Origin of the sequence: Curtobacterium sp. P97, assembly GCF_023712445.1 — a bacterium.
Classification (GTDB): Bacteria; Actinomycetota; Actinomycetes; order Actinomycetales; family Microbacteriaceae; genus Curtobacterium.
This window is the reverse complement of record NZ_JAMAYF010000003.1, coordinates 1-57671: the sequence shown is the minus strand read 5'-3', so window position 1 is coordinate 57671 and position 57671 is coordinate 1. Positions and strand designations below refer to the sequence as shown.

Annotated in this window: 46 protein-coding genes and 1 tRNA gene (1 of these 47 running past the window's edge); 31 read left to right on the top strand and 16 right to left on the bottom strand. The window is 72.5% G+C overall.

What is annotated here, in order from left to right; all coding sequences use genetic code 11:
• The 3 genes from tig to M3677_RS03675 form a co-directional block, all read left to right on the top strand.
• Positions 1-217, top strand: the 3' portion of a protein-coding gene (gene tig, locus M3677_RS03685; protein ID WP_251159817.1) for a trigger factor. Its footprint begins 1127 nt before the window's first position; only the last 217 of its 1344 coding nucleotides appear in the window; the start codon falls outside the window, past its left edge; the stop codon is at positions 215-217.
• 158 nt (positions 218-375) lie between these two features.
• Complete coding sequence (locus M3677_RS03680; protein ID WP_066653123.1) at positions 376-1002, top strand: ATP-dependent Clp protease proteolytic subunit; 627 nt, start codon at positions 376-378, stop codon at positions 1000-1002.
• A gap of 26 nt (positions 1003-1028) precedes the next feature.
• Complete coding sequence (locus M3677_RS03675) at positions 1029-1688, top strand: ATP-dependent Clp protease proteolytic subunit (RefSeq protein ID WP_066653125.1); 660 nt, start codon at positions 1029-1031, stop codon at positions 1686-1688.
• Between the two features lie 114 nt (positions 1689-1802).
• On the opposite strand, the gene M3677_RS03670 is transcribed toward M3677_RS03675, so the two are convergent.
• The gene (locus M3677_RS03670; protein ID WP_251159816.1) at positions 1803-2426 is read right to left on the bottom strand and encodes a copper resistance CopC family protein; all 624 of its coding nucleotides are present in this window, start codon (positions 2424-2426) and stop codon (positions 1803-1805) included.
• Positions 2427-2491: 65 nt separating this feature from the next.
• Positions 2492-3214: a YcnI family protein gene (locus M3677_RS03665; RefSeq protein WP_251154786.1), complete on the bottom strand. Its 723-nt coding sequence runs from the start codon at positions 3212-3214 to the stop codon at positions 2492-2494.
• A 196-nt stretch (positions 3215-3410) separates the two neighbouring features.
• Here M3677_RS03665 and clpX point away from each other — a divergent pair, with 196 nt between their 5' ends.
• On the top strand, positions 3411-4691 hold the full coding sequence (gene clpX / locus M3677_RS03660; RefSeq protein ID WP_066653131.1) for an ATP-dependent Clp protease ATP-binding subunit ClpX: 1281 nt from the start codon (positions 3411-3413) through the stop codon (positions 4689-4691).
• 278 nt (positions 4692-4969) lie between these two features.
• On the opposite strand, the gene M3677_RS03655 is transcribed toward clpX, so the two are convergent.
• From M3677_RS03655 to valS, 4 genes are all read right to left on the bottom strand, one after another.
• A complete protein-coding gene (locus tag M3677_RS03655; protein WP_251159815.1) occupies positions 4970-6997 on the bottom strand; it encodes a M3 family metallopeptidase in 2028 nt (675 codons plus the stop codon).
• Between the two features lie 152 nt (positions 6998-7149).
• A complete protein-coding gene (locus M3677_RS03650; protein WP_251159814.1) occupies positions 7150-7758 on the bottom strand; it encodes a TetR/AcrR family transcriptional regulator in 609 nt (202 codons plus the stop codon).
• A gap of 116 nt (positions 7759-7874) precedes the next feature.
• Positions 7875-8102: a hypothetical protein gene (locus tag M3677_RS03645; protein ID WP_251159813.1), complete on the bottom strand. Its 228-nt coding sequence runs from the start codon at positions 8100-8102 to the stop codon at positions 7875-7877.
• A 117-nt stretch (positions 8103-8219) separates the two neighbouring features.
• On the bottom strand, positions 8220-10811 hold the full coding sequence (gene valS / locus M3677_RS03640; protein WP_251159812.1) for a valine--tRNA ligase: 2592 nt from the start codon (positions 10809-10811) through the stop codon (positions 8220-8222).
• Between the two features lie 225 nt (positions 10812-11036).
• Here valS and proP point away from each other — a divergent pair, with 225 nt between their 5' ends.
• Complete coding sequence (gene proP, locus M3677_RS03635; RefSeq protein WP_235426521.1) at positions 11037-12611, top strand: glycine betaine/L-proline transporter ProP; 1575 nt, start codon at positions 11037-11039, stop codon at positions 12609-12611.
• Positions 12612-12813: 202 nt separating this feature from the next.
• On the opposite strand, the gene M3677_RS03630 is transcribed toward proP, so the two are convergent.
• The 4 genes from M3677_RS03630 to M3677_RS03615 all read right to left on the bottom strand — a co-directional run bounded on the left by M3677_RS03630 (position 12814) and on the right by M3677_RS03615 (position 18024).
• Positions 12814-14382 (bottom strand): ABC transporter ATP-binding protein, encoded by a 1569-nt coding sequence (locus M3677_RS03630; RefSeq protein WP_251159811.1) that lies wholly within the window; start codon positions 14380-14382, stop codon positions 12814-12816.
• 68 nt (positions 14383-14450) lie between these two features.
• The gene (locus tag M3677_RS18315) at positions 14451-15329 is read right to left on the bottom strand and encodes an ABC transporter permease (protein ID WP_251159810.1); all 879 of its coding nucleotides are present in this window, start codon (positions 15327-15329) and stop codon (positions 14451-14453) included.
• Positions 15326-16396: an ABC transporter permease gene (locus tag M3677_RS03620; RefSeq protein ID WP_308201961.1), complete on the bottom strand. Its 1071-nt coding sequence runs from the start codon at positions 16394-16396 to the stop codon at positions 15326-15328. The genes M3677_RS18315 and M3677_RS03620 overlap by 4 nt, the downstream gene beginning before the upstream one ends.
• Positions 16381-18024 carry an ABC transporter substrate-binding protein gene (locus M3677_RS03615; protein ID WP_251159809.1) on the bottom strand — a complete coding sequence of 548 codons (1644 nt, stop codon included), beginning with the start codon at positions 18022-18024 and terminating at the stop codon, positions 16381-16383. The genes M3677_RS03620 and M3677_RS03615 overlap by 16 nt, the downstream gene beginning before the upstream one ends.
• Before the next feature lie 31 nt (positions 18025-18055).
• Here M3677_RS03615 and M3677_RS03610 point away from each other — a divergent pair, with 31 nt between their 5' ends.
• On the top strand, positions 18056-18655 hold the full coding sequence (locus M3677_RS03610; protein ID WP_066653145.1) for a TetR/AcrR family transcriptional regulator: 600 nt from the start codon (positions 18056-18058) through the stop codon (positions 18653-18655).
• Between the two features lie 11 nt (positions 18656-18666).
• On the opposite strand, the gene M3677_RS03605 is transcribed toward M3677_RS03610, so the two are convergent.
• Positions 18667-19701 (bottom strand): cation diffusion facilitator family transporter, encoded by a 1035-nt coding sequence (locus M3677_RS03605; protein WP_066653147.1) that lies wholly within the window; start codon positions 19699-19701, stop codon positions 18667-18669.
• A gap of 241 nt (positions 19702-19942) precedes the next feature.
• Between M3677_RS03605 and ileS the strand changes: the two genes are divergently transcribed.
• From ileS to M3677_RS03580, 5 genes are read left to right on the top strand one after another with little or no spacing between them, the layout of a single operon-like run.
• Entirely contained in the window at positions 19943-23197 is a 3255-nt protein-coding gene (gene ileS / locus M3677_RS03600) for an isoleucine--tRNA ligase (RefSeq protein ID WP_251159808.1), read from the top strand.
• The gene (locus M3677_RS03595; protein ID WP_251159807.1) at positions 23194-24678 is read left to right on the top strand and encodes a folylpolyglutamate synthase/dihydrofolate synthase family protein; all 1485 of its coding nucleotides are present in this window, start codon (positions 23194-23196) and stop codon (positions 24676-24678) included. Before ileS ends, M3677_RS03595 begins: the two co-directional genes overlap by 4 nt.
• Positions 24679-24719: 41 nt before the next feature.
• Positions 24720-25091: a DUF4233 domain-containing protein gene (locus M3677_RS03590; RefSeq protein ID WP_066653151.1), complete on the top strand. Its 372-nt coding sequence runs from the start codon at positions 24720-24722 to the stop codon at positions 25089-25091.
• A gap of 26 nt (positions 25092-25117) precedes the next feature.
• Positions 25118-25537, top strand: a complete 420-nt coding sequence (gene ndk, locus M3677_RS03585; RefSeq protein WP_058728426.1) for a nucleoside-diphosphate kinase — start codon at positions 25118-25120, stop codon at positions 25535-25537.
• A 25-nt stretch (positions 25538-25562) separates the two neighbouring features.
• Positions 25563-26411: a thioredoxin domain-containing protein gene (locus M3677_RS03580; protein WP_058728427.1), complete on the top strand. Its 849-nt coding sequence runs from the start codon at positions 25563-25565 to the stop codon at positions 26409-26411.
• Between the two features lie 575 nt (positions 26412-26986).
• Here M3677_RS03580 and M3677_RS03575 read toward each other — a convergent pair.
• Entirely contained in the window at positions 26987-27595 is a 609-nt protein-coding gene (locus tag M3677_RS03575; protein WP_251154794.1) for a vitamin K epoxide reductase family protein, read from the bottom strand.
• Positions 27596-28561: 966 nt separating this feature from the next.
• Here M3677_RS03575 and M3677_RS03570 point away from each other — a divergent pair.
• Entirely contained in the window at positions 28562-31081 is a 2520-nt protein-coding gene (locus M3677_RS03570) for an Rne/Rng family ribonuclease (protein WP_251159920.1), read from the top strand.
• Between the two features lies 1 nt (position 31082).
• A complete protein-coding gene (locus M3677_RS03565; RefSeq protein ID WP_251159806.1) occupies positions 31083-32069 on the top strand; it encodes a hypothetical protein in 987 nt (328 codons plus the stop codon).
• A 634-nt stretch (positions 32070-32703) separates the two neighbouring features.
• Here M3677_RS03565 and M3677_RS03560 read toward each other — a convergent pair.
• A complete protein-coding gene (locus tag M3677_RS03560; RefSeq protein WP_251159805.1) occupies positions 32704-32991 on the bottom strand; it encodes a DUF4031 domain-containing protein in 288 nt (95 codons plus the stop codon).
• 178 nt (positions 32992-33169) lie between these two features.
• Between M3677_RS03560 and rplU the strand changes: the two genes are divergently transcribed.
• From rplU to M3677_RS03485, 15 genes are all read left to right on the top strand, one after another.
• Complete coding sequence (rplU, locus tag M3677_RS03555; RefSeq protein WP_066653169.1) at positions 33170-33478, top strand: 50S ribosomal protein L21; 309 nt, start codon at positions 33170-33172, stop codon at positions 33476-33478.
• 14 nt (positions 33479-33492) lie between these two features.
• Positions 33493-33744 carry a 50S ribosomal protein L27 gene (gene rpmA / locus M3677_RS03550; protein WP_022905368.1) on the top strand — a complete coding sequence of 84 codons (252 nt, stop codon included), beginning with the start codon at positions 33493-33495 and terminating at the stop codon, positions 33742-33744.
• A 123-nt stretch (positions 33745-33867) separates the two neighbouring features.
• Complete coding sequence (gene obgE, locus M3677_RS03545; protein WP_251159804.1) at positions 33868-35385, top strand: GTPase ObgE; 1518 nt, start codon at positions 33868-33870, stop codon at positions 35383-35385.
• A gap of 7 nt (positions 35386-35392) precedes the next feature.
• Positions 35393-36211, top strand: a complete 819-nt coding sequence (gene proB / locus M3677_RS03540; protein WP_066653176.1) for a glutamate 5-kinase — start codon at positions 35393-35395, stop codon at positions 36209-36211.
• A gap of 351 nt (positions 36212-36562) precedes the next feature.
• The gene (locus tag M3677_RS03535; protein WP_066653179.1) at positions 36563-37828 is read left to right on the top strand and encodes a glutamate-5-semialdehyde dehydrogenase; all 1266 of its coding nucleotides are present in this window, start codon (positions 36563-36565) and stop codon (positions 37826-37828) included.
• 44 nt (positions 37829-37872) lie between these two features.
• Positions 37873-38073: a hypothetical protein gene (locus tag M3677_RS03530; protein WP_058728434.1), complete on the top strand. Its 201-nt coding sequence runs from the start codon at positions 37873-37875 to the stop codon at positions 38071-38073.
• Positions 38074-38084: 11 nt separating this feature from the next.
• Positions 38085-38684, top strand: coding sequence for a nicotinate-nucleotide adenylyltransferase (gene nadD / locus M3677_RS03525; RefSeq protein WP_081984738.1), 600 nt, complete (start codon positions 38085-38087; stop codon positions 38682-38684).
• A complete protein-coding gene (locus tag M3677_RS03520; RefSeq protein ID WP_251159803.1) occupies positions 38681-40279 on the top strand; it encodes a hypothetical protein in 1599 nt (532 codons plus the stop codon). Before nadD ends, M3677_RS03520 begins: the two co-directional genes overlap by 4 nt.
• 139 nt (positions 40280-40418) lie before the next feature.
• Complete coding sequence (gene rsfS, locus M3677_RS03515; RefSeq protein ID WP_066653181.1) at positions 40419-40793, top strand: ribosome silencing factor; 375 nt, start codon at positions 40419-40421, stop codon at positions 40791-40793.
• A gap of 103 nt (positions 40794-40896) precedes the next feature.
• Positions 40897-40969: transfer RNA gene (locus tag M3677_RS03510), tRNA-Ala, on the top strand.
• A gap of 82 nt (positions 40970-41051) precedes the next feature.
• Complete coding sequence (locus M3677_RS03505; protein ID WP_251159802.1) at positions 41052-42020, top strand: aldose 1-epimerase family protein; 969 nt, start codon at positions 41052-41054, stop codon at positions 42018-42020.
• The gene (locus tag M3677_RS03500; protein ID WP_251159801.1) at positions 41999-43501 is read left to right on the top strand and encodes an anthranilate synthase component I family protein; all 1503 of its coding nucleotides are present in this window, start codon (positions 41999-42001) and stop codon (positions 43499-43501) included. The genes M3677_RS03505 and M3677_RS03500 overlap by 22 nt, the downstream gene beginning before the upstream one ends.
• A 114-nt stretch (positions 43502-43615) precedes the next feature.
• Positions 43616-44512 carry a hypothetical protein gene (locus tag M3677_RS03495; RefSeq protein ID WP_251159800.1) on the top strand — a complete coding sequence of 299 codons (897 nt, stop codon included), beginning with the start codon at positions 43616-43618 and terminating at the stop codon, positions 44510-44512.
• Between the two features lie 83 nt (positions 44513-44595).
• The gene (locus tag M3677_RS03490; protein WP_251154858.1) at positions 44596-46206 is read left to right on the top strand and encodes a DNA polymerase Y family protein; all 1611 of its coding nucleotides are present in this window, start codon (positions 44596-44598) and stop codon (positions 46204-46206) included.
• A 10-nt stretch (positions 46207-46216) separates the two neighbouring features.
• On the top strand, positions 46217-49630 hold the full coding sequence (locus M3677_RS03485; protein WP_251159799.1) for an error-prone DNA polymerase: 3414 nt from the start codon (positions 46217-46219) through the stop codon (positions 49628-49630).
• Between the two features lie 4 nt (positions 49631-49634).
• On the opposite strand, the gene M3677_RS03480 is transcribed toward M3677_RS03485, so the two are convergent.
• Both M3677_RS03480 and M3677_RS03475 read right to left on the bottom strand, forming a co-directional pair.
• Entirely contained in the window at positions 49635-51134 is a 1500-nt protein-coding gene (locus tag M3677_RS03480) for a HAMP domain-containing sensor histidine kinase (RefSeq protein WP_251159798.1), read from the bottom strand.
• Entirely contained in the window at positions 51131-51808 is a 678-nt protein-coding gene (locus M3677_RS03475) for a response regulator transcription factor (RefSeq protein WP_066653196.1), read from the bottom strand. Before M3677_RS03475 ends, M3677_RS03480 begins: the two co-directional genes overlap by 4 nt.
• A 217-nt stretch (positions 51809-52025) precedes the next feature.
• Between M3677_RS03475 and M3677_RS03470 the strand changes: the two genes are divergently transcribed.
• Complete coding sequence (locus tag M3677_RS03470) at positions 52026-52511, top strand: hypothetical protein (protein ID WP_066653198.1); 486 nt, start codon at positions 52026-52028, stop codon at positions 52509-52511.
• 20 nt (positions 52512-52531) lie between these two features.
• Here M3677_RS03470 and M3677_RS03465 read toward each other — a convergent pair whose 3' ends face one another.
• Positions 52532-53608 carry an aromatic acid exporter family protein gene (locus M3677_RS03465; protein ID WP_081985243.1) on the bottom strand — a complete coding sequence of 359 codons (1077 nt, stop codon included), beginning with the start codon at positions 53606-53608 and terminating at the stop codon, positions 52532-52534.
• 80 nt (positions 53609-53688) lie between these two features.
• Here M3677_RS03465 and M3677_RS03460 point away from each other — a divergent pair, with 80 nt between their 5' ends.
• Together M3677_RS03460 and M3677_RS03455 are read left to right on the top strand one after the other, a co-directional pair.
• Entirely contained in the window at positions 53689-54933 is a 1245-nt protein-coding gene (locus M3677_RS03460) for an aminoglycoside phosphotransferase family protein (RefSeq protein ID WP_251159797.1), read from the top strand.
• Positions 54934-55409: 476 nt separating this feature from the next.
• Positions 55410-57536, top strand: coding sequence for a DEAD/DEAH box helicase (locus M3677_RS03455; RefSeq protein WP_066653205.1), 2127 nt, complete (start codon positions 55410-55412; stop codon positions 57534-57536).
• The last annotated feature ends 135 nt before the right edge of the window (positions 57537-57671 follow it).

Sequence of the window (57671 nt, the reverse complement as noted above, 5' to 3'; positions counted from 1 at the left end):
GTTCATCAAGGTGATCGACCAGAACGGGCAGATCCCCGGCATGGTCGGCGAGGTCGCCCGCTCGAAGGCGGTCGCGACCGTCCTGTCGAAGGTCACCGTCAAGGACACGAACGGCGACGCCGTCGACCTGTCCGCCTTCACCGCCGGTGTGGCGCAGGAGTCGGCTGACGACGAGTCGGCCGACCCCGACGAGGTCACCGAGGCCGACGCGAAGTAACGCGACGCGCTGACGGACGGGAGGCACGGTGCCAGCTGGCACCGTGCCTCCCGTCCGTCGTGCCGGCACCATCCGACCGCCCAGAGCGAACAGACGCGAAGTGGTGCGTTGCACCCGATAAGTTCGACATCAAGCGACAACTGAACGGGAGCTTTTCCATGGCCGAAGCGACACTGAACCCCAGTGTTTTTGACCGCCTTCTGAGAGACCGGATCGTGTGGCTCGGCTCTGAGGTCCGCGACGACAACTCGAACGAGATCGCAGCGAAGCTGCTGATGCTCGCCGCCGAGGACCCCGAGAAGGACATCTACCTCTACATCAACTCGCCCGGTGGCTCGATCACCGCGGGCATGGCGATCTACGACACGATGCAGTTCGTGCCGAACGACATCGTCACCGTGGGCATCGGCCTCGCCGCCTCGATGGGGCAGTTCCTGCTCTCGTCGGGCACCCCGGGCAAGCGCTACATCACCCCGAACGCCCGCGTGCTCCTGCACCAGCCGTCCGGTGGCTTCGGCGGCACCGCTGCCGACATCCAGACGCAGGCGAAGGTCATCCTCGACATGAAGCAGCGGATGGCGGAGCTCACGGCGGAGCAGACCGGCAAGACGATCGAGCAGGTCCTCAAGGACAACGACCGTGACAACTGGTTCACGGCGCAGGAGGCCCTGGAGTACGGCTTCGTCGACCACCTCCGCGCGTCGTCGGTCGAGGTCGTCGGCGGCGGCGGCACCGTGAGCGACGGCGAGACGCCGACCGCGGCAGCCGAGCCCGAGTCCAACTGACCACCACCGAAGAGAAGGAAACGAGAATGCACCTCCCCATGCTCGGTGGCGCGCAGAACGTCCCGGCTCCGTCCGATCGCTACATCCTCCCCAGCTTCGAGGAGCGCACGGCCTACGGCTTCAAGCGGCAGGACCCGTACGCGAAGCTCTTCGAGGACCGCATCGTGTTCCTCGGCGTCCAGGTGGACGACGCGTCCGCCGACGACGTCATGGCCCAGCTGCTCGTGCTCGAGTCGATGGACCCGGACCGCGACATCGTGATGTACATCAACTCGCCCGGTGGCTCGTTCACCGCGATGACGGCGATCTACGACACGATGCAGTACATCCGTCCGCAGATCCAGACGGTCTGCCTCGGCCAGGCCGCTTCGGCCGCGTCCGTGCTCCTCGCCGCGGGGACCCCCGGCAAGCGTCTCGCGCTGCCGAACGCCCGCGTGCTCATCCACCAGCCCGCCGTCCAGCAGGGTGGCGGTCAGGCGTCCGACATCGAGATCCAGGCGGCGGAGATCCTCCGCATGCGCACCTGGCTCGAGGAGACGCTGTCGAAGCACTCGAACCGGACCCCGGAGCAGGTCAACAACGACATCGAGCGCGACAAGATCATGTCCGCGGAAGAGGCACTCGAGTACGGCCTGATCGACCAGGTCCTCACGAGCCGCAAGAACCTGCCGGCGCTCGTCAAGTAGCGCTGCACGCTCGAAGGCCCCGCACCGATCGGTGCGGGGCCTTCGTCGTGTCCGGTGCGGCGTCGAGGATGCGGATCCGGCCTGTAGGCGCGGTGCCGGTCCGGTGGGAGGGTGTCAGTCCTCGTCGTTGTCGTCGGTCGCCGGGGCGGCGGGACGGCGACGGAGCAGCAGCAGGACCGCGACGACGACGCCGGCGAGGACGATGCCACCGGCGCCGATGAACAGGGCGTCGGTCGCGCTCGAGTCGCCGGTGTCACCGGATGCGGCGTCGGGTGCGCTGGACGCTGCGGCCCCCGAGCCGCCCCCGCTGCCGTCGGCGCAGGTCGCCGGCGTCGCGGTGCCGCGGTCGGGGGAGAAGCCGGCCGGGGCCTTCCAGGTGAAGTCGTACCGGTCGGAGACCGTGTGGCCGTCGGCCGAGACGATCTGCCACTCGACCTCGTACTTCCCCGAGTCGCCGAGGGCGGCCTTCGTCGTCATCGAGGGGCCGTCCACGGAGACGCAGCCGTCCTCGTGGTACCGACCGTCCGGGCCGATGACCCGGAAGGCGAAGCCCGAGTCCGACCCGCCGATCGCCAGGAGCCGGTCGTTCGTCGTGATGTCGAAGCGGTCGGGGAGCTCGGTGAGCGTCCCGCCCACCTTCGGCGTCGACGACACCAGGTAGTTGTGCGCGCTGGCGGGGGCGGCGAGCCCGAGGACCGCGCCGCCCGCGACGGCGAGGGTCGCGGCGGTCGCGGCCACGGGCCTCCAGACCGGACGCCGGTCACCCGGGGACCGACGGGCGCGCGTCGGCCGTGCGCTCCGCGTCACTTCGAGGCGTCCCGGCGGCGCGTGGCGGCGACGGCGACGACCAGGCCGACGGCCCCGACCACCAGGCCGCCGAGGCCGAGGAAGCGTCCGACCAGGTCGGGCTGCGCCGCGGTGGTCGTGGTGTCGCTCGCGGTGGCCGTCGTCGCGTCGTCGTCGTCACCGCTCGCCGCGCTGGCGGCGGTCAGGACGATCGACGGCGCGGGGTGCTCCGGCTCGGACTCGCCGCTCTTCTGCACCTGGTCCCAGTCGGTCGACCCCTGCTCGCAGGTCTGCACGACCGGGAAGGCCACGCGGTCGCCCGGCTTGCCGTCGGGCAGCGCGAAGGACAGCGAGAAGGTGTCGCGCTCGTCGGCGGGCAGCGGGGTCTTCGCGGTGTAGGTGACGCTCGTGACGCGCTCGGCGCCGGCCTCGGACTCCTCGTCGCTCGCAGCGCTGCTCGACGGGGCGGTGTAGGGCTCGGTCGCCTTCGTGATCGTCCAGTTCGGGTTGACGGTCGGCGTGACCTCGATGACGGACTCGGGCACCTGGAAGACGAGCTTCGTGGTGGGGGAGCCGTCGCAGCCGTGCGGCACCGAGAACGTCGCGGTCGTGTACGAGTTCGCCGCCGTCGAGGTCGCATCCGCCTCGACGTGTGCGCTCGCGGCGGCCGCGGTGCCGAGGACGATCGCGGCGGTGACGCCGAGGGTTCCGGTGCCGAGGAGGGCGAGGCGCTTCGTCATGGGGTCCTTCCGGTTTTCTACAACTTGTAGAGGAACGTGCCAACGGTACCAGGTGTGCACGCCCTGGGCGAACGCGTGGGGACAGGCCGGACGGCGTCGCCGTGGGTGTCACCGGATGCGGTTAGAGTCGATCACATCGGGCGGGTCACCAGCCTGCATCGCTGAACTGCACCGGTCATCCAAGGAGGGCACCGACATGGCACGCATCGGGGAGAGCGCTGACCTGCTCAAGTGCTCCTTCTGCGGCAAGAGCCAGAAGCAGGTCCAGCAGCTCATCGCCGGGCCGGGGGTGTACATCTGCGACGAGTGCGTCGAGCTGTGCAACGAGATCATCGAGGAGCGCCTCGCCGAAGCGGGTGAGGACACCACGAGCGGCGACTTCGAGCTGCCGAAGCCCCGCGAGATCTTCGACTTCCTGCAGGAGTACGTGATCGGCCAGGACCCGGCGAAGCGTGCGCTGGCCGTGGCCGTCTACAACCACTACAAGCGCATCCGTGCACAGGGGCAGATCACCGCTGCCGAGGACCGCGACGACGTCGAGATCGCGAAGTCGAACATCCTGCTCATCGGGCCGACCGGCTGCGGCAAGACCTACCTCGCGCAGACCCTGGCGAAGCGGCTCAACGTGCCGTTCGCCGTCGCCGACGCCACCGCCCTGACCGAGGCCGGGTACGTGGGCGAGGACGTCGAGAACATCCTGCTCAAGCTCATCCAGGCCGCGGACTACGACGTCAAGCGTGCCGAGACGGGCATCATCTACATCGACGAGGTCGACAAGATCGCGCGCAAGGCGGAGAACCCGTCGATCACGCGCGACGTCTCCGGCGAGGGCGTGCAGCAGGCGCTGCTCAAGATCCTCGAGGGCACGACCGCGTCGGTCCCGCCGCAGGGCGGTCGGAAGCACCCGCACCAGGAGTTCATCCAGATCGACACGACGAACGTGCTGTTCATCGTGGCGGGGGCGTTCGCGGGACTCGAGGACATCGTGTCGTCGCGCGTCGGCAAGCGCGGGATCGGGTTCGGCGCTCCGCTGCACAGCCCGCTCGACCAGCAGGACCTGTTCGCCGACGTCCTGCCCGAGGACCTGCACAAGTTCGGGCTCATCCCCGAGTTCATCGGTCGTCTGCCCGTCGTCACGACGGTGTCGCAGCTCGACCAGGCGGCGCTCATGCAGATCCTGACCGAGCCGAAGAACGCGCTCGTGAAGCAGTACCAGCGGATGTTCGCGATCGACGGTGTCGAGCTCGACTTCGACCGCGGGGCACTCGAGGCCATCGCGGACCTCGCGGTGCTGCGGCAGACCGGTGCCCGCGGCCTCCGGGCCATCCTCGAAGAGGTCCTCGGTCCGGTCATGTTCGACGTGCCGTCGGACGACGACGTCGCGCGCGTCGTGATCACCCGCGAGTCCGTGCTCGAGAACGCGGCGCCGACGATCGTGCCGCGTCCCCGGGCGAAGCGCGTGGAGAAGTCCGCGTAGCGTCCGACGCCCGCAGGCCGACGGCCCGGTCCCCGCGTGGGGCCGGGCCGTCGCCGTGTGCGTGTGCGTGTGCGGGAGCGGGTGCGGGTGCGTTCGTGGGAGCAGTCGTGGGAGCGGTGCGCAGGCGGATCGGGGTGATCCGCGGTGTGACGTGCCGCTGCACAACGGGAGGCACGTCGCGCCGCGGAATTCCGCGGTGCGACGTGCTTCCGGTTGTGCCGACGCACTGGCCCGGCGCCGCGGCGGCGCGCCGCGCCGCGCCGCGGCGCGGCGCCGCGCTACTCGAGCCCGCGACGGCGCAGCAGCGGCCCGACCTCGGCGTCGCGGCCGCGGAACGCACGGTAGGCCTCGAGCGGGTCCTGCGCGCCGCCGACCCCGAGCACGAGCGACGCGAACCGCTGCCCGGCCTCGCGCGAGAGTCCGCCGTGCTCGCGGAACCACTCGACGGTGTCCGCGTCGAGCACCTCGGACCAGATGTACCCGTAGTACCCGGCGTCGTACCCGCCCGAGAACGTGTGCGCGAAGTACGTCGACGAGTACCGCGGCGGCACCGCGGCCACGTCGATGCCCGCGGACGCGAGGGCCTGGCGCTCGAACGCCTCGACGTCGGTCACCTCGGCGGCCTCGGCGGCCGACAGGCGGTGCCACGCCTGGTCGAGCAGCGCCGCGGCGAGGTACTCGGTGGTCGAGAAGCCCTCGTTGAAGCCGGCGGAGTCGCTCAGTCCGAGCACGAGCTCGGGCGGCAGCGGCTCGCCGGTCTCGTGGTGCTTCGCGTAGTTCGCGAGGACCGAGGGCCAGGTCACCCACATCTCGTTGACCTGCGAGGGGAACTCCACGAAGTCCCGTTCGACGTTCGTGCCCGAGAACCGTGGGTAGGTCGTCCTGGCGATGAGCCCGTGCAGCGCGTGCCCGAACTCGTGGAAGAGCGTCTCGACCTCGTCCTGGATCAGCAGCGTGGGAGAGCCGGCGGCGGGCTTCGCCACGTTGAGGTTGTTCACGACGACGGGCAGCGTGCCGAGCAGGTGTGACTGCTCGACGACGGGGTTCATCCAGGCACCGCCACGCTTGCCGTCCCGTGTGTAGAGGTCGAGCAGGTAGAGCCCGACCTGCTCCCCGGAGTCGCCGTGCACCTCGAAGACCCGGACCTCGTCGTTGTAGCCGTGCAGGTCCGAGCGTTCGGTGAACGTCAGTCCGTACAGGGCGCCGGCGGCGTGGAACACCCCGTCGTGCAGGACGCGGTCGGCCTCGAAGTAGGGCCGCAGCGCCGAACTGTCCGCGGCGAACTGCTCGCCGCGCAGGACCTCCGTCGCGTGTGCCCAGTCCCAGGCCTCGACGTCGAAGCCGACCGTGCGGGAGCGGACGGCGCGCTCGTCCTCGGCGTTCGCGGCGGCGGCCGGGACGAGCGAGGAGAGCAGGCCGTCGACCGCCTCGGGCGTCCCCGCGGTCTCGTCGGCCGTCACCACGGCAGCGTGGTTCGGGAAGCCGAGGAGTTCGGCCCGCTCGGCCCGGAGCCGGACGATGCGCAGCAGGACCTCGCGGTTGTCGTGCGCGTTCCCACGACGCCCCCGCGACAGCGAGGCGCGCATGATCCGTTCGCGCAGGCCGCGGTCGGTCAGCGAGGCGAGCCACGGGTGACCCGTGTACAGCGGCAGCGTCACGAGCCAGCCGTCGAGGCCGCGGTCCGCCGCGGCTGCGGCGGCGGCCGACTTCGCGCCGTCGTCGAGTCCGGCGAGCTCCTGTTCGTCGGTGACGTGCAAGGCGAGGTCGTTCGTGTCCTCGAGCAGGTTGCGCTCGAAGGTCGTGGTGAGCGTCGAGAGTTCCTGGTTGATCGCGGTGAGACGCTCCTTCCCACCGTCGTCGAGGCCGGCTCCCGCGAGCGTCATCTCGGTGTGCACCCGCTCGACGAGTCGACGGTCCTCGTCGGACAGGTCCGCACGCTCGTCGAGCGAGGACCGCACCGCGTCGACCCGTGCGTACAGGCGCGCGTCGAGGGTGACCGCGTCGCGGTGGGCGGCGAGGAGCGGCGACACCTCGGCCTCGAGGTCGTGCAGCTCGGGCGTCGAGTCGGCGGAGGACAGCGTGAAGAAGACGTGCGAGACCCGTGTCAGCAGCTGCCCGGAGCGTTCGAGCGCCACCAGCGTGTTCTCGAACGTCGCTGCACCGGGATCGGCGGCGATGGCCTCGACCTCGGCACGCTGCTCGGCGATGCCGGCGTCGAACGCGGGACGGAAGTGCTCGAGCCGGACGTCGTCGAACGGCGGCAGGGCGTAGGGGAGGGTGCTCGGCTGGTCGAACGGGGTGTCCATGGCCCCACCCTACGGACCGGACCGGACGCCGGTCTGGAGGCACGTGGCGGGCCCGCCCCGCGCCTCCCGGCCGACGTCGGGTCGTGTCGGGCGTCGTGTCGTCGAGCGTCCGGTCGGAGCGTCAGGTCAGCGCGTCAGGTCAGCGCGTCGGGTCAGCGCGTCCGGTCGGTCCCCGCACGCATGGCCACGTCGATCAGCGTGGCGGCCGCGCGCCGCGCGTGCCGCGCCGGCGTCGTGTCGCCCGCGATCGCGGCCGTCGTCTGCGCACCCTCGGCGAGGAGTGCGAGCTGGGCGGCGAGCTCCTCGGCCGCGTCCAGGTCCGGCACGGCGGCCGCGGCGAGCCCGGTGACGTACCGCTGGAACGAGTCCTTGTGCTCGCGGGCGATCTCGGCGACCGCGGGGGAGGTCGCACCCAGTTCACCGAAGGCGTTGATGAAGCCGCAGCCGCGGAAGGTGTCGTCGCCGAACCACTGCTCCAGGAAGTCGTACATCGCGAGCAGCCGGTCCCGCGGGGTCCCCGCTGCAGCCACCGCCTGCTCGATGCCCTGCTCCCAGAGGTCGTGCCGCCCGCCGAGCACCGCGGCGACGAGCTGCTCCTTGCCGGGGAACACCGAGTAGAGCTTCTTCAACGAGACGCCGGCGGTCGTCCGGATCTCGTCCATGCCGACCGACTGGAACCCGCGGGCGTAGAAGAGCGCGTCCGCGGCGTCGACGATGCGCTCGCGCACCTGCGGGTCGGTCGTGCTGGCGGTGCCGGACACGGGCATCCCCTTCCCTCCGCTGCGGTCCCACTCGTCCCCGTCGCCTCGGGAACGGACGTTCTCCATTGTAGGCCGCGTCCCCCGGTCCCGGTCGAGCCCGGGATCGGGGGGACGGCCTAGTCCTCCTCCGGCGCGTCGTCCGGGTTCGTCACCTGCGCACGCCCGGCGGGGTCGAGGTGGATCGACGTGCCGTCGTCGAGCTCGACGATCGGCTTGCCCTCGAGGTACGTCAGCGTCCAGCGCCAGGTCGATGCGTCGACCGACGCCGCCGCCAGCTCCTCCTCGACACCGCGCGCGGCGACGACCATCGCCTCGGGGAGTCGCTCGGGTGGCTGCCCACCCACGTTCCAGCGTGTACCCAACTGCATCCGTGCCTCCAGTGCCGACTCGTGCTCGTGCTCGTGCTCGTGCTCGTGACGACGGGCCGGGCCGCACGCGACCCGGCCCGTCGACGGACGACGCTACGCCTGCTGCTCCGCGAGCTCGATCTCGGTCACCGCGAGCTCCTCGCCGTCCGTGAACGACAGGTTCTCGATGCGGCCCACGGCGGCCAGGTCGACCGCCGCGCGCTCGATGAGCGCGCGCTGGTCGGCCGGAGCCGCCACGACGGCACGGGTGACCGGCGTCTTCTGGGACGCCTTGGCGGCGGTCTTCGCACCGCGGATCCCGATCAGCGCCTGGCCGACGGCGGCCAGCAGCCCGGACGGCTCCGCCTGCGTCGGGAGCTCCGTGACCGTGGGCCACGCGGCCGTGTGCACGCTGGTGTCGTGGGTCCAGGCCCACACCTCCTCCGTCGCGAACGGGAGGAACGGTGCCAGCAGACGGAGCAGCGCGTCGATCGCGGCGCGCAGCGCCAGGACCGCACTCGCCTGGGTCTCGTGCGTCGCGTCGGGCGCGGTGCCGTAGGCACGCTCCTTGACCAGCTCGAGGTAGTCGTCGCAGAAGGTCCAGAAGAACCGCTCGGTGACCTCCAGCGCACGGGCGTGGTCGAAGCCGTCGAACGCGGCGGTGGCCTGCTCGATCACGGAGCCGAGCTCCGCCAGCACGTCGACGTCGAGGGGCTCGGTGACGGTCGTCGCACCGCTCGGCAGTTCGAAGCCGTACACGAACTTCGCCGCGTTGAGCACCTTGATCGCCAGGCGACGACCGACCTTGATCTGCTTCGGGTTCTGCGGGTCGAAGGCCGCGTCGGTGCCGAGCTTCGACGAGGCTGCCCAGTAGCGGACCGCGTCGGCACCGTGCTGCTCGAGGATCGAGAGCGGCGTGACGACGTTGCCCTTCGACTTCGACATCTTCTTGCGGTCGGGGTCCACGATGAAGCCGGAGATGCTCGCGTGCTTCCACGGCGCGACGTCGGCCTCGAGCTGGCTGCGGAGTGCCGTCGTGAAGAGCCACGTGCGGATGATGTCCTGCGCCTGCGGGCGGACGTCGTACGGGAACACGAGGTCGTAGAGCGCCGGGTCCGTCTCCCACTTGCCCGCGAGCTGCGGGGTGAGGGACGAGGTCGCCCAGGTGTCCATCACGTCGAGCTCCCCCTGGAAGCCACCGGCGACGCCGCGCTGGTCCTCGGCGTACCCGGGGGCCGGCTCGGACGCCGGGTCGACGGGCAGCTGTGCCTCGGTCGGGACGATCGGCTGGTCGAAGACCGGGTTGCCGTCGGCGTCGAGCGGGTACCAGACCGGGATCGGCACGCCGAAGAAGCGCTGGCGCGAGATGAGCCAGTCGCCGGAGAGGCCACCGACCCAGTTGTCGTAGCGGACGCGCATGAAGTCCGGGTGGAAGGCGATCTCCTCGCCGCGCTTCCGCAGGGTCTCCTTGAGCTGCTCGTCGCGCGCGCCGTTGACGATGTACCACTGGCGGGTCGAGACGATCTCGAGCGGCTTGTCGCCCTTCTCGAAGAACTTCACCGGGTGGTTGATCGTCTTCACGTCGCCGACGAGCTCGCCCGACTCGGTGAGCGCGTCCACGAGGACCTTCTTCGCCGAGAAGACGGTCTTGCCGGCCATCTCGGCGTAGAGCTCCCTGCCGCGGGTCGACTCGATCCACGCGGGCTCGTCCGAGCGGACGCGGCCGTCGAAGCCGATGATCGCGCGGTTCGGCAGCTGCAGTTCGCGCCACCACACCACGTCGGTGGTGTCACCGAAGGTGCAGACCATCGCGATGCCCGCGCCCTTGTCCTGCTGCGCCAGGTGGTGCGCGAGGACCGGGACCTCGACGTCGAACAGGGGGGAGCGGACGGTCGTGCCGAACAGGTCCTGGAAGCGCTCGTCGTCCGGGTGCGCGACGAGGGCGACGCAGGCGGGGAGCAGCTCCGGACGGGTGGTCTGGATGACGACGTCCTCGCCGCCGTCGGTGCGGTGGAACGCCAGGCCGTGGTACGCGCCGGGCATCTCCTTGTCCTCGAGCTCGGCCTGCGCGACGGCGGTGCGGAAGGTGACGTCCCAGAGCGTCGGGGCGTCGGCCTGGTAGGCCTCGCCGCGCTCGAGGTTGCGGAGGAACGCACGCTGCGCGCTCGCCCGCGAGGTGTCGTCGATCGTGCGGTACGACTGCGTCCAGTCCACCGACAGGCCGAGCGTGCGGAAGAGGTGCTCGAACTGCTGCTCGTCCTGCACGGTCAGGCGCTCGCACAGCTCGATGAAGTTGCGGCGCGAGATCGGCAGCTGGTCGCCCGCCTTGCTCGACTTGCCGTCGCCGCCCTCGAACGGCGGCACGAAGGCGGGGTCGTAGGGGAGCTGCGGGTCGCACCGGACGCCGTAGTAGTTCTGCACGCGGCGCTCGGTCGGCAGGCCGTTGTCGTCCCAGCCCATCGGGTAGAAGACGTGCTTCCCGCGCATGCGCTCGTACCGGGCCTTGAGGTCGGTGTGCGTGTAGGAGAACACGTGCCCGATGTGCAGCGAACCCGACGCGGTCGGCGGCGGGGTGTCGATCGAGTACACCGCGTCCTTCGTCGCGCTGTCGCGGTCGAAGCGGTAGGTGCCGTCCTGCTCCCAGACCGGACCCCAGACGTCCTCGAGGCCGTCCACCGTGGGCTTGTCGGGCATGGGCTTCGTCATGGCAGGGCCTTTCGATCGATGTGTGCGGCACCGAGTCCGTGGTGAGGTGCCTGAGTGTCGCGCGTACAGTACGCGGTGGCCTCATCGTAGCGGTCCGCCGCGTCGGAGCGCTCCATCTGGTAGGCTGTCGGAGTTTGTCCGGCGAGCGCGGTGTTCGCGAGGACTGCACAGTCGCTCTCCGCCGGATGCCCGAAGGCAAGACACAGCACTACCGGAGGAACGAACTTGGCACCGAACGACGCACACCAGCACGGCGACCGGCCGTTGCGCACGAAGGGCGCAGCGAAGCGTGCACGCCGCAAGCTGACCGAGGACGACGTCACCGTCGTCGAGGAGTCGCTGCTCAAGCGTGCCGTCGCCGCTGCGGCCCTCGGCAACGCGATGGAGTGGTTCGACTTCGGCATCTTCGCGTACCTGACGGTCACGATCTCGAAGGTGTTCCTGCCGGCAGGCGACCCGACGTCGAACCTCGTCGCGACCTTCGGGTTCTTCGCGGCCGCCTTCATCGTCCGCCCGATCGGCGGCGCCGTCTTCGGCCCCATCGGCGACAAGATCGGCCGGCAGAAGGTCCTCGCGCTGACGATGATCCTGATGGCCGCCGGCACGCTCATGATCGGCCTCATCCCGTCGTACGCGACGATCGGCTTCTGGGCCCCCGTGCTGCTCCTCGTCGCCCGCTTCGTGCAGGGCTTCTCGACCGGTGGTGAGTACGGCGGTGCCGCGACCTTCATCGCCGAGTACTCGCCCGACAAGCGCCGCGGGTTCATGGGCTCGTGGCTCGAGTTCGGCACGCTGGCCGGCTACGTGCTCGGCGCGTCGATCGTCACGGTCCTGCAGTACGCGATGCCCGAGGACACCCTGCTCAGCTGGGGCTGGCGCATCCCGTTCATGATCGCCGGTCCGCTCGGCCTCATCGGGCTCTACCTCCGCCTGAAGCTCGAGGAGACCCCGGCCTTCCAGAAGCAGCAGGAGCAGGCCGCCGAGCGCGAGTCGCAGAAGACGCCGTTCCTCAAGCTGTTCGCCGAGAACTGGCGCTCGCTCATCATCTGCATCGGCCTGGTCCTCGTGTTCAACGTGACCGACTACATGCTGCTGTCGTACATGCCGACCTACCTCGAGACGAACCTCGGGCAGAACGCCACGTTCGGCCTGATCCTCATCGTCATCGTGATGATCCTGATGATGGTCGTCATCACCTTCGGTGGTCGCCTGTCCGACAAGTTCGGCCGCCGGCCGGTCCTCGCCGCCGGCTGCATCGGCTTCATCGTGCTGTCGTGGCCGGCGCTCAAGCTCGTCCAGACCGGGACCGGTGCCGGGGTCTTCTTCGGCCTGCTGATCCTCGGTCTCGTGCTCGTCACGTTCACGTCGACCATGCCGTCGACGCTCCCCGCGCTGTTCCCGACGATCATCCGCTACGGCGCGCTGGCGATCGCGTTCAACGTGTCCGTCTCGCTCTTCGGTGGCACGACGCCGCTCGCGACGCAGGCGCTCATCGCCGGGGCGAAGGACGCCGGGCTCTCGTGGGCCGAGGACATCCCGGCCTTCTACCTCATGCTCGCGGCCGTGATCGGCCTCGTCGCGGTGTTCTTCACCAAGGAGACGGCTGCGACGCCGCTCATGGGCTCGGGCCCCACGGTCGCCCACGAGGACGAGGTCGCCGACGTCATCAAGGACTACAACGACCCGACCTCGGAGCTCGCGCAGTCCGACTGGGCGAAGGACTTCTCGACGAGCGAGATCCCGATCATCTCGGGAGACACCCCGAAGCCGGGGTCCGACAAGGAGCCCGCGGGCTCGTAGCCGCCGCTGTCGGCCGGGAGGCACGGTGCACGTCCGCCACGGACGCGCACCGTGCCTCCCGGCATGTCCGCTCCGTGGGCGCTCCCCGAGTCTCGGCCCGGCGGACACGTTCGCGGCTTCGGTACCGCGAACGTGTCCGCCTGAGCGAGACTCGCCCGCTGGCGCGGCGCAGCGCTCAGGCGCCGGCGCCGGCGCGCCGCGGTCAGGCGCCGCGGGCGAGCCGGGCGGCAGCGTCGACCAGGCGCGCGGTCGCCGGGTGCTCCGGCGCGCCGAGCACGCGTTCCGCGGGGCCCTGCTCGACGACGCGGCCGTCGTGCACCACGAGCACCTCGTCCGCCATCCGCCGGACGGCGCGCAGGTCGTGCGACACGAACACCATCGCCACGCCGGTCTCGTCGCGCAGTCGTTCGAGCAGCGTGAGCACCGCGTCCTGCACGGTCGCGTCGAGTGCCGTCACCGGTTCGTCGAGCACCACCACCTCGGGCGACGTCGCCAGCGCTCGGGCGATCGCCAGTCGTTGCCGCTGTCCGCCGGAGAGCGTGCGCGGGGCGCGTGACCGCAGCTCGGGGTCGAGTCCCACCTGACGGAGTGCAGCGTCGACCGGGTCGGCCGGACCACCCCGCGCCCGCCGCTCCTGCCCGCGGGACAGGGCGTCCGCGAGCACCCGTCCGACGCTCCACCGCTCGTCGAAGGTCGCCCCGGGGTCCTGCACGACGGCCGCCACCCGGTGCCGACGAGCCCGGCGCTCGCGCTCGGGCAGGGGCACCCACGGGCCGCCGTCGAGCGTGACGGAGCCGGCGTCCGGCGTCTCGAGTCCGAGCAGCATCCGCGCCACCGTCGTCTTGCCCGACCCGGAGGCGCCGATGACACCGGTCACGCGGCCCGGTCGCACGGTGATCGACACGTCCTGCACGGCGGGCACCCCGTCGAAGGAACGGGACAGCCCGGAGCCCTCGAGGAGCGGGGCCGACGGCGCACCGGTCCGGGGCACCCGTCCCACGGCCCGGCGCGTGTCCGCCCGTGCCGCCCGCACCAGGGCTGCGGTCGCCGGGTGCTGCGGTGCTGCGAAGACCTCGGCGACCGGTCCGTGCTCGACCACCGTCCCCTCGTCGACGACGAGCACCCGGTCCGCCCACCCGGCGACGAGCCCGAGGTCGTGCGTGATGACCAGCAGCCCGGCGCCGCGGTCCTGCACGGCCCGGAGCTGCTCCATCACGGTGACGGCCACGGCGGCGTCGAGGGCGGTCGTCGGTTCGTCCGCCACCACGAGCGCGGGGGAGGCCACGGTCGCCGCCGCGATCAGCGCGCGCTGTCGCATGCCGCCGGAGAGCGTGCCGGAGCGCCGGCCGTCGGTCGCCATCGCGGGGTCGAGCCCCACGCCCGCCAGTGCGGCGCGCACGGCATCGACCCGTTCTGCTGCGCGCAGGTCGGTGTGCAGGCGCAGGGCGTCGGCGACCTCGCGGCCGACGGGGCGGAGGGGGTCGAGTGCGCCGAGGGCCTCCTGGCCGACGTAGCCGACGGTGCTCCCGCGGAGCCGACGCCAGCGCCGCTCGGCGAGCCCGCACACGTCGGAGCCGACGAGGTCGAGGCGGTCGGCGGTGACCGCGGCACCCGCTGCGGAGAGCCCGAGCACCGCCCGGGCGGTCACGGTCTTGCCGGAGCCGGACGCCCCGACCAGGGCGACGCACTCACCGGCGTCGACGTGCAGGTCGACGCCGTGCACCACCGTCGCGCCGTCGATCGACACCGCGAGCCCGCGGACGTCGAGCACGCGGGTCCCCACCGGCCGTGCTGCACCGGTCCGTCCCGCGACGTCGTCGGGCCCCCGCTCGGAGCCCCTCACCGCACGGCCCCCGTCCGCCGCACCGCACGGCCGAGCACCGTCACCGCGGTCGCCAGCACCACGATGGCGAGGCCCGGGAAGGTGCTCATCCACGGCGCGGTCAGCAGGTAGGTGCGGCCGTCCGCGAGCATCGCACCCCACTCCGGCGCGGGCGGCGGGGTCCCGACCCCGAGGTAGCTGAGCGCCGACGCCCACACGACCGCCTGGCCGACCCCGAGCGTGGCGACGGCGACGACGGGCCAGAGTGCCGCGGGCAGGACGTGCCGGAACACGATCCGGCCGGGGGAGCGGCCCTGCAGCACGGCGGTCTCGACCACCTGCGACGACCGCGCACTCCGGACCAGGCCGCGGACGATCCGGGCGTACCCGGGCGCCGTGGCGAACCCCACCGCCAGGGTCGCGGGCACCGGTCCGGGGCCGGTGACCGCGATGACGACGAGCGCGACGAGCAGCAGCGGCAGCGCGAACGCCACCTCGGTGACCCGGCCGACGACCGCGTCCACGATCCGGCCACCGAGTCCGGCGAGCGTGCCGAGCAGGATCCCGGTGAGACCGCCGACGAGCGTCGCGGCGACCCCGACCACGAGTGACGCCCGTGTCCCCGCGACCACGCGCGCGAGCACGTCGCGTCCGGACTCGTCGGTGCCGAAGGGGTGCGCCGGTCCGGGTGGCGTCAGGGTGTCGGCGGGGTGCACCGCGAGCGGGTCGCCGCCGCCGAGCAGCGCCGGCCAGACCGCCGCCAGCACCGCGACCGCGACGACGACCGCCGCGACCGAGCCCGCCGGGCCGAGCGTCCCCCCACGGAACCGCTCGGACCGTCGGGCCCGCCCCTCGGACGCACCGGCCGGGAGGCCCGGGTCGAGCACCCCGCTCACCGTGCGTCCACCCTGCCCTGCGTGCGCACGCGCACTCGCCCCACGCGACCGGCCGGGCGTCGGTCGCGGGTCCGCGGGTCCACCGCCCGCTCGACCAGGTCCGCGACCGCCAGCACGACGACGTACGCCGCGGCGGACACGAGGGCGATCCCGGCCACCAGGGGCATGTCCCGCTGGGTGACCGCGGTGACCAGGGCACGACCGATGCCGGGCAGCGCGAAGACCGACTCGACGACCACGGCACCGGAGACCAGCGAGCCGAAGGCCCACGCGGACAGGGCGATCCCGGGGAGCGCCGCGTGCCGGAGCAGGTGACGACCGAACAGTCCGACGCGGGTCTCCCCGCGGCCGCGGGCTGCGAGGGCGAACGCGGAGCGCTGGGCGTCGACCACGCCGTCGCGGACCGTCTCGGCGAGGTACCCCGCGACCGGCACGGCGACGGTGAGCACGGGCAGGACCCAACCGCGCAGGCTGCCGTCCGACACCGCCGGCACCCACCCGAGTGCGCTCGCGAAGACCACGATGAGCACGCTGCCGAGCCAGAAGTGCGGCACGACGCTCGCCGTCACGGTGATCGCGCCGGTCAGGGCCGCGGCGATCCGTCCGCGCTGCGTCGACCACCACGCGGCGCCGATCGCCAGGACCCAGGCGACGACGAGTCCGGCGACCGCGAGCGTCAGCGTCACCGGGACCTGCTGCGCGAGGAGCTCGGACACGGGCGTGCGGAACGCGTACGAGTCGCCGAGGTGCCCGGTCGCCAGGCGCCCGAGGAACACCGCGTACTGCACGAGCACCGGCCGGTCGAGGCCGTACTCGCGGCGGACCGCCTCGACCGCCTCCGCCGAGGCCTGGGACCCGGGGCCGCCGAGGATCGCCAGCGCCGGGTCACCCGGGATCAACCGGATCGCGACGAAGACGATCGTGGCGACCGCCCAGAGCACCCCGATGCCGCCGGCCGCACGGCGGAGACCCCACAGGACCCACGCCGGCCACCCGCGACGGGTGCCGGTGCGTGGCGGACGCGGGGCGGGCCTCCCGGCCGGCTCGCCCGTCAGCGCGCGATCCACGCGGTGCCGAACCACGGGGTGGAGACCGACGTGGTCTCGATGCCGTGGACGGCGGAGCGGTACAGGAAGTGGTTCTGCTGGTCGTAGAGCGGCAGGACGGTGCCGCTCGCCAGGATCCGCTGCTGCGCCTGGCGGTACAGGTCGCCGCGCTCGTCGGCGTCCGACGTGCGTGCCGCACGCTCCAGCAGGTCGTCGACCGTCGGGTCGTCGAGCTGCGCGAGGTTCGCGAAGTAGCCCGACGGTGCGGGCTCGATGCTCGCGCTGTCGTACAGGATGCGGAGGACGTCCGGGCCGACCTTGGTGTACGGCGCGCTGACGACGTCGTACTCGTTCGCGGCGAGGGCGGCGTACCAGCTGGAGAGGTCGAGCTCCTCGAGCCGCACGTCGAACCCGACCGCCTTCTCCGAGGCCTGGACCTGCTGGAACAGGCTGCGCTCCGCGGGCACCGACTGGTTCGTCGACACCGGGAAGGTGACGGTGAGCCGCTGCCCGTCCTTCTCGCGGACGCCGTCGCTGCCGACCTTCCAACCGGCCTCGTCGAGCAGGCGTCCCGCCGTCTTCGGGGAGTACTCGAACAGCGCCGGATCGGAGTACCCGTCGGGCTCGACGCTCGACAGCACCGAGTACGAGCGCTTCGCGGTGCCGAGGAACAGGCTCCGCAGGCCCGGGTCGATCTCGGCGCCGGCGATGAAGGCCTTCCGGACCGCCTCGTCGCGGAACACCCCGTGCCCGGAGTTCAGTTCGAGGCGGTTCGAGGCGCCGGGGCGCGGGGCGTCGAGGTCGCGGATCGCGCCCTTCGTCGAGGCGCTCTTCAGCTGGTCGGGCTGGGCGTTGTCGATGACGTCGACCTGGCCGGCCTGCAGTGCGGCGTAGCGCGAGGTCGAGTCGGGCAGGAAGCGCCACGTGATGCCGTCGAGGCGGGGCTCCGTCGAGCCGGTGAGCGGCGTGTACCCGTCGTTCTTCGCCAGGGTGATGCGATCGCCCCGCTGCCACTCCGTGACGCTGAACGGGCCGGTGCCGACGGGGGATGCGCAGTTCGTCGCCTGCGGACGCTGCAGGGCCTTCGGCGACTCCATGCCGACCCAGGGCTGCGAGAACGACTCGAGCAGTGCGCTGTCCGGGCGGCTCAGGGTCAGCGTGACGGTGTGGTCGTCGGTCGCCGTGGCCTTCGTGATCGACTGCAGGGCGAGGTAGCCCGTGCTCGACGCCGTCGTCGGGTCCTGCACGTGCTCGATGTTCGCGACGACGGCGGCCGCGTCGAACGGGGTGCCGTCGGAGAACGACACGTCCGTGCGCAGGTCGAGCGTCAGGGTCTTCCCGTCGTCGCTCGTCGTCCACCCGGTCGCGAGGGCCGGCGTCGGCTTCCCCGCCCGGTCGAGCCCGGTGAGCATCTCGATGTACTGCGTCGACAGCAGGGCCTGCGGGTAGTTGCCGCCGACGTGCGGGTCGAGGCAGGTCGGCTCGGCGTCGCCGGAGGCGTACGTGAGCGTCCCGCCGCTGACCGGCGTGCCGGCGTCGGTGGCGGTGCCGCCGCCGGTGCAGGCGGTCAGGGCCAGCAGGACCGCGGTGGCTCCCGCGGCGGTGAGGAGCGCGCGGGCGCGTATTTTCTGTACTCGGTCCAAGATCATGGCTGCACGAGTCTAGCGGTTTACTGGCGGCATGGACGAGACGATGCGCCGCGGTGGCCGCCCCCGACGCTCGAGTGCCGAGGTCCTCGCCGACGCGGCTGCCGAGCTGTTCCTCGAGCAGGGGTACGCGCGGACGACCGTCGACCAGATCGCGGCCCGGGCCGGGGTGAGCCGGGCGACGTTCTTCAACTACTTCGGGGCGAAGTCGGACGTGCTCTGGCTGGAGCTCGACGCCGCGGTGGCCGACCTGCCCGCGTTCCTCACCGCCTCGACGGAGTCCTCGCCCGTGCGCGCTGTGGAGCAGGCCGTGCTCGCCGCGGCGCGGGCGCACGACCCCGACCGCGTGCCGTGGGCGATCGCCCAGGCCGAGGTGATGGACATCGGCACCGAGCTCGTCGCCAGTGTGGCGGCGCGGGTGATGGCGCAGCACGGGGCGGTCTCGGCGTTCGTCGGCTCGCGGACGGGGGAGCACCCGACGTCCCTGTGGCCGCAGACCGTGTCCGGGGCGATGCTCGGGGCCGCGGCGGCGGCGTTCGGGGTGTGGGTCGCCGACGGTGTCGCCCGCAGGTCCCTCGTCGAGTACGTCGGCGCGGCGCTGACTCCGGTCGCGGCAGGCCTCGACGCGCGCTGACCCGACAGGCGCTACTCGGTGCGGAGCGTCCCGGCACCGCCGGCCGCGACGTCCTCCACCGTGCCGTCGCGCACGATCCCCGGGACGTCGCCGTCCCCTCGGGCCGCGAGCGACGCGTCGCCCGGGATGCTCAGGGTGAGGACGGCCTCCTCGATGTACTGGCTCTCCTCGAGCGACGCCTCGACCCGACGGAGCCGGACCGCGACGTGGTCCTCGAGCTCGTTGCCGGTCAGGTCGACCGCGGCCACCAGGAACACCCGGGACGGTCCGACGAACTCCAGGTGCAGGTAGGTGACGCGCTCCACCTCGTCGCGACGGAGCAGCTCGGTGAGCACGGCGTCCTCGAGCTCGGGGGACGTCGCCTCGCCGACCAGGAACCGGCGGTTGCGCTCGATGAGGACGATCGCGACGACCCCGAGCAGGAGTCCGACCGCGATGGAGCCGATCGCGTCGAACACCGCGAGGCCGGTGAGCTGGTGCAGCAGCACGCCGAGGAACGCGATCACGAGGCCGACCAGCGCCGCGGCGTCCTCGGCGAAGACCGCCCGGAGCGTGGGGTTCGACGACTGCAGCACGTGGCGGAGCACCGGGACGCGGCGCTTCGTGGCGGCTCCGTGTGCCTGGCGGTAGGCCTGCAGGAAGCTCGTGCCCTCGAGGACGAACGCGATGCCGAGCACGACGTAGTTGAGCACGACGTCCTCGGCCGGACCGGTCTCGCCGAGCTCGGTGATGCCGTGCCAGATCGACACGACGGCACCCGCGGTGAAGAGGCCGAACGCGGCGAACATCGACCAGATGTAGGTCTCGCGACCGTACCCCAGCGGGTGCTTCCGGTCCCGCTTCTTCGCGCCGCGTCGTTCGGCGACGAGCAGGAAGATCTCGTTGCCCGTGTCGGCCCACGAGTGCGCGGCCTCCGCGGTCATCGACGCTGAACCCGAGATCAGGGAGGCGACGGTCTTGGCGATGGCGACGAGCAGGTTGGCGGCGAAGGCGATGACGACGGTGAGCAGGGACTCCGGACGGTCCTGCTTCTCGGACGAGGGCATCGCTCCAGCATGCTCCGACTCTTGTAGACTCGTCCCACCAGGCGTCGAACCGGCCATCACCGGTGAGCCTCCGGAAGAACGCGGCAGCACCACCGCCGTCAGTAGACCCGGGCGGACCGGACCGCACCCCATCCGGCGAACGAGCGGTCGGTCGCAGCGCGAGCAGCGTCCGGCAAGCGAGGTGGTACCGCGGAGCACGCTCCGTCCTCGTGGAGACGAACCGAACCCACAGGAGCAGCTCGTGGCCTACCCCCTCAACGTCCCCACCGACGGTGTCGTCCCGTCCCCGTCCTTCCCCGCCGTCGAGCAGGGCATCCTCGCCTTCTGGAAGGGCGACGACACGTTCCGGGCGTCGATCGACCAGCGCGAGGGCTGCACGGAGTGGACCTTCTACGACGGCCCGCCCTTCGCGAACGGCCTGCCGCACTACGGTCACCTGCTGACCGGCTACGCGAAGGACGTCTTCCCGCGGTACCAGACCATGCGCGGCAAGCAGGTGCACCGCCGCTTCGGGTGGGACACCCACGGGCTGCCCGCCGAGCTCGAGGCGATGCGGCAGCTCGGGATCACCGAGAAGCACGAGATCGACGACATGGGCGTCGACGTCTTCAACGCCGCGGCCAAGCAGTCCGTGCTGCAGTACACCGACGAGTGGCAGGCGTACGTCACCCGTCAGGCGCGCTGGGTCGACTTCGAGGACGACTACAAGACCCTCGACGTCACCTTCATGGAGAGCGTCCTGTGGGCGTGGAAGCAGCTCTGGGACAAGGGCCTGGCGTACGAGGGCTTCCGCGTCCTGCCGTACTGCTGGAACGACCAGACGCCGCTCTCGAACCACGAGCTGCGCATGGACGACGACGTCTACAAGATGCGCCAGGACCAGTCGGTCACGGTGTCGTTCCCGCTGCAGGGCGCCCGCGCCGCTGCACTCGACCTGACCGGGGTCCGCGCACTCGCCTGGACGACGACCCCCTGGACCCTGCCGACGAACGCGGCGCTCGCGGTCGGTCCGGACATCGCCTACGCAGTCGTGCCGGCCGGGCCGGGAGGCGCGGCTGACGGTGGCGACGCCGGCTCGGCTCGGTACCTCCTGGCTTCGGACACCGTGGCCGCCCACGCGAAGGAGCTCGGCTACGAGAGCGCGGACGACGCGCTCGCCGCCGTGCTCCGCACGGTCGTCGGCGCCGAGCTCGACGGCGTCGAGTACGAGCGCCTGTTCGACTTCCTCGCGGAGGCCGAGGGCTACGAGCACGCGTGGCGCATCCTCGTCGCCGAGTACGTCGAGACGGGTGAAGGCACCGGCATCGTGCACCAGGCCCCGGCGTACGGCGCCGACGACCAGGAGGTCTGCGCGGCCGCCGGCATCCCCGTGGTGCTGTCCCTCGACGAGGGCGGACTCTTCACGGCGCAGTTCGGCGACGTCGCCGGCATGCTCTGGTCGGACGCCAACAAGCCGCTGACGAAGGCCGTGCGCGAGGCGGGCCGACTGCTCCGCCAGGCCTCGTACGAGCACAACTACCCGCACTGCTGGCGCTGCCGCAAGCCGCTCATCTACAAGGCGGTCTCGTCGTGGTTCGTCCGCGTCACCGAGTTCCGCGACCGCATGGGCGAGCTCAACCAGGACATCAACTGGGTGCCGGACAACGTCAAGGACGGTCAGTTCGGCAAGTGGGTCGGCAACGCGATCGACTGGTCGGTGTCCCGCAACCGGTACTTCGGCACGCCGATCCCGGTCTGGGTGTCGGACGACCCGGCGTACCCGCGCCAGGACGTCTACGGCTCGCTCGAGGAGCTCGAGCGCGACTTCGGTCGCCTGCCGCTGAACGCCGACGGCGAGGTCGACCTGCACCGTCCGTTCATCGACGAGCTGACCCGGCCGAACCCCGACGACCCGACGGGGCAGTCGACCATGCGCCGCATCTCGGACGTGTTCGACGTCTGGTTCGACTCCGGCTCGATGCCGTACGCGCAGGTGCACTACCCGTTCGAGAACCGAGAGTGGTTCGAGGAGCACAGCCCCGCAGACTTCATCGTCGAGTACATCGGGCAGACCCGCGGCTGGTTCTACGTCATGCACGCGCTGTCGACCGCGCTGTTCGACCGCCCGGCCTTCCGGAACGTGATCAGCCACGGCATCGTGCTCGGCTCGGACGGCCAGAAGATGTCGAAGTCGCTCCGCAACTACCCGGACGTCTCCGAGGTGTTCGACCGCGACGGCGCCGACGCGATGCGCTGGTTCCTCATGTCGTCGTCGGTCATCCGCGGCGGCAACCTCGTCGTGACCGAGGAGGGCATCCGCCAGGGTGTCCGCGAGTTCCTGCTGCCGCTCTGGTCGACGTACTACTTCTTCACCCTCTACGCGAACGCCTCCGGCGACACCGGCTACCAGGCCTCGCGCAGCACGGCGAGCACCGACGTGCTCGACCGGTACCTGCTCGCGAAGACCCGGGTGCTCGTCGCGGACGTGACCACGCACCTCGACGCGCTCGACACCCCGCTCGCGGCCCAGGCCGTCCGGGACTTCGCCGACGTGCTGACCAACTGGTACGTCCGTCGGTCGCGCGACAAGTTCTGGCTCGGTGCGGAGTCCTCACCCGAGGCCCGCGCGGCGTTCGACACGCTGTACACCGTGCTCGAGACGCTCACCCGCGTCGCCGCCCCGCTCGCGCCGCTCGTCACGGAGGAGGTCTGGAAGGGCCTGACCGGCGGGCGCAGCGTGCACCTCGAGGACTTCCCGTCCGCCGACGAGTTCCCGGCCGACGACGCCCTGGTCGCCGCGATGGACCGCGTGCGCGACGTCGCGTCGAAGGGGCTCGCGCTCCGCAAGGCGACCGGCCGCCGTGTCCGTCTGCCCCTCGCGACCCTGACGCTGGTCGTGCCGGACCCGGCAGCGATCGAACCGTTCGCGGACATCCTGCGTGACGAGCTCAACGTGAAGCGCGTCGTGCTCGAGCAGCAGGAGGAGTCCTCGCTCGGCCGCTACGGCATCGAGCGGAAGCTCACCGTCAACGCCCGCGCCGCTGGCCCCCGGATCGGCAAGCAGGTGCAGCAGGTGATCCCGGCCGCCAAGAAGGGTGACTGGGTCGCGACCGAGTCCGGCGTGACGGTCGGCGGCGTCGACCTCGTCGAGGGCGAGTACACGCTCGACCTCACCGTCGCGGACGACTCCGTCGCGGTGGCGTTCCTCGACGGCGGCGGCTTCGCGGTGCTCGACACCGTGACGACCCCCGAGCTCGAGGCCGAGGGGCTCGCCCGTGACGTCGTCCGCGCCGTGCAGCAGGCCCGCCGCGACGCCGACCTCGACGTCAGCGACCGCATCGTCCTGACGCTCCGGGTGTCCGAGGACGCCGAGGACGCGATCCGCACGCACGAGCAGCTCATCGCGGGGGAGACCCTCGCGACGAGCGTCGAGGTGACCACGACGACGTTCGCTCCCGGCGAGGGCTCGGACGTCGGCGACGGTGCGAAGGTGTCCGTGGAGGTGGCACGCGCATGAGCGACAGCGAGCAGTACGACGACGACCACGACGGCATCGAGGACCTCGGTCCGCTCGACGACACGGCCGGGGTCCGCATCCCGGTCGGACCGTCCGGCGAGCAGGCCCCGACGGACGCGCTGCCGTACGGCGGCGACGACGACGAGGTGCAGCGCGTCGAAGCCGCCCTGTACGCCCGGATCGGCGAGCAGGCACCCGAACGTCGGTTGACCGCCACCCGACGGGCCGTCGAGCTCCTCGGCGACCCGCACCTGGCGTACCCGGTCATCCACGTCACCGGCACGAACGGCAAGACGTCGACCGCGCGCATGGCGGAGAGCATCGTCCGCGCCCACGGGCTGCGCACCGGCCTCATGACGAGTCCGCACCTCGTGTCGATCCGGGAGCGCATCGTCATCGACGGCGAGCCGATCGCGGCCGACCGGTTCGTGGAGAACTGGGACGACATCACCCCGATCCTGGCGATGACGGACCAGGAGCTCACCGACAAGGGCGAGCAGCCGCTGACCTTCTTCGAGGCGCTGACCGTCCTGGCCCTGGCGTGCTTCGCCGAGGCACCGGTCGACGTCGCCGTCATCGAGGTCGGCATGGGCGGCGAGTGGGACTCCACCAACGTCGTGCAGAGCCAGGTGCAGGTGATCACCCCGGTGGCGATCGACCACGCCAAGCAGCTCGGGTCGACCGTCGCCGAGATCGCGCGCACCAAGTCCGGCATCATCAAGCCGTCGTCGTCGGTCGTCTCCAGTGCCCAGACGCCCGAGGCCCTCGCGGAGCTCGAGCGGGCCGCGGAGCTCACCGAGTCGACGCTCGCCGTCGAGGGCACCGGGTTCTCCGTCGTGTCCGACACCCCGGCCGTCGGCGGACAGCTCGTCACCGTGCAGGGCATCGCCGGGCGCTACGACGACCTGTTCGTCCCGCTCTTCGGCCAGCACCAGGCGCACAACGCCGCCGTCGCGATCGCCGCGGTCGAGTCGTTCCTCGGGCGGGGCTCGCAGGCCCTCGACGAGGACGTCCTGTCCGAGGGCCTCGCGAACGCGACCAGCCCCGGCCGGCTGCAGCCGATCGCGCAGGAGCCCACCGTCGTGGTCGACGCCGCGCACAACCCGCACGGGGCGCGCGCCCTGGCCGAGGCGCTGCCGGTCGCGTTCCCGTCCGAGCACGTCGTCGGCGTCGTCGGGATCCTCGGCGACAAGGACGCCCGCGGCTTCGTCCGGGCGCTCAAGGACACGGTCCAGACCTTCGTCGTCACGCAGCCGCCGGGGGACCGTGCACTCGACGCCGACGCGTTCGCCCGCATCGTCGTGGCCGAGGTGGGCGAGGACCGCGTGGTCGTCGAACCCGCGCTCGAGCAGGCACTGCAGGAAGCGCGCGACCTGGCGGAGGAGGCGGACGCCGAGGACGCCCTCGTGCTCGTCGCCGGCTCCATCGTCATGGTGGGGAAGGTCATGGACCTGGTCCACGCGGAGAGCGGGACGAAGTGACGGACGCACCACGGGCCTCCCGGCGGGGTCGACAGCCGCGCGTGCGGAAGCCGCGCCCGCAGCGCGGTGCCCGCGAGAGCCTCCTCGCGATCACCCTCGGACTCGAGGCCGTGATGTTCTTCTTCCCGATGCTCGTCGTCTACGGGAAGGGCACGCTGCCGCCGCTCGCGGCGTTCGGTGGCGGCATCCTGGCCATCATCGTCCTCGCAGCTGCCTCACGCCTGACGGGCAAGCGCGCCGGTGTATGGTTCGGGTGGCTGCTGCAGGCGGCCATCCTCGCCACCGGCTTCATCGAGCCGTTCATGTTCGCGGTCGGCGCGGTGTTCCTGGCGCTGTGGGTGTTCTGCTTCGTCAAGGGCGGTCAGCTCGACCGGCAGAACGCCGCGTTCCGGGCCGCTCAGGCCGAGGACTGACCACCACCGAACCACAGGAGAACTGCGTGTCCGATCTCGAAGAGACCCTCGTCCTCGTCAAGCCCGACGGCGTCGCCCGCCAGCTCACCGGAGAGGTCCTCCGTCGCATCGAGACCAAGGGCTACGAGATCGTCGACCTCAAGATGGTCACGGCGTCGCGTGAGCTCCTCGACCAGCACTACGAGGAGCACCAGGGCAAGCCGTTCTTCGAGCCGCTCGTCGAGTTCATGCAGTCCGGCCCGGTCGTCGCCGTGCGCGTCGCCGGCAACGGTGTGATCGCCGGCTTCCGCTCGCTCGCCGGCACCACGGACCCGACCTCGGCCGCCCCGGGGACCATCCGTGGCGACCTCGGTCGCGACTGGGGCCTCAAGGTGCAGCAGAACCTCGTGCACGGCTCGGACTCCCCGGAGTCGGCCGCCCGCGAGCTCGCCCTCTGGTTCGCCTGATCGACCGAAGCGGAGCACAGACGCGATGACGAACAACGACCGTCCCACGAAGAACGAGCGTCGCCAGCACGCCCGTGAGGTCGCCCGCCAGCGGGCCGACGCCGAGAAGCGCCGCAAGCGCCGCAACAAGTGGTTCCTGCAGGGCGGCATCGGCCTGGGCATCGTGGCCGTCGCGGCGATCATCGCGATCGTCGTGGTGAACGTGAACAGCGGGGGCACCACCTCCGCCGCCGGCCCGAAGAACATGGTCACCGGTGGCATCCAGTTCACCGGCGGCGACGGCAAGATCACCCCCGTCACGACCGGAGCGGTCTCGGCGGACGGCACCCCGTCCCCGGTCGCCACGGCCGACAGCGACGGCAAGGTCAAGGTCGTCGAGTACGTCGACTGGGCCTGCCCGGTCTGCAAGCAGTTCGAGGGTGCCTACGCCGACCAGATCACCGACTTCGTGAAGAACGGTCAGGCGACGCTCGAGATCCACCCGGTGTCGATCCTCGACCGCAGCTACCTCGGCTCGCGCTACGCCAGCCGTGCCGCGAACGCCGCGATGTGCGTCGCGAACTACGCGCCGGACAAGTTCCTCGACGTGCAGACGCAGTTCTTCGAGAAGCAGCCGGAGGAGGGCACGAAGGGCCTGACCAACGCCGAGATCGCCGACCTGGTGAAGGCCGGCGGGGCCACCGGCTCCGACGTGTCCGAGTGCCTGTCGAACGAGACGTACAAGGGCTGGGTCACGAAGATCACGAACCAGGTCACCTCGGACCCGGCGGTCGCCGGTCCCCAGGGCTTCGGCACGCCGACGATCCTGGTGAACGGGCAGCGTGTGAGCACCCTCACCGACGTCGTCCCGACCATCGAGGCCGCCGCGAAGTAGTCGGCCCCGCCGCACTCGGCCCCGGACTGCCTGGGGCGCGGGCGCGCGACGCAGAGCCTGGGGCGCGGGGAGGCGCCTGGGGTGCGGGGAGGTGCGGTGCGGCGCGGGGGCGCGCGGCGGCGTGCGCACCTGGTCGATCCGGGCGTACCGAGCGGAACCGGGCGTACCCGGCGCTTCGGTTGCACCAGGAATGCCCGAAAGCGCCTTGCATCGCAGGTGTCATGGGAAGGATCGGGCGTCCGGGCCTGGCCGGGTCGGCGGATCACGGGCCGAGGCAGCACGCTCGCCGGTGCGGGACGATCCGCTCGCACACCGGAGGAGCGAGGAGCACGTGTCGTCCGGACGCTGCGCGAGCGATCAGGACCGATCCGACGGCCCTCCCGAGCGGGCAGGACACGCCGCTGGCGATCCGGGCGAGGGCACGATCCGTCGCCGGAGAACATCGAGCGCGACGGATCTGGCCCGCTCGAGGGACCGGGACGGGTGCATCACAGCGGTCCGGCGGCGTCAGGACGACCGGGACGTGCACCCAGCAGCGACCCGACGACGTCAGGACGGCCGGGGGAGAGGGAACGTCAGAACGGGAGCGTCGAGAGCACGCGGGGGAACACGATGAGGATGCTGACCACGATCACGGCGTAGTTCGCCAGCACGAACGCCCACGAGTAGGGCAGCAGCGAGCGCCCGACCCGCTGGAGCCCGGCGCCGAAGCGTCCCTGCGCCGCGTTCCAGGTCGTGAAGATCCAGAACATCGGGATCGTCACGGTCCACACGAGCAGGCACCAGGGGCACAGGTAGCCGATGACCCAGACGGTCTGCGTGAAGAGCCAGGTGACGAACACCCACGCCAGGAACACCCCGGCGTTGAACAGCACCCAGAACCAGCGGTGACCGTTCCGCATGCCGGCGAGCAGCATCACCCCGACGGCGATCGGGGCGACGAAGCCCATCACGCCGAGGAGCGGGTTCGGGAACCCGAACAGGGAGCCCTGCCAGCTCGTCATCACCTGCGAGCAGTTCACGAACGGACTCACGTCGCAGCTGAGCGCCTTCGACGGGTTCTCGTACTTCGCGAACTCGTCCAGCACCAGGTTGAACGCGGCGAAGAGGCCGACTGCTCCGGTGACGATGAGGAAGACCGCCATCGCGACCGGGCGGCGGGGCGTGGTTGCGCTCGTGCTCACGGCGTCATCATCGCATGTCCGTTCCGGACCTTTCCTGGCACCTCGTGCGACAATGACAGCAGTCGCGCGGCCGATCCGTGCGGCGAGAGAGCTTTCCGGGCGCAGCCCGGACGATCAGGCGCGGTGAGAGCGCGCCGTGACCGGGACTCGCGTCACATCCGATGCCGAGCCGGTCGGGCCGGGTGTCCGACACGGAACGACACCGGACCGCACGCCGGGACGACGAACACCGGTCACGAGAACGAACGCGGGGGCGTGGACGCCACCCGTGACAACCACAGAATTCCCGCCGTCCGTCAGGACGCGAGTGGGGCCGAGGAGTGCACCAGATCCATGGTGGAGCAGAACACCGACAACCCGAACAACGAAGAAGTCGCACCGAAGCGCCGTGGCCGCCTGTTCGGCAGCCGTCGCGCCCGGTCCACCGGCCAGGAGGCCCGTGGTGACGTCGACACCGACACCAGCGACATCGAGACGGTCGCCGTGACCGACGACGCGCCGACCGACGAGGCCGCTGCGGTCGACGGACCGGTCGCCCCGGACAGCGCGTCGACGGACAGCGCCGCGACGGATGCCGAAGCGACGGACACCGAAACGACGGGCAGCGCGCCGACGACCCCCGAGCCGACGAACCCTGCGTCGACGACCCCTGCGTCGACGGACACGGCGACGGCGGACGACGCCGTCGAGGTCGCGGTCGAGCACGTCACGGCCGCCGCCGCGGAGCCCCAGGACGTCTCGACGGTCACGGGCAGCCAGCCCGTCGTCGACGCGTCGTCGGACGGCGGTGCAGCCGGCACCGAGCGCAGCACGGTCGCGGACGCACCCGCTGCGACCACAGCAGCCGACCCGGACGGGGCGACCACGGCGGACGACGCGTCCACCGCGGTGGCGACCGACGCGGTCGAGGTGGGCGGTGCCTCCCGGCCGGAGCCGGCATCCGCCCCGGAGGCGGACGAGCCCTTCGTGCCGAAGGCGACCAGCACCCTCAGCCTGATCTTCCACGCGCCGGTCCTGCCGGACCTGCCGGCCCTGCCGGCGCGCGCTGCGCGTGACGAGGACGACGACGAGGACGACGAGCAGGGCGGCAGCCGCCGTCGCTCGCGTCGTCGCGGGAGCAGTGCCGACCGCCAGGAGCGCGGTGTCCGTGAGCCGCGCGACCACCAGGAGCCGCGCCGCCGCGAGCCGGAGCTCATCACCGAGCCGCAGCGCATCAAGGGATCCACCCGCCTCGAGGCGAAGAAGCAGCGTCGCCGCGACGGCCGTGACGCCGGTCGTCGTCGCACGGTCATCACCGAGGACGAGTTCCTCGCGCGCCGCGAGAGCGTCGACCGCCAGATGATCGTCCGGTCGAGCTCGTCGAAGATCGAGATCGGCGTGCTCGAGGACAACGTCCTCGCGGAGCACTACGTCACCAAGTCGCACAACGTCTCGCTCATCGGGAACGTCTACCTCGGCAAGGTGCAGAACGTGCTGCCCTCGATGGAGGCGGCCTTCGTCGACATCGGCCGCGGTCGGAACGCCGTGCTCTACGCGGGCGAGGTCGACTGGAACTCGGTCGACACCGGCAACCACGGCCGACGCATCGAGGCCGCGCTCAAGCCCGGGGACAAGGTCCTCGTGCAGGTCACCAAGGACCCGGTCGGGCACAAGGGTGCCCGTCTGACCTCGCAGGTCTCGCTGCCGGGTCGCTACCTGGTCTACGTGCCGAACGGCTCCATGAACGGCATCTCGCGCAAGCTGCCGGACACCGAGCGTGCGCGCCTGAAGAAGATCCTCAAGGAGGTCCTGCCGGAGCACGCGGGCGTCATCGTCCGCACCGCTGCCGAGGGCGCGACCGAGGAACAGCTCACGCGCGACGTGCAGCGCCTGACCAGCCAGTGGGACGCGATCCAGAAGAAGGTGCAGAACGGGCACGCCCCGGTCATGCTGCACTCGGAGCCGGACCTGCTCGTCAAGATCGTGCGTGACGTCTTCAACGAGGACTTCACGAAGCTGATCATCGACGGCGAGGCCGCGCGCGGCACCATCGAGGAGTACCTCGACGCCGTGGCGCCCGACCTCAAGGACCGCGTCGAGATCTACGACGGCCCGGACTCGTTCGAGGAGTACCGCCTCAACGAGCAGATCGAGAAGGCCCTGGACCGCAAGGTGTGGCTGCCCTCGGGTGGCTCGCTCGTGATCGACCGCACCGAGGCCATGACGGTCGTCGACGTCAACACCGGCAAGTTCGTCGGCTCGGGCGGCAACCTCGAGGAGACCGTCACCAAGAACAACCTCGAGGCGGCCGAGGAGATCGTCCGACAGCTCCGCCTGCGCGACATCGGCGGCATCATCGTCATCGACTTCATCGACATGGTGCTCGAGTCGAACCGCGACCTGGTGCTGCGTCGTCTCGTCGAGTGCCTGAGCCGCGACCGCACGAAGCACCAGGTGGCCGAGGTCACCTCGCTCGGCCTCGTGCAGATGACCCGCAAGAAGATCGGTGTCGGGCTGCGTGAGTCGCTCGACGAGGTCAACGCCAAGGTCAACGACAACAACGCGGACCCCGGGCCCTCGAAGGGGCGCCGCAAGGGCCGCGGCAACGGCGGCTCGACCGGTGGCAACGGCAACGGCAACGGCCAGGGAGGCAACGGGCACGGTGGCAACGGCGGCTCGGGCAACGGGGGCTCCGGCAACGGGTCGACCGGCCAGTCGTCGCAGGCGCACCAGATCACCGAGGACGTCAAGAACGCGCTGTCCCGCATCGCGGCCTCGACCCTGCCCCACGACGAGGCGTCGTCCGGCGAACCGGTGACCGGCGTGGCGTCGCCGCGCGGCGGTGCGGCGGCCCCGGACCCCGAGGCCGCGGTCTCCGCCTCGGCCGATGCACCAGCGTCCGGTCCGTCGCCGGTGTCCGCGCCGGAGCGTGGCGCGGAGGACGCCGGGGGTGCGGGCAACCGTGACGGCGAGCAGTCGTCCGGGTCGAAGCGCCGCCGCCGTCGTGGCGGTCGTGGTGCCGGCAGTGCTGCACCCGAGCAGCGCGGTACCGACGAGCAGGATGCCGAACAGCACGGCGGCGAGCAGCGCGGGTCCGCCGTGCGCGACACCGACGAGGCCGTCCAGCACCGTTCCGGCCGCGCGGGCTCCGCTGGCGCACAGGAGACCCCTTCGCAGGGGTCCGCTCCCGAGCCGTCCGCGCAGGAGGCTGCTCCGGCGAAGACCGCGCCGACCCGTCGCCGCGTGAGCTCGAGCGCTCCCGTCACCCCGACCGAGAACACCGTCGCGATCCTCGACATCCCGGTGGCCGTGACCAAGCGTGAGCCGCGTCCGGTCCGGGACGACGCGGAGTCGCTCCTCGACTCCGTGCTGCAGGCCCTCCCGGAGCCGAAGCAGCCGGGGCAGGGCCGATCGCGGTCGCGCCGTGTGTCGTCGCCGAGCATCAGCGCACCGGCGTCCTCGGACGACGACGGGCAGGACGACGGCGCCGTGATCGTGGGGAACTGACGTGACCCACGCGGGCGACCCGAACGGTCGGCAGCAGGACCGCGGGTACTACGGTGCGGGCTGGTCGCAGCCCGCACCGCCCGCGGGCGGCCAGCCCGGTGGCCCGGCGTGGCCCGGCCGGCAGCACGTCGGCCAGCAACCCGGCGGCCAGCAGCAGCCGCCGTACGGCCGCCCGCAGGACGGTCAGCAGCCGTACGGTCAGCAGCCGTACGGCCAGCCGCAGGACGGCCAACAGCCGTACGGCCAGCAGGGCCGGGTGCGGTCACGGCCGCCCCGGACCGCGGATCCGCGCCGGGCGTTCGCACCCGGAGCGTCGGTCGCCAACGTCACGGGGGCCCTCATCGCCGTCGTGTCCGTCGTGCTCGTCGAGGTGGTGTCCGGCGTCCTCGGGCTGCTCGGGGCGTCCCTCGTCGTGCACCCCTTCTCGACGTACGGCACCGGGGCGAGCCTGCTCGGCAGCTTCGTGTCGGGCGTGTTCGCCTCGCCGTTCCCGTTCTACGTGGGAGCGTTCACGGCCCTCGCGTTCCTCACGCCGATCGCGCGGCGGAGTCCGCTGCCGACGGTGCTCCTCCGTGCCGTGCTCGCCGGTGCCGCGGGGACGGTCGCCCTGGCGCTCGTCGGGGTCTTCACCGGGTCCTACGCCGCGGTCCGGACGGGGTCGGGTGCCCGGCTCGTCATCGACGTCCTCACCGGGCCCCTGCAGAACGGCATCCCCTTCACCCTCATGCTCCTCGCGACGTCGACCGTGGCGTGGCTCTGGCTGGGACGTCCACGGGGAGGACGCCCGGGGCAGGGGCCGACGGGCGGACGACCGGGGACGGTCCGTCCTGCGGACGCCGTGCCCGCGCCGACCGTGCAGCCCGCCGTGCAGCCCTACGGTGCGCAGCAGCAGCAGCAGCAGTACGGTCAGCCGTCCGGGTCCCAGCAGGCCGCCGGCCAGCCGCCCGTGCAGCGGCCCGACGACCGGTGGACGCCGCCGACGCGCTGACACCGACACGCTCGGTCGCCGGGCACCGCCGGTGCGCTGGCACAGCCACCGGCGGGAGCCCGGCTCCGGGCGTCCGTCGTCGGCTCGCTCGACCCCGCCCGGCCACCCCGCGCACCGCCGGACCGCCGGACGCCGAACCGTGCCGACCGCACGGCGCGAGCTGCTGCTGACCACCGGGAAGCACCTCGCGCCACGCCGTCACGTGGTTCGACGTGCTCGACGTCGTGCGGACGCCGACAGCGCCGCCACACTGCCGCTCGCCAGCCGGTGGCCGCCACCCTGCCGCCCGCCGGCCGGGGGCTGCCGGCGACCGGCGGCTGCCGGCGTCCGGCGTCCGGCGGCTGCCGGCGTCCGGCGTCCGGCGGCTGCCGGCGTCCGGCGTCCGGCGCCCGGCCTCCCGCTGCTGCCGTCCGCTGTGGCGGCCGGCCGCCGACCGCACGCTACGGCGGGTCGCATCGATCGTCGTGCCATGGCCGACGGGACCGCGGCGACCCCGCGTCCTGCCGGGTGGGCCACCGGGCGCGACGCTGCGTGGCGGCGGCGGGGCGCGCCTCCCGGCCGTCGCGCCGCGGACCCGTGCGACGCGCCACGGAGGGAGCGCGTCGCCGACCGTCCGCGCGGCCTGCGCGGACGGTCAGTGCGCGTGCCGGTCCCGACCGCGCTTGTCGCGCTGCGCCACCCGCAGGCCGCTCGCGATGAGCCGGAGCACCAGCTCGCGCCCGGTCACCGCCGTCGCGCCCGCAGCCACCAGTTCGTGGTAGCGGGAACGCGGTACGTCGTAGTGGTCGTGGTCGAACGCGCGGCGGGGGATCCCGGCCCGTTCGGCGAAGGCGTGGAGTTCGTCGTAGGATGCATCACTGACGAGGTGCGACCAGACGGTGTCGTGGGCGGGCCACGTCGGCGGGTCGATCAGCACGGTCACGCGAGTCATCGTACGTGTGTCGCCGTTTGACCGGACCCGGGGGGATCGAGTATTCTCGATCCCTGGTGTCAGCGGGCCGTTCTGCCTGCGTCGCCGATCGGGCCCGGCCTCCGGGAGCCGCTCGTGCAGAAGTGGGCACCCGAGACTTCCCTCAAGCAGAGTACGTAAGGAATTCCACGTGGTTTACGCAGTAGTGCGCGCCGGCGGCCGTCAGGAGAAGGTCGAGGTCGGCACGATCCTCACGATCGACCGTGCCAAGGCCGACGACAAGGGCAACATCGACCTCGCCCCGGTGCTCCTCGTGGACGGTGACAAGATCACGTCGGCGGCTTCCGAGCTCGCGAACGTGACCGTCACCGCCCAGGTGCTCGAGGACCTCCGCGGCCCGAAGGTCGTCATCCAGAAGTTCAAGAACAAGACCGGGTACAAGAAGCGCCAGGGCTTCCGCGCTGAGCTCACCCGTGTCAAGATCACCTCGATCGCGTAAGGCGGGAGTAGAAGATGGCACACAAGAAGGGTGCGAGCTCCACTCGCAACGGTCGTGACTCGAACGCACAGCGCCTCGGCGTGAAGCGCTTCGGTGGCGAGGTCGTCAACGCCGGCGAGATCATCCTCCGCCAGCGCGGCACCCACTTCCACCCGGGCGCCAACGTCGGCCGCGGTGGCGACGACACGCTGTTCGCCCTCTCGGCCGGTTCGGTCGAGTTCGGCACCAAGGGCGGCCGCAAGGTCGTCAACATCGTCAACGCGTAACACCAGCGACGACAGACTCTGCGGGAGGGGCGGGCCACGTGCCCGCCCCTCCCGTTCTTTCGTGCACGACCTCGAGCGCCGCGGTACCGTCCGCGCGCTCGAGCCAGAACCAGGAGTGGACCCATGGCGACCTTCGTCGACCGCGTGACCCTGCACCTCACCGCGGGGAACGGCGGCAACGGCTGCGTGTCGGTCCGCCGTGAGAAGTTCAAGCCCCTCGCCGGCCCGGACGGCGGCAACGGCGGTGACGGCGGGGACATCGTCCTCGTCGCCGATCCGCAGGTGACGACCCTGCTCGGCTACCACCGCTCGCCGCACCGCTCGTCGAAGAACGGCCAGCCGGGCATGGGCGACATGCGCAGCGGTGTCAGCGGCGAGACCCTCGAGCTCCCCGTCCCGATCGGCACCGTGGTGCACGACGAGGACGGCGAGGTCCTCGCCGACATGACCGAGCCCGGCATGCGCGTCGTCGTGGCCCCCGGCGGTCAGGGCGGTCTCGGCAACGCCGCGCTCGCGACCACGAAGCGCAAGGCCCCCGGCTTCGCGCTGCTCGGCACCCCGGGGTGGACCGGCGACGTCAGCCTCGAGCTGAAGACGATCGCCGACGTCGCCCTCGTCGGCTTCCCCAGCGCCGGCAAGTCCTCGCTCATCGCCGCGATCTCCGCCGCGAAGCCGAAGATCGCCGACTACCCGTTCACGACCCTGACGCCGAACCTCGGCGTCGTCGAGTCGGGCGAGGTCCGCTTCACCGTCGCCGACGTCCCGGGCCTGATCGAGGGCGCGTCGGAGGGCAAGGGCCTCGGCCTCGAGTTCCTCCGGCACGTCGAGCGCTGCGAGGCGCTCCTGCACGTCATCGACTGCGCCACGCTCGACCCGGGCCGTGACCCGCTCTCCGACCTCGACGTCATCCTCGGCGAGCTGGAGCGCTACCCGGTGCCGGAGGGCCAGACCCCGCTCCTCGAGCGTCCGCAGCTCGTCGCGCTCAACAAGGTCGACGTGCCCGAGGCAGCCGAGCTCGCCGACTTCGTCACCGCCGAGCTCGAGGAGCGCGGCTACCGCGTGTTCCCGATCTCGACCGCGTCCCGCAAGGGTCTGCGCGAGCTGACGTTCGCCCTGGCCGAGGTCGTCGAGCAGGCCCGTGCCGACCGTCCCGCCGCGCCCGAGCAGGAGCGCATCGTCCTCCGCCCGAAGGCCGTCAACGAGAAGCCCTTCACCGTGCGCGCCGAGGGCGGCGAGGAGCACCGCTTCTACCGCGTCCGGGGCGACAAGCCGGAGCGCTGGGTCACCCAGACCGACTTCACGAACGAGGAGGCGATCGGCTACCTGGCCGACCGGCTCGCGAAGCTCGGCGTCGAGGACGGCCTGTTCAAGGCCGGAGCGGTCGCCGGGTCCACCGTCGTCATCGGCGGGGACGGCGGCATGGTGTTCGACTGGGAGCCCACGCTGACGTCGACCGCCGAGCTCATCACGAGCGCCCGCGGCACCGACGCCCGCGTCGGTGGATCGTCGCGCCCGACGCGCAACGAGCGCCGCGAGGAGTACTTCGAGCGCATGGACGCCAAGGCGGCTGCGCGCGCCGAGCTCGAGCGGGAGCGCGTGTCCGGCCTGTGGGCCGACGACGACCGGGACGACCAGGACTGACCGACGCATGACCGACGCGCGCGCACGCACCGACCTCGGGCCCGTCAGCCGGCGGCAGGACGTGCCGCGTGCGCGTCGGCTCGTCGTCAAGGTGGGGTCGTCGTCGGTCAGCGGTGACAACACCGGGCAGATCGCCGCGCTCGTGGACGCCCTGGCCGCGGCACATGCGCGCGGCACCGAGGTCGTGCTCGTGTCCTCCGGTGCCATCGCCACCGGGTTCCCGTTCCTCGGGCTCGAGGGACGCCCCGAGGACCTGGCGACCCAGCAGGCAGCGGCCGCGACCGGGCAGAACGTGCTCATGTTCCGGTACCAGAAGGAGCTCGACCGGCACGGCATCGTCGCGGCACAGGTGCTCCTCACCGCGGGGGACATGCAGAACCCGACGCACCGGGTGAACGCGCAGCGGGCGGTCGACCGGTTGCTCGCGCTGCGGGTGCTCCCCATCGTCAACGAGAACGACACGGTCGCCACCCACGAGATCCGCTTCGGGGACAACGACCGGCTCGCGGCCCTCGTCGCGCGGCTCCTCGGGGCCGACGCGCTCGTGCTGCTGTCCGACGTCGCGTCGCTCTACACCCGTCCGCCGGAGCACCCGGGGGCCGAGCCCATCGACGAGGTCCCGTTCGGCGACGAGCTCGCCGGCGTGACCTTCGGGTCGGTCGGGGCGGCCGGCGTCGGGACCGGCGGAGCGGGCACGAAGGTCGCCGCGGCCCGGCTCGCGGCCGAGGCGGGGACGTCGGTGCTCGTCACCGGGACCGCGCTCGTCGACCGGGCACTGGCCGGGGAGCACGTCGGCACCTGGTTCCACGCGGCGCCGCGGCGCTGACGGGACTCGGTCGGCCTGGAGGCACGGTGCCGGCCCGCTACGTCGGCCTGCGGTCGCGACGCCGGCGTTCGGTCGACGTCGGCCTGCGGTCGAGACGCCGGCGTTCGGTCGAGACGCCGCGGAGCGGGTGAGACGCCGCCGGAAGCGAGTCCGTCTCGGCGGCACCGGACCGTCCCGCGCCGACGGCGGCGTCTCACCGCGGCACGCTCCGCCCCGGCGGCAGGATCGCGAGCGGTGCCGGACACTCGCGGACGTGAGCCGAGTCCTGCACCGGAGTCGCGCCTCCCGGCCGTCTCCACAGGCATGACCCCACCAGCGTCACGAGCCCGGCGGCCGACCTAGTATCGGACCATGTCGCCGACCGTCACCGCCCCCACCCTCACCGACAAGCTGGTCGCGGCGCGTGCCGCCTCGACGGCGCTCGCGACGGCGACCACGGCGGTCAAGGACCAGGCACTGCGCGCCGTCGCGGTCGCCCTGCGTGCCGGGACGGACGCCATCGTCGCGGCGAACCACGGAGACCTCGTGGCGGGCGAGGACGGCGGGCTCTCCTCCGGTCTGCTCGACCGCCTGCGCCTCGACACCGCACGGATCGACGCCCTCGCCGGGGCGGTCGAGCACGTGGTGGGACTGCCGGACCCGGTCGGCGACCTCGTTCGCGGGTCTCGGTTGCCGAACGGACTCCAGCTCACCCAGGTCCGCGTGCCGTTCGGGGTCGTCGGGGCCATCTACGAGGCGCGCCCGAACGTGACCGTCGACATCGCCGCGCTCGCGCTGAAGAGCGGCAACGCCGTCGTCCTCCGTGGCGGATCTGCAGCGCAGCGCACCAACGCCGAACTGGTCGAGCGCATCCGCGGGGCGGTGGCCTCGGTGGGGCTGCCGGCGGACCTCGTGCAGACGATCGACGAGTTCGGGCGCCAGGGGGCGACCGACCTGATGCGTGCTCGCGGGCTCGTGGACGTCCTGGTGCCGCGGGGGAGTGCCTCGCTCATCCAGACCGTCGTGACCGAGTCGCAGGTGCCCGTGATCGAGACCGGTGCGGGCGTGGTGCACGTCTACCTCGATGCGTCGGCACCGCTGGAGCGCTCGGTCGACATCGTGCTGAACAGCAAGGTCCAGCGGCCGAGTGTCTGCAACGCCCTCGAGACGCTGCTCGTGCACGAGGCGGCTGCCGAGCGGTTGCTGCCGGTGCTGGCCGACCGCCTCCGAGCCGCCGGCGTGACCCTGCGCGGCGACGACGCCACCCGGACCATCGTCCCCGGCGTGCTCCGCGCGACCGATGCGGACTGGGCGACGGAGTCGATGGACCTGGACCTGTCGATCCGGGTCGTACCCGACGTCGACGCGGCGATGGCGCACATCGCGCGGTGGTCGACGCACCACACGGAGTCGATCGTGACCGACGACGTCGACACGGCCGAGCGCTTCCTGGCCGAGGTCGACTCCGCGGTGGTGATGGCGAACGCGTCGACGCGCTTCACCGACGGCGGCGAGTTCGGTTTCGGCGCCGAGGTGGGCATCTCGACGCAGAAGCTGCACGCGCGCGGCCCGATGGGACTGCCCGAGCTCACCAGCACCAAGTGGATCGTGCGCGGGCACGGACAGATCCGCGGCTAGACTGGGCCGCGACTTCCCACCCGATCGAACGGAGCACCGGACCGATGACCTTCCTCGCAGAAGCTGCTGAGCACGCCTCCGGGGTGCCCGCGTTCGTCTTCCCGATGTGCGGCGCGCTGTTCTTCACGTTCCTCGGGTTCGTCACCTGGAGCTTCCGCGACGTCGCGTACCGTCACTCGCACAAGTTCGAGGCCACCCGCCACCACGAGACGGGTGTCGACGAGTTCGGTCACACCAAGCTCTGACACGCCGCTCGATGCTCGAGAGCACGGGGCGCCCACGCATCGGCGTGATGGGCGGCACGTTCGACCCGATCCACCACGGGCACCTCGTGGCGGCGTCCGAGGTCGCGCGCGCCTTCGACCTGGACGAGGTCGTCTTCGTCCCCACCGGTCAGCCGTACATGAAGTCGGACGTCACCGACGCCGAACACCGGTACCTGATGACGGTCATCGCGACGGCGTCGAACCCGATGTTCACGGTCAGCCGGGTCGACATCGACCGTCCGGGGCCCACCTACACGATCGACACGCTCCGCGACCTGCGTGACCAGCGACCGGATGCGCAGCTCGTCTTCATCTCGGGCGCGGACGCCGTTCAGCAGATCCTCGACTGGAAGGATCATGATGGTCTCTGGGACCTCGCGCACTTCGTCGCGGTCACCCGTCCGGGCCACGATCTGAGCATCACCGGACTCCCCGAACGAGACGTGAGCTTGCTCGAAGTCCCTGCACTGGCGATATCCTCGACGGATTGCCGCGACCGGGTCAGGCGCGGCCACCCCGTGTGGTACTTGGTCCCCGACGGGGTCGTCCAGTACATCTCCAAGCACCACCTGTATCGGAGCGTTGCATGAGTTCGTCCGACGCGCAGCCGCCTCTCTCGCGGCGTGAGGCGCGCGAGCGGGAGCGTGCCGCCGCAGCCGGCGGGCAGCCGGTCACCCCGCCGCCGACCGTCGCAGCACCGTCCGACCAGCCCGAGGCCCGTCGTCGACCGGGCTCGCACGTCGCGCCGTCGCCGAGCGGCCCCGCGCAGTCGGCAGCCCGTCCCACCTCCGGCGACTCCGCTCCTGCCCCGCAGCCCGCCAGCGCGGTGTTCCCGCTCACCCCGGCTCCGGCCTCGGCGACGGAGATCGTGCCGGGGACCGGCGGCCTCACCCGTCGTCAGCTCCGCCTGATGCGCGAGGCCGAGGGGCAGGCGGTGCAGCCCGTGCCGCTGCGCGCGCCGACCCCGCAGTCCTCCGACCGCACCGTCCAGGACGTCATCGGGTCGGTCGGTCACCTCGACCAGGACACCGAGCGTCCGCGCCCGGCCTCGGCAGACCGCGGGTCGTCGACCCCGCCGCGTCCGGTCCCGGCGTCCGCGGATCGTCCGACCTCGGCGCAGGACCCGGTCCGGTCCGCCCAGGTCCCGCTCGCCCCGACCCCGGTCGTCGACGCCTCCGAGGCGACGGACGGGACCGGCGACGCCACGGACGCACCCGGTCAGGAGCCTGCCGCCGAGACCGAGATGCTCGACGCCGCTGCGGTGGCCCAGGCGACCGAGGCCGACGGCTCCCCGGACGCGATCGAGCCCCTGAGCGAGGCCGCGGCGCACGCCGAGGAACCCCGACGCCACCGCACGACCTGGGCGCCGCCGGAGACCGACGACGCCCCGACCACCGACGACGCCCGGGCCACCGACGACGGCCAGGCCACCGACGACCGCCAGACCGACGACGACGCACGGCGCTCGGACGGTGCCGCGGACGACGATGCTCCCCGAGTGTCGCCGTCGTCGGCGCCGATGGCCTCGTCCTCGACGCCCGTCGTCTTCCCGCTGTCGCTCGACGACGACACGAACGAGGTCCCGATCCAGCGCCCGACGCCGGCGACGGACTCCCGTCCCGACGACGGTGTCGACGCCGTCGGTGACGCCCCCCGCGTCCCCGCCGCGTTCCGTCGGAGCCCCGAGCCGAAGCCGGTCACGACGGCCTTCGAACCGCCGGCCGGTCACTGGACCCAGCAGGCGCGGGACGCCGGTGACGCCGAGGTGCACGACGTGACGGGCACGCGCCGCGTCGCGGTGCAGGACACCAACTCGATCGTGCTGCCGAACTCGGCGCTGGCCGACCCGACCGGGGCCCTGAACGCCACGGGTGAGGTCATCCTGACCGGTTCGATCGACCTGCCCGCGTCGCTGTCCTCCACCGGGTCACACCGACCGATCGACGGGTCCGAGGTCGACCGTCTGCTCGAGCAGCACGACGAGCAGCCGGAGACGGACGCGAGCCCCGTCCGGGCGAGCCGTGCGGTGTCGAGCCACACGTCCACCCGTCAGGTCGTGCTCGCCGCCGCGAAGCCGAAGGAGTCCCGGACCCCGGTCATCCTCGGCGTCACCGTCGGCGCCGTCGGTCTGGCGGCCGCCGGGGTCATCATCGTCGCCCTGCTCACCACCCACCTCGGCGGCTGACCGCCCGCCGACCCCTCGTCGAACGTCGCCCCGTCGCCCGACCCGGCCCACCGGCCTGGCCGCTGTCGGCGGGGTGGCCTATGATCAGGACCCACCACACGGACCCGCAGAGCGCGGTGCCGACGACCGGAAGGACTCCGTGACCGCCTCCTCACGCGCACTGGAACTCGTGCAGATCGCCGCCCAGGCGGCCGACGCGAAGCAGGCCGAAGACCTCGTCGCCCTCGACGTGACCGGGCCGCTGCAGCTCACCGACGTGTTCCTGCTCGCGACCGGCCGGAACGAGCGCAACGTGCTCGCCATCGCGGACGAGGTCGAGGACCGTCTGATCGCTGCCGGCGCCAAGCCGCTCCGACGCGAGGGCCGGACCGAGGGCCGCTGGGTCCTCATCGACTTCGGCGACATCGTCGTGCACGTCTTCCACGAGGAAGACCGTCAGTACTACTCGCTCGAGCGCCTCTGGTCGGACTGCCCGACGATCCCGCTCGAACTGCCCGTCGACCACACGGCGTAGTAGCGACGCGCCCGGGTGGCGGAGACGATTTCGTCACCCGGCGTTCGCGTGGTGTACGCTTTCATGGTGCCGCCGGGAACGGGGGCACGGAGCAACACGATCTGGGTCTGTGGCGCAGCTGGTAGCGCACCTGCATGGCATGCAGGGGGTCAGGGGTTCGAGTCCCCTCAGATCCACCGAAGAACACGACGAAGCCCCGCCGGACACCCGGCGGGGCTTCGTCGTTCCGGGCCGCCGCACCCCAGTACGCTGTTGCGCATGAGCAACGACGCCCCCGTGACCGGTTCCCAGCCGACCGGTCCTCACCTGGCCGGATCTCCGCTGTCCGGGTCCGCCCTGACGATCACCGCCGGCGGGTACACCGCCGAGATCGCCTCGGTCGGGGCGTCGCTCCGGACACTCCGCGCCGACGGACGCGACCTGGTCGTCCCGTTCGCCGCCGACGAGGTCCGTCCGGCCTTCCGCGGCGCCGTCCTGGCCCCGTGGCCGAACCGGGTCGTCGACGGCCGGTACACCTTCGGTGGACACGACCACGAGCTCGCCCTGACCGAACCCAAGCGGCACCACGCGCTGCACGGCCTCGTCGCCTGGACCGACTTCCGCATCGTGGCCCACGAGCCCGACCGTGCCGTGCTCGCCACGACCGTCCCCGCGCAGGAGGGGTACCCGTACCGCGTCGAGGTGCTCGTCGAGTACCGCGTCGACGCCGACGGACTGCACACGACCGTCACCGGGACGAACACCGGTGGGGACGCGGCGCCGTGGGGGACCGGGCCGCACCCGTACCTCGTCGCCGGCGCCGGTCGCGTCGACGACTGGACCCTCACCCTGCCCGCCGCCGAGGTGCTCGAGGTCACCGAGGACCGTCTCGTGCCGACCGGCACCGCCCCCGTGCACGACGAGTTCGACCTGCGCACCGCGACCGCGATCGGCGACCGTTTCATCGACCACGCGTTCACCGGGTTCGACCGGAACGGCGACGGGCTGGCGACGATCGTGCTCACCGCGGCGGACGGCCACGGGGTCCGGGTGTCCTTCGGGCCGGAGTGCGGCTGGGCGCAGGTGCACACCGCTGACCACGTCGTGCCGGAGTACCACCGCGTCGGCCTCGCGGTCGAACCGATGACCTGCGCGCCGGACGCCTTCAACGCTGGCGAGGAGTCCGGGCTCGTCGTGCTCGCACCCGGTGCCGCGCACGCCGCTTCGTGGACGATCGCCGCGGTCTGACCCGAGCGCGGGTCCTCGCGCGTCGCCTCGACGTCGCGCCGGACCTCGGTGCGCTGGCGGCTGCCACCGGCTCCGACGTCGTCTGGCTCGACTCCGGGCTGCCCGAGGGTGCGCCGGAGGCCGCTCGTGGACGCGCCCGGTGGTCGGTCCTCGCCCACACGGACGGGCCGTTCGCGACGCGGTTCCGGCACGAGGACCGACACGCGGTGCTCGAGGTCCCGTCCGCTGCGCAGCGGTGGTTCGGGCCGTCCCGCACCGAGGCGCGTGCCGCCTTCACCGTGCTCGACGACCTGCTGACCCGGACCCCGGAGCTCGAGGCCCCCGTTCCGGGCTGCGGGTTCGCGCTCGGCTGGGTCGGGTTCCTCGGGTACGAGCTCGGTCGCGAGTCCGGCGGCCCCGACCGCGCCGCGGCACACGCGGACGCCGACCTGCGCTTCGTGGACCGCGCGCTCGTCGTGCACGCCGACGGTCGTGCCTGGGCGCTCGCCCTGGTGACCGACGACGAACCGACGGCCAGTGCGGCGAACCGGGCGTGGCTCGCGGGGCCGCACACGGGGCGGCCGTCCGTCGACGCGACGGACGGCACCACGGGCCTCCAGGCCGGTGCGGACGGGCGCGTGTCCCGCGACGCGTACGAGGCAGCGGTCGAGGCGTGCCGCGCCGAGATCCGTGAGGGGAACGCGTTCCAGGTGTGCCTCACGACCGCCTTCGCGGTCGGTGCATCCGGACGGGAGGCCCTGCCCGCGCCCGCCACGGACCCGCACCTGGTCGAGTACCTGCGACTGCGGCGGGCGGACCCCGTCCCGTTCGGTGCCTACCTGCGACTCGGCACGCTGCGGGTCGCGAGCCGCTCGCCGGAGCGGTTCCTGCGGGTCGGTGCCGACGGCACGGTCGTCGCCGAGCCGATCAAGGGCACGCGCCCGCGTGACCTGGACCCGCGACGTGACGCCACGGCGCGCGCGGCGCTCGCGGCGAGCCCGAAGGACCGCGCCGAGAACGTCATGATCGTCGACCTGCTGCGGAACGACCTGCTCCGCTCGGCGGTGCCCGGGTCGGTGCACGTCGAGCGGCTCTGCGACGTCGAGACCTACGCGACCGTGCACCAGCTCGTGTCGACGGTGTCCGCCGTGCTGCCGGCCGGGGCGTCCCGTGCAGCGCTCGTGCGCGCTGCGTTCCCGCCGGGATCGATGACCGGGGCGCCGAAGATCAGCGCGATGGCGATCGCGGACCGGCTCGAGGGGGCACCGCGGGGCGTGTACTCGGGGGTCGTTGGCTACTTCTCCGCGGACGGTGCGGTCGACCTGTCGGTGGCCATCCGCACACTGGTGACGGTGCTGGACGACCGGGGAGCGGAACGCGTCCGGACGTTCGGGGCCGGAGGCGCGGTGACGTGGTCGTCGGTCGCGTCGGACGAGGCGGACGAGGTCGAGACGAAGACCCGGTCGGTGTTCGGAGCACTGGGGGTCTCGGCCCGCTGGTGAGCGGGGTGCCCGGGCGTGGGTCGGGACCGCGTCCCGGCACCGGTCGGGCGTGTCGAACGGGTGTTCGAAGTGGTTGTCCACCGGATGTCGGACCCGGTTGACATCATCGAACACATGTTCGAATATGAGGGCATGCAGACGGCGGCGGCACTCCTGTCGCCCGGGCCCGAGGGGGCGACCGGGCCCGACGGTCCCGCTCGCCCCGGGGGCCGCTCCGGGGCGTCCCGACCGACCCGGCGCGTCGACCACCTGGGGGACGCCCGGGCGGCGCTCGAACGCATCACGTCGCTGCGCTCCCGAGTGTCCGAGATGGAAGCACCCCGCGTCGACGTACAGGGGCTCCCCACCGCCGACGCCCTGCGGTCGCTGCTGCCCGGTGGCGCGATCCGGGTCGGTGGCTCCTACGCCGTGCAGGAGTCCGTGCTGCTCGCGATGACCATGCTGCAGGCGGCCTCGGCCGAGGGGGCCTGGTGCGCCGTGGTCGGTGTGCCGTCCTTCGGGGTCGAGGCGGCGGCGGCGATGGGCATCGACCTCGAACGACTCGTGCTCGTGCCCGATCCGGGCGACCAGTGGCTCACGGTGACTGCAGCCCTCGCCGACGTGGCGCAGATCGTCCTGACGCGACCGCTCGGCCGGGTCGTGCCCGGCGACGCCTCGCGGCTGTCCGCGCGGCTGCGGCAGCGCGGTGGAGCGCTCGTCGCCCTCGGTACCTGGCCGGGCGCCGACGTCACGCTGCGGGTGAGCGGCTCGGTGTGGACCGGCATCGGCGACGGCCACGGGTACCTGGCGGAGCGGCGTGCCACGGTGACGGCGTCCGGCCGCGCGGGAGCAGGTCGACCCGTCAGCGCCGACCTGCTGCTCCCGGCGGCGGACGGTGCGGTGCGACCCGCCGCGCCCCTGGTCGCCCGTGCCGGTGGGACGGACACGGGCGCTCCGGGCGGCGTCGGCAGCGCGGCCGTCGACGGCGCAGGGGAGTCGCGGGTGCTCCGCCCGGTCGCGGTGGCGTCGTGAGCCCGCGGGGACGGGCCCGTGCCGCCTCGCCGCGCGGTACGACCAGGGGGACCGCCGGCGCCGGGGTGCCGGGGCCGGGGGCCGTGCGTGCCGATGCCCTGGCCCGTGGCGGCGCCCTGCCGGAACCACCGCCTGCGCGCACGATCGTGCTCTGGTGCCCGGACTGGCCGGTGATCGCCGCCGCCCGGGCCGCGGGGTCGCCGCCCGAGCACCCGTTCGCCCTGGTGGCGAAGGGGGTGGTGTTCGCCAGCTCGGCCAGTGCCCGGCAGCAGGGGGTGGTGCGGGGCCTCCGCGTGCGCGAGGCCCAGGCGCGCTGCCCGGAACTCGTGGTCGAGCCCTACGACGACGCACTCGACCACCGCGCGTTCGAACCCGTCATCCGTGCGATCGAGGAAGCGGTCCCCGGGGTCGAGGTCCTGCGACCGGGGACGATCGCCCTGCGCTCCCGGGGGCCTGCGCGCTACTACGGCGGCGAGCGGGCGGCCGCGGCGACGCTGGCCGGGATCGCCGCCGACCACGGTGCGCCCGGTGTGCGTGCCGGGGTGGCGGACACCCCGTTCGCGGCGGAACAGGCAGCGCGGTCGCGTCCCGTGCGCCCGGGGGAGCGGGTGCGCATCGTGCCGGTCGGCGGTTCGGCCCCGTTCCTGGCGGACCTGCCGCTCGGCGTGCTCGGCGACCCGGACCTGGCGATGGTGCTCGGGCGGCTCGGCATCGCCACGCTCGGCGACTTCGCCGCGCTCGGCGACGAGCAGGTGCGCGACCGGTTCGGTGTCGCCGGGGCGTTCCTGCACCGGCTGGCGGGCGGTCGCGACCCGCGCGAGGTCGCAGCGCGGGCGGTCCCGCCGGAGCTCCGGGTCGAGGCGTCCTTCGAGCCACCGCTCGACCGTGCCGACCAGGTGGCGTTCGCCTTCCGCCGTTCGGCCGACGACTTCGCCGCACGGCTGCGCGCGGCCGGACTCGTCGCGACCACGATCCGGGTGGGCATCGTCGACGAGCGCGACCTCCTGCTCGAACGGACCTGGGTGCACCCGCGCTGGTTCGACGCCGCCGACGTCGTCGACCGCGTGCGCTGGCAGCTCGCCGGCGGTGTGGACCCCTCCGGGCTCGAGGCGCCCGTGGTCCAGGTGGTGCTCGAGCCGGTCGCGGTCGACGACGCGTCGAACCACGAGCGTGGGCTCTGGGGGACCGGACCCGACGAGCGGGTGCACCACGCCCTCGCCCGGGTGCAGGGGCTCGTCGGGCACGAGGGCGTGGTCACCCCGCGGATCGGCGGGGGCCGCACGCTGGCCGAGCGCGTCGTGCTCGTGCCGTGGGGCGACGCCCCGGTCGGCGGCGAGCGGGCGTTGGCGACCGTCCGCGACCGGCCGTGGCCCGGCAGGCTCCCGGGGCCGCCACCCGCGACCGTGCTCGAGCGACCCCGTCCGGTGGACGTCGTCGCTGCGGGGGGTGACACCGTCGACGTCGACGACCGCGGCGCACTGACCGCGGTGCCGGAGCGGTTCCGGGCCGAGGGCGAGCGGGGCGGCCGGTTCGCGTCCGTGACCGCGTGGGCGGGGCCGTGGCCGCTCGTCGTGCGCTGGTGGGAGGCCGGCGGGCGGCGACTGCACCGGCTGCAGGTCGTCGACGACGACGGCCGGGCCTGGTACCTGGTGCTCGCAGACCACCGGTGGTGGGCCGAGGCGGTCGCGACGTGAAGGAGACCTGATGGGCTACAGCAACCCACCGATCCCGTGGTCGCAGTTCGAACGCGCCCTGTCGGACAAGCGGCCGGACAGTGCGCACGCCGGCGACGGCGGGGACAGCCCGGCCTGGTCGCGGAAGCGGTCCCGGTACGTCCCGCCGACCCCCGCCGCCGACGACGACGCCCCGGTCGTGCCGTACGCCGAGCTGCACGCGCACTCGACCTTCAGCTTCCTCGACGGCGCCAGCGGTCCGGAGCACCTGGTGGAGGAGGCCGCACGCCTGCACCTGCACGGCCTGGCGCTGACGGACCACGACGGGTTCTACGGCGCTGCCCGGATGGCCGAGGTGGCCGAGGCGTACCCGACCGTGACGACCGTGTACGGCACCGAGCTGTCCCTCGGGCTGACCGAACCGCAGAACGGCGTCCCCGACCCGGAGGGCACACACCTGCTGCTGCTCGCCGACGGGCAGGACGGCTACCACCGGCTCGCCGCGGCCGTCACGCGGGCGAACCTGGCAGCTGGGGCCGAGAAGGGGCGGCCGCAGTACGACCTCGACGAGCTCGCGGCGCAGGCCGACGGACACTGGCGGATCCTCACGGGCTGCCGGAAGGGCACCGTCCGCCAGGCCCTCGAGCGCGGGGGCGAGTCGGCGGCGGACGAGGCCCTGCGTGCGCTGCTCGACCGGTTCGGCACGGCCGGGGTGGTCGTCGAGCTGACCGACCACGGGGAACCGCTCGACACCGCCAGGAACGACGTCCTCGCGACGCTCGCGGCACGGCACGGACTCCCCGTCGTGGCGACCGGGAACGTGCACTACGCGACCCCCGACCGCTTCCCCGTGGCGACCGCGCTGGCGGCCGTGCGGGCACGGCGGAGCCTCGACGAGATCGACGGCTGGTTGCCGGCGGCCCCGACCGCCCACCTGCGGTCCGGTGCCGAGATGGCCGCGCGCTTCGCGCGCTGGCCGGGCGCCGTCGAGACGAGCGTCGACCTGGCCGACGAGCTCGGGTTCCGGCTCCGGACCGCCAAGCCCGGGCTGCCCGACGTCGAGGTCCCCGAGGGGCACACGACGATGTCGTGGCTGCGCGAGCTCACCTGGCAGGGCGCCCGTCGGTTCTACCCGGGCAGCGCCGACGGTGTCGACCCGCAGAAGCGTGAGCGCATCGAGCGGGAGCTGTCCGTCATCGCGGACAAGGACTTCCCGGGGTACTTCCTGATCGTGCGGGACATGGTGCAGTACGCCCGGCAGCGGGGCATCCTGTGCCAGGGGCGCGGCTCGGCGGCGAACTCGGCCGTCTGCTACCTGCTCGAGATCACCGCGGTCGACTCCATCCGGTACGGACTGCCGTTCGAGCGGTTCCTGTCGGCGATGCGCGACGAGGAGCCCGACATCGACGTCGACTTCGACTCGGACCGGCGCGAGGAGGTGATCCAGTACGTCTACGAGAAGTACGGACGGTTCAACGCGGCGCAGGTCGCGAACGTCATCACCTACCGGCCGAAGGGCGCCGTGCGGGACATGGCGAAGGCGCTCGGGCACAGCCCCGGGCAGCAGGACGCCTGGTCGAAGCAGGTCGAGCGGTGGGGGTCGGTCACCGAGAGCCAGGACCACGACATCCCGGACACCGTGGTCGACATGGCCCAGCAGGTGCTCGGGTTCCCACGGCACCTCGGCATCCACTCCGGGGGCATGGTGCTCACCGACCGGCCCGTCGGCGAGGTCGTGCCCATCGAGCACGCCCGCATGGACGGCCGGACCGTGCTGCAGTGGGACAAGGACGACTGCGCCTTCATGGGGCTCGTGAAGTTCGACATGCTCGGGCTCGGGATGCTCGCGGCGCTGCAGTACTCGTTCGACCTGGCCGACGAACACTGCGGGGAGCGCTGGGACATGCACTCGATCCCGAAGGAGGAGCAGGGCGTCTACGACCAGCTCTGCCGTGCGGACACGATCGGGGTGTTCCAGGTGGAGTCCCGCGCACAGATGGGCACCCTCCCGCGGCTGCTGCCCCGGCGGTTCTACGACCTGGTGATCGAGGTCGCGCTCGTGCGTCCCGGTCCGATCCAGGGCGGTGCCGTGCACCCGTACATCCGGCGCCGGACGGGCGAGGAACCGATCACGTACATCCACCCGTCGCTCGAACCCGTGCTCGAGCGGACGCTCGGGGTCCCGCTCTTCCAGGAGCAGCTCATGCAGATGGCCATCGCCGTCGGCGGGTGCTCCGGGGACGACGCCGACCTGCTCCGCCGGGCGATGGGCTCGAAGCGTGGCCTCGAGAAGATCGAGCGGCTGCGCGAGAAGCTCTACGCGGGGATGGCGGCGAACGACATCCACGGCGAGGACGCCGACACGATCTACGCCAAGATCCAGGCGTTCGCGAACTTCGGGTTCGCGGAGAGCCACTCGATCAGCTTCGCGCTCATCGTCTACGCCAGCGCCTGGATGCGGCTGCACTACCCGGGGGCGTTCCTGGCGGCGTTGCTCCGGGCACAGCCGATGGGGTTCTACTCACCGCAGACCCTGGTCGCCGACGCCCGGCGGCACGGGGTGCGGGTGCTGCGGCCGGACATCCTGCGCTCGGCGGTCGACGCGACGCTGGAGCCCCTGCCCGACGCCGAGAGCGGTGCGACCGGGGCCGACGCCTGCCTGGCCGGGGAGCAGCCGCCCGTGCTGCCGTTCGACGGCTCGCTGCCCGACGACACCGCGGAGCACCGACGCGACGGGGCCTTCGCCGTCCGCCTGGGCCTGGCCGAGGTCGCCTCGCTCGGCCGGCGGAGCGCCGAGGCGATCGTCGCGGAGCGGGCGGCGCACGGGCCCTTCACGGACATGTCCGACCTGGCCCGTCGTGTCCGGCTGACGACCGCGCAGCTCGAGGCCCTGGCCGCAGCGGACGCCTTCGCCGGGCTCGGGATCGACCGGCGCAGCGGCATGTGGTCGGCGGCGCAGGCGGCTGCGGAACGACCCGACCAGCTGCCCGACACCCAGGTCACCGTGCAGCCGCCGCTGTTCGGGCAGATGACGAGCGGGGACGTCCTGATCGCGGACATGTGGTCGACGGGCATGTCGACCGACGACCACCCGATGCACCACGTCCGCCCGCGACTGCGCGCCCGCGGGGTGCTCAGCGTGCAGGACACCGCGACGGCGGAGACCGGACGACGGGTCGAGGTGGGCGGCATCGTGACGCACCGGCAACGCCCGGCGACGGCGTCGGGCATCACGTTCCTGAACGTCGAGGACGAGACCGGGCTGGTGAACGTCATCTGCAGCGTCGGGGTGTGGGGCCGGTACCGGCGGGTGGCACGGGAGTCGCCGGCCGTGGTGGTGCGGGGGATCCTCGAGCGGTCGCCGGACGGCGTGGTGAACCTGGTGGCGGACCGGATCGAGCACCTGCCGCTGGCGGTGCGGACCCGGTCCCGGGACTTCCAGTGACCGGTCAGGACCCGTGCTGCTCGCGCACCACGGGGACGCGCACGGTGACCTCGAGGCCACCGGACCGGACGTTGCGGAGGGCAGCCGTGCCTCCCGACCGTTCCGCGATCGCGCGCACGATCGCGAGCCCGAGGCCCGAGCCGCCCGGCACCGGCACCCCGCCCGTCGCCGGGTCCGGGTCGCGGCGCGACGTCCGGGCCTCGTCCGGTCGGGTGAACCGGTCGAACGCGACGGGGATGAACGACTCCGGGACACCGGGTCCGTCGTCCGTCACCTGCAGGACACCCTCGTCGCCCTCGACCCGCCACGACACGAAGACACCACCACCACGGGGGAGTGCGGCGACCGCGTTGCTCGCCGTGTTCGTGACGAGCTGCGCCATGCCACCGGTGTCGAGGCGGAAGCGTGGTTCCGCCGCTCCGATCGGGTCCGGGGTCCGCTCGAGGTCGAAGTCCACCGTGATGTCCTTCGCCGAGGCGATGAGGCGCACCCGGTCGACGGCGGCCATGACCTCGTCGCCCAGGTCGCTCCAGGCGGTGGTCGGCTGCGCGCCGTCCTGCTCGCGTTCCTCCGCGTCCTCGATGCGCGACAGCGTGAGCAGGTCGTTCGCGAGCCGCGAGAGCCGGGCGACGCTCCGCTTGGCGCGGTCGATGTGCGCCGCGAGCGCCGCAGCGTCGTCGCCGTCGAGCGACGCCAGGTCGAGCTGGGTGGTGAGGATCGCGAGGGGCGTGCGCAGCTCGTGGCTGGCGTCGGAGACCATCTGTCGCTCGCGTTCGGTCACCTGGCGGGTGCGTGCGAGGAAGGCGTTCAGCGTGGTGGCGAGCGAGGCCAGTTCGTCCTGCGCCGGACCGACCGGCAGCTCGGCGCGCTCGGGGGCGACGGAGAGCCGTTCGGCCTCGCGGCGCATCCGGTTCACCGGGCGGAGCGCCGCGGTGGCGAGCGCCCACGACGCGATGCCGAAGGCGATGAGGATCGCGAGGCCGGTGAGCGACAGCGTGGTGGTGAGGTCGTCGACCACGATCGCCTCGGCCTGCGAGTTGCGTGCGGCGACGACGGTCCAGCGTCCGGCGGCGTTGACCGGGTGCTCGATGACGACGCGGTACTCGGACCCGGAGACGGTGATGAGCGACGTGCCCGACTCGGTCGACGTCAGGCTGCCGAGCGCCCGCTCGACCCGGGGCGGCATGGTCGACAGCCGGATCTGGCCCGAGGGTGCCACGACGGCGACGAGCTGGGCGTTGCCCGGTGCGGACAGGTCCGGGTCGCTGTCGACCTCGAGCGTCGCCACGTACGGGTCGACGTCGGCGTCGAGCAGGGTGCGGGTGGCGCTGGCGACGACGCTGACGACCTGGAAGCGCATGACGAGCACGAGCAGCAGGATCACGACCGCCGCGATCGCCGTCGAGCCGATCGTGATGCGGGCGCGGAGCGAGAGCACCCGGAGCGGCCGGGGCAGGCCGCGTCCGCCGCGGACCGTCCCGGTCGTGGGTGCCGACCCGGTCACGCCCCGAGCAGGTCGAGCCGGTAGCCGCGGCCCCGGACCGTCGCGATGGCGACCGTCGCCTCGTGCGAGGTCAGCTTCTTGCGGAGGTACGAGATGTACTGCTCGACGACGTTCGGGTCCACGTGCTGCGAGCCGTCCCAGACCTCCTCGAGGATCTTCGGGCGGTCGACGACGGTCCCGACCGACCGGGCGAGCAGCCGGAGCAGGGCGAACTCGGTCGGGCTGACGGCGACGCGCTGCCCCTTGATCGACACCCGTCGGGCCTCGGAGTCGATGGCGACGTCGCCGACCTCGATGACCCGCTGCCCGGCAGCCGACTCGCGGCGACCGAGCGCGCGGAGGCGGGCGGTCAGCTCGGCGAACGCGAAGGGCTTCGTGAGGTAGTCGTCCGCACCCGCGTCGAGTCCGAAGACCCGGTCGTCGACGGCGTCACGTGCGGTGACGAGCAGGATGCGCACGGGGTCCTCCCGCTCGCGGATCCGGCGGGCGAGCTCGAAGCCGGACATGCCCGGCATCATGACGTCGACGACCGCGAGGTCGAAGGCCTGCTCGCCGAGGGCGATGAGCGCCTCGACACCGTTCTCGACCGCCGTGACGCGGTACCCCTCTGCCGCGAGCCCACGCTCCATGAGCGCGCGCATCTCGTCGTCGTCCTCGACCACCAACAGGCGCATGATCGACCTCCTCGGCCCCCATCGTGGCAGGGAACGGCGGTCCGTGGGCGGTTCCGGGTGGGAAGAGGCTGAATCTCGTCACAGTGACCCCGCCACGCCACCCGGACGAGGGCAGAACGGTCCGTCCCGCAGAGGGGGGTATCGGCCTCGCGAGCAGCGCGTTGCTAGGCTCCGCAGCGGACACGGCGTACCCGACGCAGTGTCCCGAGGGGGCACCATGCAGGATCAGGAGAACCGTCCGTACCGTCCGGACGACAGCGTCCACCCGGCCATCGTCCGGTTGCACGCGGAGCTCGAGGCGGCACGGCACGGCATCGACGTGCTCGGCGAGCTGGAGGACGCCCGCCGCGAGCGGGTCGTCGCGGAGCTGCTGAGCGCGGTGCCGGACGTCGCGAGCCGTGCGGCGTACGAGGCCGGCGCCGATCGCGCGGTCGCGACCATCCAGGGCTTCGAGGGGGTCCGCTCCGACGAGCACGAGTCGGGGACGGCGCTGTGGGACCGACTCGTCCTCACGGCCGTCGAGGCAGCGGCCGCGGTGGAGCCGACCGAGGTCGAACGGACTGCCGTCGAGTCGACTGCCGTCGAACCGGCCGCCGCGTCCGAGCCGGCAGCAGTGGGCGGGGGATCGCCCACGCTCGCTCCCGCCGCGGACGCCGCACACCCGGCGGCGTCCGGTCACGCCGCACACCGCGCCACGGCCTGACGCCGCGCGCCGCGCGGGCCTCAGTCGTCCTCGCCGAGCAGCTCCTCCCGCACCCGTCGGATGTCCTCGAGCAGGGCGCCGATGAGCACCCAGTGCCGCGAGTTCGGCCGGACGACCTCCAGCGGCGCCGTCAGCGCGGGCTCCGCGGCCGTCGTGTCGTCGGCGGCGGTGCCCGTGAAGCCGTCGCGCTCCGCGTGGTGCAGCCGCGTCGCCTCGACCCGTGCGCTCAGTGCTCGGACGTCCGCCCCGATCCGCGCGACCTCGGTCGCGATGCTCCCCACCACCGGGTCCGACCGGAGGTCCGGCGCCGTGTTGTCGCGGATCGCCCGGGTCATCCCGGTGACCCGGGTGACCAGGACGCGGAGGTGCTCCGCGACCGTCGTGTCCCGCTGCAGGATCGTGCGGTGCCGGCCACCACGGGGGTTCATCGTCAGCGACTCGCCCGCCGCGGTGAGCGAGGCCTCGGCGCGGGCGTGCTGTTGCCGGAGGGCTCGCGCCTGGCGCAGGGCCTCGTCCCACCGCTCGGCGTCCCAGCCCTCGGTGAGGCCGATCGCGATCCGCTCGAACGCGGCGGCGGTGTCCCGGGCCAGTCGGGCGACCGCGAGGTGCGCCGGTTCGAGGAGCACGGGCGGCACGATCACGGCGTTCACCGCGAGTGCGACGACGGCGCCGACGACGGTCTCGAGGACCCGGTCGGCCGAGTAGTTCGGCGTGACGACCCCCGCGGTGAGCACGAGCATGCCGCTGATGCCCACCTGGGTCGCCGACGTCGGGGTCAGACGGAGTGCCCAGCTCAGCAGGATCGCCAGCACGATGACGACGAGCACGACCCAGACGCCGTCACCGAAGACCAGGTGGAAGGCGGTCGCCAGCACGACGCCGAGCACCACGCCGGCGCTGCGCTCGAGGCCCTTCACGAACGACTGGTTGATGCTCGGCTGCACGACGAGCAGCGCGGCGATCGCGGCGAAGGTCGGGAACGGCCCGTCGATGAGCGCACGGCAGAGCAGGACCGCCGCGACCACCGCGACCGCGGTCTTCACGACCTGCAGGAACGGTGTGCGGCTGGAACTGCGGAGGCGCGCGACCGGGTTCACGACGACCACGGTAGCCACCAGCCGCACGCCGAGCCGTGCACGATGGCGACGAAACCGCCGCGGCACGGTTGACTGGTCCCGTGTGGCCCAACCACGAGCGCATCATCCCGCAGGCCTTCGCCGGCTCCGGGACCTCGGTGGTCGCCGCGCGCGCCCACTCGGTCGAGCCGTCGGGCAACGGCTACCTGTACGGCTACGAGGTCGACACCGTCGACCGGGCCGGTCAGCGCGCCACCGTCCTGACCTACGTCGACACGGGTGGCGCCCACGACCAGAACAGCGCCGTCGTCACCGACCCCGCCACGGGCGAGCCGGTCTCGGTCTGGGCCTACCCGAACGACCCGGGCCTCCCGGTGCTGCCGCAGGTGACGTACCGCGACGCCGTCGCCGAGCTCCTCGCCGGCCTCGGCCTGCCGGTCACCGCCCCGACGCTGTCGGTCGCCGCCTACCGCCCGGGCAAGCGCGCGGTCGTGCGCGTGGACGCCCCGGAGCGCGTGCTGTTCCTGAAGATCGTCCGCCCGCACCGCGTCGCGCCGATCGTCGAGACCCACGAGCAGTTCGTCGCCGCCGGGCTGCCGGTCCCGCGGGTGCTGTCGAGCCGGGGCGACGGCCTGCTCGTGCTCGAGCGCATCCGCGGGGTGCCCGCGGGCAGCCGCATCACCGAGATCGCCGACGACCCGCGGTTCGTCGCCTCCCTCGCCGCCCTGACCGGCCGGATCGCGACGGTGCCGATGACGCAGCAGGCCCGCGCGGACGCGATGGACCACGCCGACTGGCACCGGCGCACGCTCGTCGCCGCCCTGCCGCAGGACGCGGCCGAGATCGACGAGCTCTACGACGGCATCGGGCGGCGGTCCATCGGTTGGGGGGCCGCCCCCAAGCAGGTGGTGCACGGCGACCTGCACCTCGAGCAGGTCTTCGTCGACGAGGACGAGCCGTGGCGCATCTCCGGCCTGCTCGACATCGACACGGCGGGCTGGGGGTTCCCGGTCCGCGACGTGGGTGCGGTCGTCGCGCACCTGGTCGTCACCGGCCTGTGGCACCGGTCCCGTGGGGACGCCGAGCGCGGGGCAGCGGCGGAGCGGCTCGCCGACGCGGTCGCCCGCGACTGGGTCGCCCGGAACCCGGCCGAGGCCGACCGCATCGGTCCGGCGATCGGCGCGCAGCTCCTCGCGCACGCCGGTGGGCAGGCGACGACCGGGTCCGAGAACGGCATCCGGACGGCGCAACAGCTGCTTGCGGCGACGCGTGCGGCGCTCGCCGAGGCGGCGCCGGCGGTGCCGTCGGCCGGCACCCTCCGTCCGCGGTCGGCACCGCAGGTCTGACCCGGCCGTCGGACGGTCGCCGGCCGCGCGGTGGTGGTGGGCAGCGCCTCCCGGCCGTCGTGGCGTCCCCTCCACCGCGCGGTCGGACGGGAGGCGCGACGCGCGCGGGTCCCGTCGAGTCGCCTCCGTCGGGGGTGCGGGAGTAAACTGAGTCCAGCACGCACCGTGTCGTCGCGTGCCGCGTCGTTTCCGGACGTGGCAGTCGGTCACTTGACCGACGTGGGGACCGGATCCGTGGGCGTCCGACGGGCACCACGTGCGTGCGACGGCGCCGGGTCCCGGCGCGGATCGTCGTGTCGAGCACCCGAGGGGTGCCGGCTGCACGGACCGCGGGAGTCCACCGGACGTCCCACGGCGGGACCGGCGCACGAGCGGGCCAGGGTGGCCCGCGGACCGGGGTCGTGCCAGACGCCGGTCGAGGACTTCCCGCCACGACGGCGGCTCGCCCGTGGAGAACGGGCGGAACAGGAGGAGCGTTGGCTCGATCAGGCACCCGGCGAGCAGCCGGCGGGACGCGGACCGCGTCGCGCCGTACCCGCCCGCTGGACAACGACGGCGTCATCCCGGTGCTCGCCCGCGCGGTGCGCGAGGTGGAGGCGGCGGCGCAGCGCGGACCGCTGAAGGCGTCCAACCGGTCGAAGTTCCAGGCGGTCGCGCTGCTGATGCGCGAGGAGCGCGCACGGGTCAAGGCCGACCCGGAGCTCACCGACGCGCAGCGCGCCGAGCAGCTCAAGCGTCTCGACGGTGTCGCCACGATCCTGGCGAAGACCGCCGCGCGGGACACCAGCGTGATCCAGCTGCTGACCGAGGAGGCCTCGGTGAGCGAGGCGACCCGCACGGTCAAGCGCGACATGATGATCGCCGGCGGCATGGAACTGCAGCCCGAGGACCTCGTCATCGCGGCCGAGCCGTCCCCGGTGGTCGACGCCCCGGTGCGCTCGGTCGTGCCGCAGGCGGTCGTGCAGCGCCAGCTGGCCAACCCCTTCCTCGCGCCCGACTTCGCCCTCGCCGACCAGCCCGTCGCCCACCCGCGTCGCCTGGCGAACTGGGAGCTGTTCGGTCCGCTGTTCAAGTCGTTCGAGTACGGCGCCGGCGGTGGCGCGGCGTCGATGCCGTTGCCGGAGCCGACCTCGCTGCACTCGCGGTCCGGCACCACGCTGATGAAGCACCAGGCGGAGCTCGTCGCCGCCGCGGCGCAGGGACACCGCACGTTCCTGCTCGCGGACGAGCCCGGCCTCGGCAAGACCGCGCAGTCGCTGCTCGCCGCCGACGCCGCGAACGCCTTCCCGCTGCTGGTGGTCGTGCCCAACGTCGTGAAGACCAACTGGGCGCGCGAGGCCGAGCGCTGGGTGCCGAACCGCACCGCCACCGTCATCCACGGCGACGGGGACGACCTGGACGGCTTCGCCGACATCGTCATCGTGAACTACGAGATCCTCGACCGGCACGCCGGCTGGCTCGGGGCCTTCGGCTTCAAGGGCATGGTCGTCGACGAGGCCCACTTCATCAAGAACAAGGAGTCGCAGCGCTCCCGGTTCGTGCTGCAGCTCGCCGAGCAGATCCGTGCGCGGGTGTCGTCGCCGCTGTTCCTGGCGCTGACCGGTACCCCGCTGATCAACTCGGTCGAGGACTTCCGCACCATCTGGGAGTTCCTCGGCTGGATCGACGACAAGAAGCCCCGCGCGACGCTCATGAACGAGCTCGAGGACATCGGGCTCACCCCGGCCGACCCCGGCTTCTTCGTCGAGGCCCGCAAGGCCGTCATCGACCAGGGCATCGTCCGCCGCCGCAAGGTCGACGTCGCCGCCGACATCCCCGCGCGACGGATCGCCGACATCCCGGTCGAGCTCGACGGCGACGAGGGCCGCTCCATCCGCGACGCCGAGCGCGAGCTCACCGCGAAGCTGGTCCGTCGGTACCACCAGGCGCTCGATGCCCGCACCGGGCAGGACCCGGTCGTCGGCATCGACCACAAGCTCGTCCGCCAGGTCGCGCGGTGGGAGCTCGAGGACCAGGACGCCTCGTCGACCGGCGAGAACGTGTTCTCGATGGTGCGGCGGATCGGTCGTGCCAAGGCGCAGCTGGCGGCGGACTACGCGGCGCAGCTCGCCTCGAACGTCGGCAAGGTGGTCTTCTTCGCGAAGCACCTCGACGTGATGGACCAGGCCGAGGAGGTCTTCGCCCGTCGGCACCTGAAGACCGCCACCGTCCGCGGTGACCAGACGCCCGCACAGCGCACGGCCGAGATCGATGCGTTCGTGAACGACCCCGACGTCGCCGTCATCGTGTGCTCGCTCACCGCCGCCGGCGTCGGCCTGAACCTGCAGGTGTCGTCGAACGTCGTGCTCGCCGAGCTGTCGTGGACCTCGGCGGAGCAGACGCAGGCGATCGACCGCGTGCACCGCATCGGACAGGAAGAGCCCGTCACCGCGTGGCGGATCATCGCGGCGCAGACGATCGACACCAAGATCGCCGAGCTCATCGACTCGAAGGCGTCCCTGGCCGCCCGCGCGCTCGACGGGTCGGACGAGGAGATCGCCGATTCGGGCGACATCCAGCTCGACGCGATGGTGGCGCTGCTGACGGAGGCGCTCGGGGGCTGAGCGCCGGGTGCGCTCGGTCGCTCGCGGAGTCGGCGCGGCGGCCGCCGCCCGGTGCCGGCTCCGGCGCCCGGTGCCGGCGCCGGGTCCGGTCGCGTTGCGGCACGACGTGCTTCTGCACAACGAGAAGCGGGGGGG

Coding starts and splice junctions, on each gene's coding strand:
- M3677_RS03665 (WP_251154786.1), bottom strand. CDS start 3,214: ATGACGAAGCGCCTCGCCCTCCTCGGCACCGGAACCCTCGGCGTCACC.
- M3677_RS03610 (WP_066653145.1), top strand. CDS start 18,056: ATGGACGAGACGATGCGCCGCGGTGGCCGCCCCCGACGCTCGAGTGCC.
- M3677_RS03675 (WP_066653125.1), top strand. CDS start 1,029: ATGCACCTCCCCATGCTCGGTGGCGCGCAGAACGTCCCGGCTCCGTCC.
- M3677_RS03580 (WP_058728427.1), top strand. CDS start 25,563: ATGACGAACAACGACCGTCCCACGAAGAACGAGCGTCGCCAGCACGCC.
- M3677_RS03655 (WP_251159815.1), bottom strand. CDS start 6,997: ATGGACACCCCGTTCGACCAGCCGAGCACCCTCCCCTACGCCCTGCCG.
- M3677_RS03495 (WP_251159800.1), top strand. CDS start 43,616: ATGTTCGAATATGAGGGCATGCAGACGGCGGCGGCACTCCTGTCGCCC.
- nadD (WP_081984738.1), top strand. CDS start 38,085: ATGCTCGAGAGCACGGGGCGCCCACGCATCGGCGTGATGGGCGGCACG.
- clpX (WP_066653131.1), top strand. CDS start 3,411: ATGGCACGCATCGGGGAGAGCGCTGACCTGCTCAAGTGCTCCTTCTGC.
- proB (WP_066653176.1), top strand. CDS start 35,393: ATGACCGACGCGCGCGCACGCACCGACCTCGGGCCCGTCAGCCGGCGG.
- M3677_RS03520 (WP_251159803.1), top strand. CDS start 38,681: ATGAGTTCGTCCGACGCGCAGCCGCCTCTCTCGCGGCGTGAGGCGCGC.
- obgE (WP_251159804.1), top strand. CDS start 33,868: ATGGCGACCTTCGTCGACCGCGTGACCCTGCACCTCACCGCGGGGAAC.
- M3677_RS03530 (WP_058728434.1), top strand. CDS start 37,873: ATGACCTTCCTCGCAGAAGCTGCTGAGCACGCCTCCGGGGTGCCCGCG.
- M3677_RS03680 (WP_066653123.1), top strand. CDS start 376: ATGGCCGAAGCGACACTGAACCCCAGTGTTTTTGACCGCCTTCTGAGA.
- valS (WP_251159812.1), bottom strand. CDS start 10,811: ATGACGAAGCCCATGCCCGACAAGCCCACGGTGGACGGCCTCGAGGAC.
- M3677_RS03475 (WP_066653196.1), bottom strand. CDS start 51,808: ATGCGCCTGTTGGTGGTCGAGGACGACGACGAGATGCGCGCGCTCATG.
- M3677_RS03505 (WP_251159802.1), top strand. CDS start 41,052: ATGAGCAACGACGCCCCCGTGACCGGTTCCCAGCCGACCGGTCCTCAC.
- M3677_RS03595 (WP_251159807.1), top strand. CDS start 23,194: ATGAGCGACAGCGAGCAGTACGACGACGACCACGACGGCATCGAGGAC.
- M3677_RS03470 (WP_066653198.1), top strand. CDS start 52,026: ATGCAGGATCAGGAGAACCGTCCGTACCGTCCGGACGACAGCGTCCAC.
- M3677_RS03485 (WP_251159799.1), top strand. CDS start 46,217: ATGGGCTACAGCAACCCACCGATCCCGTGGTCGCAGTTCGAACGCGCC.
- M3677_RS03605 (WP_066653147.1), bottom strand. CDS start 19,701: ATGCCCTCGTCCGAGAAGCAGGACCGTCCGGAGTCCCTGCTCACCGTC.
- rpmA (WP_022905368.1), top strand. CDS start 33,493: ATGGCACACAAGAAGGGTGCGAGCTCCACTCGCAACGGTCGTGACTCG.
- M3677_RS03615 (WP_251159809.1), bottom strand. CDS start 18,024: ATGATCTTGGACCGAGTACAGAAAATACGCGCCCGCGCGCTCCTCACC.
- M3677_RS03535 (WP_066653179.1), top strand. CDS start 36,563: ATGTCGCCGACCGTCACCGCCCCCACCCTCACCGACAAGCTGGTCGCG.